Origin of the sequence: Geofilum rhodophaeum, assembly GCF_002210225.1 — a bacterium.
Classification (GTDB): Bacteria; Bacteroidota; Bacteroidia; order Bacteroidales; family Marinilabiliaceae; genus Geofilum; species Geofilum rhodophaeum.
On the sequence record NZ_MWUJ01000012.1, the window covers coordinates 1 to 57,671 of the forward strand.

Here is a 57,671-nt window from a genome sequence, read left to right on the forward strand (position 1 = left end):
CCTTTGCTTTTCAATCTTGTCTCTTGCTCCTGCCTGCCTCGTTCGGCAGTGCCACTTCCTTTTCGAAAGCGGATGCAAAGTAAGGTCAAATTTTATCCCCTTCCAAACGAATAAAGCAAGTAAATTTAAGCTCTAAAGCTAAAGCGCTTAAAAACAAGCCCAAGACTTTTCACTTTTAACACCCTTTCACAAAAGGGGAGAACAGTAAAGATACAAAACAGCCATTTAAAATACAAGAAAAAAGACTCGCTGTCTGCAATATTATTTTCGTTGTTGTATCTTCGCAACAAACCAATTAAATCACTTCAAGTGTCAAAAAGCGTAGTTCTGATCCCCACCTATAACGAGTGTGAGAATATTGAAGCCATCACCAGAGCTGTATTGAATCAGCCTGTTGCCAACCTGCACCTCCTGATCATCGACGACAACTCCCCGGACGGGACTGCAGCGCTGGTAAAAAAGATGCAAAAGGAGTTTCCACAACAGCTTCACTTACTCGAACGTGCCGGCAAACAAGGTTTGGGAACGGCCTACATTGCCGGATTCAAATGGGCCCTGGAAAAAGCTTACGACTACATCTTTGAAATGGATGCGGACTTTTCGCACCCCCCGGAAGATCTGGTGCGCCTGTATGAGGCCTGCACCCTGGAAGGGGCCGACCTGGCCATTGGCTCCCGTTACAAATCGGGGGTTAATGTGGTCAACTGGCCTATGGGTCGTGTATTGATGTCGTACTTTGCCTCTGTTTATGTGCGACTGGTAACACGCATGCCCGTTATGGATACCACAGCAGGCTTCAAGTGCTACCACCGCAGGGTGCTGGAGACCATCAATCTGGACAAGATTCGCTTCAAGGGCTATGCTTTCCAAATAGAAATGAAATTTACAGCCTGGAAATATGGCTTTCACCTGATTGAGGTGCCCATTATATTTACCGACCGCAAACAAGGCAGCTCCAAAATGAGCGGGGGCATCTTTAGCGAGGCGGTTCTGGGGGTATTAAAAATGAAGCTAAGCAGTTTTTTCAAATCTTATAAACGATAAAACAATGAGCAGTACACTGATAAAAAACGCCTTGATGGTCAACGAGGGCAAAAGTTTTAAGGGCAGTCTGCTTATAAAGGAGGGACTGATTGCCGAAATTTATCCCGAGGAGGCCGTTTTGCCGAACGAAGATACTGTTGTTGATGCGGAAGGCAAATGGTTGTTGCCGGGTGCCATCGACGATCAGGTGCACTTTCGGGAGCCGGGCCTTACCCACAAGGCCGACATCGCCAGTGAGTCCGCTGCAGCTGTAGCCGGTGGCATCACTTCTTTCATGGAGATGCCCAACACCAATCCGCAAAGCACCACCTTAGAAGCCCTGGAAGCCAAATATCTTTTAGGTGCTGAAAAATCCCTGGCCAACTACTCCTTTTACATGGGGGCCACCAACGACAACCTTCAGGAAGTCCTGAAGGTTAATCCGAAGGATGTTTGCGGCATTAAAGTCTTCATGGGTTCCTCCACCGGCAATATGCTGGTCGATAACAAGGAAACCCTGAAACTCTTGTTCAGCGAGATTCCCATGCTTATTGCCACCCATTGTGAAGACGAGGCGACCATCCGGCACAACATGTCCCTTTTCCGCGAAAAATATGGGGCACAAATGCCCTTCCGTTATCACCCCGACATCCGCAGCACCGAGGCCTGTTACCGGTCTTCGTCGGTAGCGGTAGACCTGGCTACCCGCTACAACAGTCGTTTGCACATCCTGCACCTAAGTACCGAAAAAGAGCTCTCGCTGTTGAATAATCGCCTGCCTCTGTCCGAAAAAAGAATTACGGGAGAAGTGTGTGTTCATCACCTGTGGTTCAGTCGCACCGATTACGACCGGTTGGGTACGCGCATCAAGTGGAATCCTGCGGTAAAGGAAGAGAGCGACCGGGATGCCCTGCGTGAGGGACTGAAGAACAATCTCTTGGATGTGGTGGCTACCGATCATGCACCACACATGCTGGAAGAAAAAAATCAGGCTTATTTTGAGGCTCCATCGGGTGGACCACTGGTGGAACATGCGCTACTGGCCATGCTGGCCTTGGTAGAGCAAGGTGTTTTTACCCTGGAAACGGTGGTGGAAAAAATGTGTCACGCACCGGCCACGCTGTTTCGCATCGATAAAAGAGGCTACCTTAGAACCGGCTACCATGCCGACCTGGTGCTGGTCGACCCCAAAGCTGCACAAACCATCTGCGATGAAGGGGTACGGTACAAATGCCGGTGGAGTCCCTTTAGCGGACAAAGCTTTGCGCACAGCGTGGAAAGCACCTGGGTCAACGGACAAAGAGTTTTTCATAAGGGCAATATAAACCCATCGGTGCGTGGGCAACGTCTGCACTTTAACAGCTAAACAACAAAAAAATGAGGACCTTTAAACCAGAAAGAATTCTCACAGGATTGGCGGGACTGCTGTTGTTGGGATTGGGGGCTTGTGAGCAAGTGCAGGAACCCAGTGGGGCAGCCCTTCCAACTCATTTGCCCAATGGCGCTGTTTTACTGAGCGACACCCTGGTGTACAGTGTCGATTTGGTACCTGCCGACAGTCTGGACACCTGGTCGGCCTGGCGCCTGCGTCATGTGGCGCCGCGGCCTATGGCGGACTTCCTGCTCAATGAAGTTTATGACGGGAGCTTGCAGGCCTACGACTATTTCAGCGACCAGCCCCTAAGCATCGACGAAGTGCGTCGGCGCGAGCAGGCCGACGATTATCACCGTAATTTGGTGGAGGAGTTTCAGTTTGAAGAAACCTGGTACTATCTGCCCGGGGAGCAACGCTTCCACAAGGAAGTCCACGCCCTGGTGTTGGCCTACAGTCTCTACGCCAGTGACGGCAGTCTCCGTGGCCGTAAACCAGTACTTCGGATAAGGCTCAACACCAACAACGACTAGCGCAACACAAAACGGGCTACTTTGCGGGTAATTTGAGAATCAATTACCTCCCGCCCACGGGTCATAGCATCAATGGCGCCAGGTGTGTATTGTCTTATGGTCAGGAGCTGCACCCCTTCATTGTAGCGCACTACAAAATTGCTTTTCAAAGCATCAAGCAGCGCCTCAGTGGCGCCGTTGCTGTCGAAACAGGCACTGAAGTTCAATGCCGAATTCTGCATCAGGTTCATTTTTATACGAAAACGGGAAAAGTAAGCAATCAACTCCAGCAACTTATCTTCCATAATAAAGGAAAAATCACGGGGAGAGGCAGTCAAAAACACCTGCTTATCTTTAAGTATATATATGGGCTGCCCAGCATCCCCTTCCCGGCCATCTGCAATCACGGTTCCGGGATTATCCGGAGCAATAAAGGACTTCACATACAAGGGAATACCCTTATTCTGAAGGGGCTTTAATGTTTTGGGATGAATGACCTGAGCCCCGTAAAAGGCCAGTTCTATGGCCTCATTGTACGAAAGTTCATCCAGCTTAACGGCATCCGGGTACCAACGTGGATCGGCATTAAGCACGCCCGGAACATCCTTCCAGATGGACACAGACGCCGCGCCCATGGTGTGGGCAATAATGGCTGCCGTGTAATCGGACCCTTCACGCCCCAACGTGGTAGTCAGGTTGCTGCGGGTTCCCCCCAAAAATCCCTGGGTAAGCCATAAACGGCCCTTCGCTTCATCAAAAGTATCCTGCATCCTGCTTTGGGTAAGCTCCCAGTCGACATTGGCATCGCGGTACAAGTCGTCGGTTTTCAACACCGTTTTTACATCTACCCATTGATGCTCCAGCGCTTCCTTCTGCCAGTAATCGCTGATGATGCTGGTAGAAAACAGCTCCCCAAAGGACACCACTTGGTCGTACTCAAAATCGTAATGCAGCGAAGGCGCTTGCCGCAAACGCTGCGACAACAGCTCCTGAAGTCGGTTAAATCCTTCACTCTCATTTTCCCCACCCAGCAAATCGGCTATGATGCCCTGGTGAAAATCGACAATCTGAGCAAACTTTTCCCAAAGCTGCTCCTGCTTCCCATCAAAATAGAAGCGTGTAAGTTCCTCAAAAGCATTGGTCATTTTACCCATGGCCGAAACCACCACAACCAAGGGTTGCACGGTTGAGCGAACAATCGAAGTAATGTTGCTTACGCCATCGGCATTCTGTACCGAAGCGCCACCGAATTTATATACCTGCATGCGCCTTTTGTCTTTTGATCCTGTTCTATTATAAAGTTGACTGGGTCAAAATAAAAGTAAATACTTTCAAAAACCTTACTTTTGTGCAAAAATTTAGCGCATGAGTTCCGTTCCTACGCCAGCAGAGCGATATCTGCAACACCCCCAGGTCGAAACACTCCAACATTGGTTGCAAAACGCCGGGCAGCCGCTGCTGCTCAAGGGACTCACCGGCTCGTCCACAGCCCTGGTGGCTGCTGCCCTCAGGGACCAACGCCCACAGTTGTTGGTACTGAGCGACAAGGAAGCTGCGGCCTATTTGTACCACGACCTGGTGCAGTTGCATGGCGAGGGAAGTGTCTTTTTCTTACCCTCTACCTACAAACGCTCGCCCGAATTTGGGCAACCCGACAGCAGTCAACTCATCCTGCGCACCGAAGCCCTGCAGCAACTGCGACGGGCAAAGGCGGGACAGTTTTGCGTCAGCTACACCGAGGCCTTGCTCGAGAAAGTGCCGGGCAGTCGGGTCATTGAGCAACAAACCCTCACCCTGCAACGTGGCGAGCAAATCGATTTGTTCTTTATCGTAGACTTTTTGAAGGAGCTGGGGTTCAAAAAGTCCGACTTCGTTTACGAGCCCGGCTACTATTCGGTGCGCGGCTCCATATTAGATGTTTACAACTATTCGTACGAAGAACCCTTCCGCATCGATTTCTTTGGCGACGAGGTCGAAAGCATCCGCTCCTTCGACATAGAAACCCAGCTGTCGCAAAACAGCTTTGATGAAATCACCCTTATTCCGGAATTGGGAGCCGACGAAGAGGGCAAGGACTTTACCTCCCTGGCCCAGGCTTTAAGTCCCGAGGTGTTGGTGTGGATAGACACCCCAGACCTGATTCGTGACCGCATGAATCAGATCATGGAGAAAGTGCAAGAAAAACAAGCCCATATTGCACGAGACGAAAGTCGCGACCAAAAAATACCAGCCCCCACCCAACTGGTCGACGGCGACCAGTTGTTCCACGACCTCAGCGCACGTCCCCTGCTCCTGTTGAACCATGCAGGCAGTTTTCAGTCCGTCCAAACCCTGCGCTTTAAAACACAAACCCAGCCCCTCTTCCACAAAAATTTTGATCTGGTAGAGGAAAACATCCGTGAAAATCAGGATGCCGGGTACCAGGTCTTTATTCTTTCCGACAATCCGCGCCAGCACGAACGACTGCGCGCCATTTTCAAAGACCGGGGCGCCAAAATTCACTACGAAGAACTGGGCCATGCCCTGCATGAGGGCTTTACCGACCACGACCTGAAGCTCTGTTGCTACACCGACCATCAGCTTTTCGACCGCTTTCATAAATACACCTTACGTACAGACAAGAGTCGCACCGCCCGCCAAAGCATTTCTATGAAGGAGCTGACGCGACTGAATCCGGGCGATTACGTGGTACACATCGACCATGGTATCGGGCGTTTTGGGGGACTCGTAACCATGGAGGAGAACGGGGTCCGCCAGGAAGCCATCCAGCTTGTTTACCGCGACAACGACGTACTGCTGGTCAACATCCATTCGCTGCACCGCATCAGCAAATACAAAGGTTCGGAGGGTGAGCCACCCAAAGTACACAAACTGGGCCACGCCGCCTGGTCCAAAATGAAAGAAAAGACCAAGAAAAAGGTCAAAGACATTGCCCGCGAGCTCATTGCCCTTTATGCCCGGCGCAAGGCCGAACCAGGCTATGCCTTTTCGGGCGACTCGTACCTGCAAACCGAACTGGAAGCGTCTTTTATATACGAGGATACGCCCGATCAGCAAAAAGCTACACAGGCGGTAAAAATCGATATGGAAGAAAGCACCCCAATGGACCGCCTGGTTTGTGGGGATGTGGGCTTTGGAAAAACAGAAATAGCCATCCGCGCCGCCTTTAAGGCTGTCACCGACAACAAGCAGGTGGCGGTTTTGGTGCCCACCACCATTCTGGCCTTTCAACACTTCCACACCTTTCGCGAACGCCTGTCCGATTTCCCGGTACGCATTGAATACGTCAGCCGCCTGCGTAAGCCCGCTGAAATTCGCCAGGTTCTTAAAGACACCAGCGAAGGCAAGGTCGACATTCTCATTGGCACCCACCGCCTGATTGGAAAGGATGTGCAGTTTAAAGACCTGGGACTGCTCATCGTTGATGAAGAGCAACGCTTTGGCGTTGCTGTAAAGGAAAAACTGAAAAGACTGAAAATCAACGTCGACACCCTCACCCTAACCGCCACCCCCATCCCGCGTACCTTGCAGTTTTCGCTCATGGGTGCCCGCGACTTAAGTATTCTAAACACCCCTCCGGCCAACCGTCATCCCATCTTTACCGAACTGCATGGTTTCAACGAAGACATCATCAAAGAAGCCATCCTATACGAAGTGGAGCGCAACGGTCAGGTATTCTTCATCAACAACCGCGTTCAAAACATTCAGGAAATTCAGGACCTGATTAAGCGAATACTTCCCGACATCAAAACCGTAGTGGCACACGGACAAATGGACGGCACCACGCTCGAGAAAATCATGCTCGATTTTATTGATGGCACCTACGACGTGCTCATAGCCACCACCATTATCGAATCGGGACTGGACATTCCCAACGCCAACACCATCATCATCAACAACGCCCATCAATTTGGCCTGAGTGAGCTGCACCAGCTGCGCGGACGGGTGGGCCGTTCCAATAAAAAAGCCTTCTGCTACCTGTTGGCACCCCCCGTGAGCACCCTCACCAACGATGCCCGTCGGCGCCTGACCATCCTCGAAGAGTTCTCCGACCTGGGCAGTGGTTTTCAGATAGCCATGCAGGATCTCGACATACGTGGGGCCGGGAACCTGCTGGGTGGCGAGCAAAGCGGCTTCATCAGCGACATTGGCTACGAAACCTACCAACGGATATTGGAAGAAGCCTTGTTGGAACTGCGTGAGACCGAATTCCCCGACCTGGAAGTGCGTCCCCAACAGGCCGCCAAACTGCCTGAAGATCTGCGCTTCGTAAGCGACTGCCTGATTGACACCGACTTGGATGTACGCTTCCCGGAAACCTACATCTCCAACACAGCCGAGCGCATGGAACTCTACCGCGAACTCGACAACATAAAAGAAAAAGATGAACTGGAGACTTTTGAAAAGAATCTGATCGATCGTTTCGGGCCCCTGCCCGAAAAAGCAGAGCAATTGCTGGCCCTGGTGAGCATCCGGATCACAGCGCTTACGCTGGGTATCGAAAAAATCAGCTACAAAAGAAATCATGTTCGCCTGTCCTTTGTCTCCAATCAGGAATCCCCCTTCTACCGCTCGTCGGTATTTCAGAACATCCTACAGTGGCTGCAGCGCAATCACAAATTGGCGCGTATGGAAGAAAGACAAGACAAACTCTGGTTGTTGGTACCCAAGGTTACTCAGGTAACTCAGCTGGAGACGCTTTTGCAACAATTAAAAACCCCCATCGGAGAAACAACAGCAGGCTAGGACAACAAGCGCAAAAGGATTTCCCGATTGCCCAAAAAGTTGCGCCCTATGGCCGAGGCTTCACAAGGAAAAGTCTTCCGGGCAACCAACAGCTCCACCTGAGTAGTTCCCCCTTCTTCTCCTTCAATTAACTTTTGAATGGGTGCAAAGTCCGCCAGCCAAGCGGAAAGCTGCCCCCCCACGGCAATTTGTGGTAAAACCGTTTTAAAACCCGGACTTTGTCCCACAATTTGACCCTCATGATTCACCACCATTATCCCCTCCGACTCACCAAAAATGGCCGAGCGGAAAAGATTGCACGAACGTACGGCCACCCGCTCGGCAGTAATGTCGTTTAACACCAATTGCAAGGCCTGCTTCCCGTTAAAGCTGATCCAACTGGCACTTATGGCTACATCCAATGGTTTTCCATGCAAGCCACACACCTGTATACCCAAACGTTGGGGCAACTTTCCTGAAAGGACCTCCTGATTTAAATAGGTCGCAAATGCGTCCTGGAAATCCTTTCCAACAAAATCCTGGAAAGGCAGGCCAATCATGTCCTCAATATAATGCGTATGAAACAACTTCAGTGCCTCTATATTTAAGTATTGGATTCTTCCCTTTTCCAAAATCACCAAAGGCACCGGTGCATCCGATAAAAACTTACGAAAACGTTCCTCTCTGCGCTTCTGATCCATCACAGCTTTGTGCTTGTAATAAGCCAGATCAATGGTTATGGCCAATTCCTTTTTCTGAACCGGCTTTACCAGATAACCATAAGAATTACTCACAATGGCCCTTTCAACCACCACGGAGCTGGTATCGCTCGAGACAAAAATCACGGGGATCTCCAGATTACGTTGAATTTTCTCTGCTGTTTGAATACCATCCATCTCTCCATCCAGGTGGATGTCCATCAACACCACGTCCGGACGCTCCACCGCACAAAGCTCCAAGGCCTCTGTCCCCGATCCACAGCGCCCAGTCAACTCATACCCCATATCCTTAATAAACAGCGCAAAAATCGCTGAAAGAAACTTATCGTCCTCAACTATCAAAATTCTGCGCATATGGCCAGATACTTAGTAACAATTTGAAATAAAGAAGACTCAAGTGCGGATATTAAAACACTTAAGACTAATTTTGCCGGCATAAAATGCTCAACCGTGTTCAAAAATAATGATTAAGATAGTAATAGACCAAGGCAACAGCGCTATTAAATACGGCATTTTTGACAAAGACAAGTTAATTTTAGCCGAGACGGCAGATGGGCCTGACCAAAACCGGTTGAGGAAAGTGATCAGCGACTACCAACCGGAAGCTGCCATCATTTCTTCGGTAACGGAACCCCTTGATCTCTCCAGCTTGCCAGCGTTTTCAGGTCGCCTTATTGTACTGGACAACAACACCCCCCTTCCTTTTTCAATTGGATACAAAACCCCTGAAACCCTTGGCAGAGACCGCATCGCAGCAGTGTCAGGTGCTCAAGCGCTGTTTCCGGGAACATCCCTCTTGATAATAGATGCCGGAACCGCCCTTACTTATGAGGTGCTGTTAAATGGCCAACACTACTATGGTGGAAATATATCTCCAGGATTAAGCATGCGCTTTAAAGCACTTAACAGCTTCACCAGCAAGCTGCCACTGGTCGACAAACAAGAAAACTGTCCACTTGCGGGACAAAGCACACAGGAAGCCATAGCTTCAGGCGTTATAAATGGAATGGTTTTTGAAATGGAAGGCTACCGCGCCGCCTGTCTGGATAAATGGGGTATCGACAAAACAATAATAACCGGCGGAGACTCAGATTTTTTTGCCAGAAAACTAAAAAACCCCATCTTTGTAAATCAAAATTTAGTACTGGTAGGACTAAACCGAATATTGGAATACAATGTGTAAAACGCTAAAGCTGCTGCTTTCTGGACTGATGATAGTTATACCGGTCAGCCTTCTTCAATCACAAAACCGCACCTCTTCCCCTTTTTCACGCTACGGCATGGGTGAAATCAACCCCCAAGGCTTCAGCCGGAATCAAGCCATGGGAGGAACAGGAATTGGCCTGCGATCGGCCGGTTACCTCAACAACATGAATCCGGCCTCCTACTCGGCACTGGATTCTATGTCCTTTTTCTTTGAAACCGGATTGCAATCACTCACCCAAAACATATCAGAAAACGGAGCCAGTCAGTCTTTCTCAGAAATGAATTTCGATTATTTTGCCCTGGGATTTGCCGTAGGCCCCAAAATGGGCATATCTTTAGGATTCAGACCGGCAGCTCAGGCTGGCTATGACTTCCAATCTCTGCAAGAAGCCAATAACGACCCCCACCTTCTGCAAATCAAAGGCGAGGGGAACTTCACCGACCTCTATGCCAGTGTTGCCTACAGCATCAGTCCATCTCTGTCGGCCGGAGTCAATGCCTCCTACTGGTTTGGCGACATCAAACACACCTCATTTCAGGATTTCACCAGTGATCCCAATGCCTACATTTATGGCAGTCGCATCAAGCACCATATTGGCAGCCTACTCTTTGACCTCGGTTTGCAATACACCACCGCCCTCGACGAAAACCGCAGCCTTACACTTGGCTTGGTTTTTCGACCACAAACACCGGTTAGCGGACGAAGCAGTCACCTGGTGGCCCGTGGTACAGGTTACGATCTTCAGGGTGGCCTCTTTACCAGCAACGACACCCTTTCCTATGATTCCGAAAGCTGGAGCAGCAAAAATTTTGAGATGCCCCTAAGGTTTGGGTTTGGAGCATCCTACACCATCCAGGACAAACTTAGCCTGGCCGCCGATTATGTAAGCGAACGCTGGGCCGACACCCAATTTCCGGACGTCAACACGCAAACCGCCAACACCAATCATATTGCTTTAGGTGCGGAATACATCCCCAACGAAAGAACCGGCAACCGTTATTATCAGCGTATACGCTACAGAGCCGGTTTACATTACACACAAGACTATATTAAAATCAACAACAACCAGCTAAGAGACTTTGGCATGGCTTTTGGGCTGGGTTTACCACTAGGAAGGAGCAACACCTCCATTAACCTGGGTTTTGAATACGGAAACATAGGAACCGGACAAAGCAACGAAATGAAAGAAACCTACAGTAAGTTTACCCTGGGGTTTACACTGCATGAATACTGGTTCTTTAAACGAAAATTTGATTAAGCAATACATTAACAATCAAAAACTAGAGACATGAAAGCCATAAAACTAATCGTACTGGGGTGGTTGATGACCATGACTTACGCGGCCGCACAAACGGGACTGGAGTCGAACACCAAATATGGAGTCGGCGAAGACAGCATACGTTGTGTAAAGAATCTTTCTCTTTATTCCGAAGATTTTAGAAACAAAAACTTCGAAGCAGCTTTCCCCGCCTGGGAAATTGTTTTCAGAGAATGCCCTGCAGCTACCGTCAATATCTATCTGGATGGAGCTAAGATGCTCAGCGACAAAATTGAAGCCAACAAAGACGCTGCAAAATTTGAGGAGCTCTATGCTTACCTCATGAAAGTTTACGACCAGCGCATGGAGTATTTTGGCGATCACCCGCGCTACCCAACCCCTGCGATTAAAGGGAGTAAGGCACTGGACATGCTCAAATACAAGCGCGACGACGCCGCTGTAGTGGAAGAAGCCTACGGCCTACTTAAGGACGCTGTTTCACAACTTAAGAAGTCGGCCCAACCAGCGTTCCTGGCCACATATATGAGCACAGCTGTCAGCATGTATGGTGCAGGCAAAATTGATGCAGCTACCCTGGTTAACACCTATACCGAGGTAAGCGATTATACCGACCAGGTATTGAAAGACAAAAACCGCGCGAAGTATCATCCGGTATATGAGCAGGTTAAAAGCGGTGTAGAGAGCCTGTTTGCCAACAGCGGGGCAGCAACTTGCGAGGTGATCATAAGTATTTATGAGCCCCAGTTGGAAGACAACAAATTTGACCTGGCCTGGCTGAAGCGTGTAAGTCAACTGTTGGCACGTGGTCTTTGCGAAGATGCCGAATTGCTGTACAAGGTTTCGGAGTATCAGCACAATATTGAGCCTTCCGGTTCGTCAGCTTTTGGCCTGGCCAGAATGTACCTTAAAGCAGGGGATGTAGATCGGGCACTTGAGTTTTTCAACCAAGCAGTTGATCTTACCGAGGACAGCCAACAAAAAGGCGAGTACCTGCACCAGATGGCCCTGATTCATCTGTCTCAGAACCGTTATTCACAAGCTCGTGTGCATGCCTTAAGGGCTATTGAAGCACGTCCCGACTGGGGCGTTCCTTACCTAACCATCGGTAAGGCTTACGCCCTGTCAGCCAACAGCATTGGTGAAAAAGAACTGGAGAAGAAGTCGGCCTACTGGGCAGCAGTGGACAAATTCATGAAGGCCAAATCGGTGGACAGCAGTGTCGCTGATGAAGCCAACAGTCAAATTGCCACATTTTCGGCCCACTTTCCTGCAACCGACGAGATCTTTTTCGAGGGTTTAGAAGTTGGTGCTACCTACACCGTAGGAGGATGGATCAACGAAAAAACGACCATACGCAGTCGCTAAACATGTCTTCTGACCAGAAAAACATACTACATCAGTTAAGCACCGTGGCAGGCAGCATTTTGCTGCTTGCCACCGTGCTTTTTTTTCCCTCCTGTGCCCCAAATAAGCCTGAAGAAATTAAGGAGCTTACCAATAGGGAGGAACTTCCCAGGATCACTTACAGGGATTTACACAGCACCATTACCGATTCCGGAAAGATTCGCTACCGCTTTACTACTCCGCTCATGCAACAGTTCGACCAACGGGAAGAGGCAGCCATTGAATTTCCGCAGGGACTACATCTTTATGTTTACAACAACCTCGAAGAAATCGACGCCCAGATTAAATGCAAACAGGCGACCTATCATCAAACAAAGGATTTATGGGAGTTGCGAAAGGACGTTGAAGCCATCAACCTGGACGGTGAAGTAATCAATACCGAGCTGATGTATTGGGACATGTCCGCCAAAACTTTGTACTCTGACCAATTTATAAAAATCAGCACCGAAACCGAAATCATCACGGGAACCGGTTTTGAGTCAGACGAACGAATGGAGAATTATAAAATAAAAAACATCAGCGGTATTCTTCAAGTGGAGGAACCACCCGCCTCGACGGCTTCAGAACCTGTGGAGCCATAAATTGCCCAAGGCTTATCGCCATTGGAGAATTATTTATTACCTTTAGCGAAGCAAGTCTGGTTCAGGACCAAAGGACAAGACCACAGCTTACAGTGATCAGAAAAACACAAAATGGACACCCTTTCAGTTCTTGTAATCACCCTTCTGTTCTCCGCCGTTTTCTCCGGAAGCGAAATGGCATTTTTGTCCACCAGTAAACTAATGATTGAGCTCAACCGGAAGAAACACCCCTCCCTGAGCAAAATCACCGACCGTTTCCACCGAAATCCCGGACTGTTTATATCTACCATACTTATTGGCAACAACATTGCGCTGGTCATTTATGGTATGTTTATGGCCAATCTGCTTGAACCTTATCTGGGCCGCTTCATTGATTCTGAATTTGGCATTCTTTTTATTCAAACACTGGCGGGAACATTACTGATTCTGATCAGTGCGGAATTTCTTCCAAAAATCATCTTTCGACTTAACCCTGCCGCCTCCCTCAACTTCATGGCCGTCCCATTATGGATCATCTACACCCTCTTTTACCCCCTTTCAAAACTGACCTTGTTCGTCTCCAATCTGTTGATAAACAAAATCATAAAGACCCCCAGCCATCCCCAACGTGAAAATATTGTAATTGGCCGAATAGACCTGGACCACCTCATAATGGAACAGGAAAAAGGCAAGGACGACGAAGAAGTTCCGGAGGAGATGAAGTTTTTTAAAAACGCACTGGATTTCTCCACCGTAAAAGTCCGGGAATGCTCCGTTCCGCGAACCGAACTCGAAGCTGTCGATATCGACGAAGAATTGGAGGTGCTGCGCGAGCGTTTTACGGAAACCGGCTTTTCCAAGATTCTGATTTACCGCGAAAGTATCGACAATATCGTGGGCTATGTACACGTTTCCGCTCTTTTCCGAAACCCTAAAAAACTGCGTAACATAATCAGCCCCATTTCCATTGTACCCGAATCGATGCAAGCCAGCAAACTGCTGGAGACTTTTACCAAAGAGCACAAAAGCATTGTATTGGTAGTGGATGAATTCGGTGGCACCTCGGGGATTGTAACCCTGGAAGACATACTGGAAGAGATTTTCGGTGAAATTGACGACGAACACGACACCTCTGATCTGACTGAAATCCAAATCAGCGAAAACAGCTACAGCTTTTCGGGCCGTTTTGAAATTGATTACCTGAACGAAAAATACAACCTTAACCTGCCCGTTTCCGATGAATATGAAACCCTGGCTGGCCTTATACTCTATCACAACGAGGCCATCCCGGAAAAAGGGCAAGAGATTATAATTGATCCTTTCACACTCAAAATTCTCGACGCCTCTAAATCAAAAATAGAACTGGTACAAATAACTCTGCCTTCGGTTTAAAACGCCCGCATCCCCCCCTAAATAAAGCAATCAAAATGATCGGCAACAAGGTGGTAAAACATTTTTTTGTATATTCGTACCCTGTTTCAAAACGCTAAAAATTAAATCTGTATTTCGAATGGCAACTTTAGAAAAAATACGAAGTAAAGGAGGAGTTCTTGTGGCCATCTTCGTTGGCTTCGCGCTTTTTGCTTTCATCATGATGGACTTCATGAGTTCCGGTGGATCTATGTTTTCGGGCAACCAAATGGAGGTAGCCAACATCAACGGGACTTCGGTAAGCATCCAGGAATTTCAGAACAAGGTTTCTGACATGGAGGAGTTCAACAAAATGAATCAGGGCGGAAACACCTTATCGGAAGAAGACGTCTACCGCCTCCGCGAGCAAACCTGGAATCAAATGGTCAATCAAATTTTGCTGAATGAGCAATATCAGGAACTGGGCATCACCGTGAGTTCTGAAGAAGTGATGGACATGGTATCTGGTCGCAACATTCACCCCGCCATTCGACAGCATCCACTTTTTGCCAACCAGCAAACCGGTGTTTTCGACCAAAACCAGGTACTTAACTTCTTACAGATTAAGAATCAAGACCCCAGCGCCAACTTCTATTGGATGATGATGGAGGAGCAGCTGATTAATGAGCGGCTTTACACCAAATACGCCGCTCTCCTTCGTAACGGCATGTACATTCCGGCCATTTGGAAGGATAGTGAACTGGCAAGTCGCTCCAAACAAGCCGATATCGACTTTGTAGTAGCCCGCTATACTGCCATTCCCGACAGCAGCATAAGCATTGCCAGCAACGACATTAAGGAATACTACAACAGCCACAAAGAGGAATTCAAACAAGAGGCTGCCAGAGACATCGAATACATCACCTTCCCCATTGAGGCCACGGAAGAAGACCGTCAAGCCACGCTCGACTGGGTAAGTGAACGTATGGCTGAGTTTTCTCGTCCGGAAACCGATCCGGTTCAGTACGTCAACCTTAATTCAGATGAGCCTTTCAGTGCCAGGAACCACAGATCTGCCGAGTTTTCATCAAGCATTGAGGACTTTGTGCGCACAGCACAAGTCGGAGAAGTTTATGGCCCCTATCTCGAAAACGAAAGTTACAAAGCCGTTCGCCTGGTAGCCATTAATAATTTGCCCGACTCGGTTAGAGCACGTCACATTCTTTTGCGTGAGGCAACTCCTGAAGCAACACATCAATTGGCCGACAGTTTATTGAATCTGGCACGCAATGGCAGCAACTTTGCTGAATTGGCGCGCAGTCACTCTCAGGATCAGGGTTCGGCCATCAACGGGGGCGACCTGGGATGGTTTACCGAAGGAGTTATGGTACAACCCTTTAACGATGCTGTATTTAATGGAAATACAGGCGACATTGTAAAAGTGGAAAGCCAGTTTGGTGTACACATCGTGCACATTCAGCAACAAGGTGCTGCCAGTCCCAAATACCAAATTGCGACCCTGGCCCGGGAAATCTCCTACAGCTCTAAAACCTATCAGGATGTATACAGCAAAGCCAATCGCTTCGCTGCCGAAAACAACAGTGCAGAGCAATTCAGCACAGCCGCAGAACAAGAGGGCCTGGCCAAGCGCTTTGGCCGCTCCATTGGCGCCAACGACCGCGGAGTAAGCGGACTGGAATCGTCAAGAGAACTGGTTCGCTGGACCTATGAAGCAGAACAGGGTGACCTGTCTCCCGTTTATGAGTTCGGCGATCGCTTTGTAATTGCTCATTTGACAGAGGTGCGTGAAGAAGGCATCCGTGCCTTAGAGGAAGTCAGCACTCAAATTGAGCGTCAACTTATGGCCGACAAAAAAGCTGACCAATTGCTGGCCCAAATGCAGGAGAAACTGGAAGCAGGTGCAGACTTAGAAGCGCTTGCTGCAGCATTCAACAGCAGCGTTCAGCATGCCGACAACATTGGCTTTGCCGCCTTCCAGGTTCCCGGAGCCGGTGTAGAACCCGCCTTAGCGGCTGCAGCGGCAACTGTTCCAGCTGGCCAGATCTCTCCAGCTTTTAAAGGAAACAACGGCGTTTACGTGCTTAAAGTAACGCAAGTTGAAGACATCACAGTTAATGCGGACAACATCACCAATGAGCTGGACCAAAACCTTGGTATGAAGGTAGACTATCAATTGCTTCAGACCATTCGTGAGAATGCAGAAATCACCGATAACAGAGCCAACTTCTATTAACGGAAACAAGCTTAAAATACAAAAGGCCGGTTGCGATGCGCAACCGGCCTTTTGTATTTTAAGAAACAGCCTGCTGTTTAAGTATAGATCTATACCAACAGCTTACGAACCAAAGACGATATGGCCTTACCATCCGCCTTTCCGGAAAAACGGCGGCTGGCTTCGCCCATAACCTTCCCCATATCGGCCATGCTCTGGGCCCCCAGTTCGCTGATTAATGCTTTAAGACCTGTTTCCAGCTCCTCGGACGACATTTGCGCCGGGAGGTAGGCTGCTATAATTTCTGCTTCCTTCAACTCATTATCGGCCAGTTCAACCCGGCCCTGACTTACAAAAATATCGGCCGCATCCTTCCGTTGCTTCACCATTTTCTGCAGCAACTTCAATTCCGCTTCGGCATCCATAGCTCCGCCGGCATCCTTGGCCGTACGCGCCTCCAGAAACTCCTTTTTAACCGCCCTGAGCGCGTTTAAACGCAGCGCATCACGCGCTTTCATGGCTTGCTTTATATCTTCACTTACCTGATCAAATAACATAAGAACTCGTATTAAAATTAGTCCACATTATCGTGTAAAAATCGATTATTGTTGCCAAGCTTGGCTCTGCCTCTCCCGTCGTCGTCAAGACTAAAACGAGAAACCCGGGGGCCAGATCCACTTTCGCTCTCCTGCTCCTGGTCAACGGGCCTGCGCTTATAAGCCGGTTCCCGCTCCAATTGCTCCAGTCGGCTGTCGTCCAACAATTCGTCCGGATCGGCCAACACCCTCGATCCATCGGGGCGACGGATAAAAACACGTGGTTCATGACTACCAGTTTCCGTATCGCCACTACTCACCACCGGAGCTTCCTCCTTATCGCTGCCATACAACAACTCAATTTTCCGCTGTTTCTCCTCATCTTCCTGCTTAAAGGTAACCACACGCGGCGCTTCTTCAGTAAAATCTATTTCCTCCTCAAAAGTATCGCCAACCTGGGCTTCGGCTTCATACAGGTTGCCCTCGGCATCCATTTCCAAACGGGTTACCTTTTTCCCGGGCTGCCGTGGTTCAGGCTCCACCATATTGCTGTAAGCAAAACCAGTCGCAATAATGGTCACCACCACCTCATCATCGAGGGTTTCGTCATTCCCCGTGCCCCAGATAATTGAGGCCGAATGCCCCACCACGTCTTGAACATAGTCGGTAATCTTACCTACTTCATCCATCGTGATCTCGTCCTTGCCCGAAGTGATGTTCAATAGAATATTGCCTGCACCTGAAATGTTGTTGTTGTTGAGTAAGGGCGACTCCAATGCAGCCTGAATGGCATCTATGGCGCGGAATTCTCCCACCCCGCTGCCCGAACCCATAATGGCCACACCACTGTCCTTCATCACCGTTTCCACATCGGCAAAGTCAACATTGATATATCCATGAACCGTAATGATTTCGGCAATACCTTTAGCGGCGGTTGTCAACACATTATCGGCCTTGGCAAAGGCATTACTCAGCTTAAGGTCGCCATACATATCGCGCAACTTCTCATTGTTGATGATCAACAAGGAGTCTACGTTCTTCTCCAACTCTGAAATTCCGTCTATGGCTTGATTGATGCGCACCTTTCCCTCAAATTTAAAGGGGATGGTGACAATACCCACCGTAAGAATGCCCATTTCTTTGGCCGTTTTGGCAATAATCGGAGCGGCACCGGTACCGGTGCCCCCGCCCATACCGGCAGTAATGAACACCATCTTGGTGTTGTCCTGCAACACCCGGCTTAACTCTTCGGTACTCTCAATAGCCGCCTGGCGTCCCCGGTCGGGCTTGTTTCCGGCCCCCCGCCCCTCGGTTAGGGTCTGCCCCAATTGCACCTTTAAGGGAATGGGACTGTTGGCCAGCGCTTGGGCATCGGTGTTGCAAATTACAAAACTAACATCCCGAATGCCCTGACTGTACATAAAGTTAACTGCATTGCTGCCGCCTCCGCCAACACCAATCACCTTAATGATGGACGTATTCTTTCCGGGTATTTCAAAATTTATCAAATCGTCGTTCATACTGTTTCTCTTTATACCGCCATCCGTAATAAACACAGACCGACTACATTTCTACATCATCGTCGTCGAACATGCCCGCGAAAGTGTTTCCAATCTTATTCTTAAGATTGCCAAACAAATCGCCCGGTACCACCTCTCTGTTTAGGCGACTTTTCTTTGCTTTGGGCTTAGTCACTTTTCTGGGTGCGGTTTCGGCCGTCGTCTCCAGCGGAGCCTCCAGCTTCTCCTCCTCAAACAAGGATTGCTGACGCCCTCCCCTGGGCGAAGCGTACAAGGCAGAGGCCGTCAACAGACCAACAGCAGTTGCATAGGGTTCACCCGCCTGCTCTTCCTGCAAAAAAGCCTTTTCCTGAAAAAGAAGTGGTTGTCCCATGCGCACATCCAATCCGGTTTTCAAGCGGATGAGTTGAGGCAGGTGCTTCAGTAATGCCCCTCCTCCGGTTAAAACAATGCCCGCACCCAATCGATCGTAATAGCCCGAACGCTCAATATGCCGGGCCACATACTCCACAATCTCTTCCATACGGGCCTGAATTATGCAGGAGAGACTGCGCAAGGAAATCTCTCTGGGCTCCCAACCCGGCATACCGGGTATGGCAATAACCATATCTTCACGGGCCAGACTGCTCATGGCTGAACCGAAACGTACCTTCAGCGACTCGGCCTGCTTAAACAAGACTGAACAACCTTCCTTGATGTCGCCTGTCACTACGTTCCCCCCGAAGGGAATGGCTGCCGTATGTCGAAGAATGCCGTCGTAAAACAGGGCCATATCGGTGGTTCCGCCACCGATATCTACCAAAACCACCCCGGCCTCCTTCTCCTCATCAGTCAGCACGCCTTCGGCAGAAGCCAGCGACTCCAAAACCACGCCATTCATCTTTAAGCCAGCCCTTTGAATACACTTTTCAATATTACTCAGCGCGGTTTCCTTTCCGGTTACCACGTGAAAATAACCATCTAAACGCTGACCCGACATGCCTACAGGATTCTTCTCGGTGTGTTCCTTATCTACTGAATATTCCTGCGGAATAACATGGATGATCTTTTCCCCCGGCTCCAACGACAAACGATGACTGTCGCGCAAAAGCTGATCCAAATCAAAAGTGCTGATCTCACTTTCCTTATTGATGAAGCGATAACACGAATTGGTAAAACTCCGCATGGAGTAGCCCGCCATCCCGGCAAACACCTCGCTTATCTTCACATCGAGTCGCTCTTCTAAGGCCCCAACTGCCTGCTTAATGGCCGTAACGGTTTCTTCAATATTCAGGATGACTCCCCGCTTCACGCCTGTCGAAACGGCCTTCTCCACGCCCAACACTTCCATTCGTCCATCACTGTGCTTCTGACCTGCGGCTGCCACTACCTTGGTGGTACCAATGTCCACCGTTGCAATTATTTTTCGTTCCTGGTTCATACCATTCCGGGTTAAATACATTCTATTTGCTTACCATTCGCGCCTGCGCGAACACAAAATCTGATTCTTATACTTGAGGTTAATGGTTTTATATTCATTCCATTCCCGGGGATTAAGTCCCTCGGCATACAACAAACGCAAATTACGGAGCTTAAGTGCCAGATCAATCGGTTGTCCCAACAAAATAAGGTGGTCGCCCACCCGGGGGACCAAAACAAAATCATTGTTGCGCCGCACATAAATTTGCTCCATCTGTGCCTTCAAAAAATCGTCGGCCTCCACCATGCGCGCAAGCTGCAGAACCGGCTCCAGATCTTTGCTAAGCGCCCCACTGGCCACCAGCACCCGGGCCGAAAAATGATCCGAAACGGGAATGTGCCGCCCTTCGGCATCGAGATAGAAGGTCCCCTCCGGAGCAAAAACACGCAAAATGGGAGCATGCTGAGTGACCTCTACATGCAACACGCCCGAAGCACTGTTGAAAACTTCTACCGATCTAATGGCACTATGTTGAGCAACATGCGCTTCCAAATCCTCAAAATTAAGAGAGGTCAGTGGTGCACCCAAAAGATCGGGAAAAGATTTCAACAAGCCAAGTCGAACATTATCCGCCTTAACAAAGCGCGCTTCCAGGCTGTCACGCACCGCCACCCGCACCTCAGAACAAACCAAGCTGCGCCGACTGGAAGCAACAAAGGCCAAGATCACCGGAAAATAGCCCAGCAACAAAACCCACTTCAACAGTCCCAAAAACTTACGCATCTTCATTTCCTCCAAAATCCAATTAACCGCCTAAATATAATATTTTTAAAAACCGCGTCTCCACACAGCATCCAATTATTTATCAACAACTTCCGGCCTTCTTTGAACAGCTACCTCAGGCTGACCAAATGAGCAAGATGAGCTGCGATCCGAGGCACAAGCCGATCAATGTCGCCTGCCCCCATCGTCAAAACCACCGTAGGCTGCGCTCCGGGCTGAAGGACTTCGGGCAAATCCTCCGGTCCTACATAGCCAACCGGCACTTCAGCAATATGTTCACCAATGGTGCGCGCAGTAATTCCCGGCAAAGGCAACTCCCTGGCCGGATAAATATCCATCAACAAAACCTCATCGAGCAAGGACAGACTCTGCGCAAAGTCCTCAGCGAAATCACGGGTGCGCGTATACAAATGGGGCTGAAAAACACCACACAATCTAAATCCAGGGTACAAGGCCCGCACACTGGTCAGTGTGGCCCGGATCTCCTCAGGGTGATGGGCATAATCGTCGATATACACCAGATGGGGAGCGTTCACGTGTAAATCAAAACGCCGGGCAATGCCCTTAAAACCAGGTAATGATGCCCGTATTTCATCCACCTCAACACCGGCATTCAAGGCCAAAGCCACTGCTCCAATGGCATTCTCCACATTCAACCTGCCGGGGATCCCCATTTTTAAATCAGTAATAAGTCCCTGCGGCGTATGCAAACTGAAGCGATACAGCCCATCCTCCAACACCAGCTCACCAGCATAATAATCGGCATCCGAATCAGCCAAGGCATAGCTAAGCACCTCCACATCAGCCATCAATCCTTCCTGCGGTGGCAGACCCTTTTTCATCACCAACACACCACCCGATTTAACCCGTCGGGCAAAGGCCCCAAAAGCATTCTCCACCTCCTGGTGCGAACCATAAATATCTAAATGATCGGCATCCATGGCTGAAATCAGTGCAAGGGTGGGACTCAGCCACAAAAAGGAGCGGTCAAACTCATCGGCCTCCAACACCACAAAGGGCGATTGCTCGTCCCACAAAAAATTATTGCGGTAATTCTTCGAAATGCCTCCCAAAAAGGCCGTACATCCCACTTTGCCCTGGCGAAACAGATGGGCTGTAAGTGTAGAAATGGTCGTTTTACCATGGGTTCCGGCAATACAAACCGCCTCCTTGCGAGCACTCAGCATACCCAGTACCTGGGCGCGCTTCAGCACCTCAAATCCCTGTTCTCTGAACCACACCAGCTGCTCCTGCTCCTTTTCAACAGCAGGGGTATAAATGACCAGGGTGTGCCGGGGGTCTCTGAAAACCGGCTCTATACAAGCAGGAGACGAATCAAAAAACACCGAAATGCCCTCAGCCTGCAAAGCTTCTGTGACCCCCGAAGGCGTGCGATCGTAGCCTGCAACCGGCTTTCCATCCCTATGAAAATAACGGGCCAGGGCACTCATGCCAATGCCGCCAATTCCCACCAGCCATACCTGTTTAACTTCCTCCACCTGCATCATTTCAGTTTTATTTCTGTTTACCCGCTATCAAATTCAAAACCTCCAGCGCGATATCGTCCGCCGCACGGGGACGGGCAAATGCTGAAATGGCCTTCGAAAGCTTTAACAAACGCTCCTTATCATTAAGTAAAACAAGACTCTCCTGAACCAAGGCTTCCTTTGTCTGGGCATCCTTCACCATTACAGCTGCTCCACGCTCAACCAGGGCCATGGCATTCTTGGTCTGATGATCTTCCGCCACATTGGGCGAAGGCACCAAAACAACCGCCTTGCCCAAAGCCGACAACTCACTGATGGTCCCTGCACCTGCACGGGACACCACCACATCGGCCAAGGCATAAGCCTTGGCCATATCACCAATAAAGGGCTGCATCACCATCTGCTCAGTAAGCTCCCCCTTAAGTTCCTCCGCCAGGGCTTCGTAATAAAGCTTTCCGGTTTGCCACAGCACTTGCACGCCACTCTCCTTCAACAGCGCTAAACCCGCCACAATTCCCTCATTAATGCTGCGGGCACCCAGACTGCCCCCCACCACCAACAAGGTGGGCCTATCGGGATCCAGACCGAAGGCAGCTGCTGCAGCCTTCCGGTCCTGCTCCTGCAACAAAGCCTCCCGCAGGGGATTGCCGGTAAAAACCAACCGAGTCGACGGAAAAAAGCGCTCCATTTGTGGATAAGCCACACAAACCAACGCCGCCTTGCGTGCCAAAATACGGTTGGTTACACCCGGGTAGGAATTCTGTTCCTGCAGCACCGTGGGAATGCCACGCGCCGCTGCTGCACGTAAAACAGGCCCGCTGGCATAGCCCCCCACCCCTATGGCCACCTGAGGCTTAAAGGATCTCACCAGTCGTCGTGCCTTCAGCATACTGGCAGCCAGCTTAAAGAAAAAAGTCACATTCTTCCAGCTCAGACTGCGTTGAAAACCAGCCACCGGCAAACCCACAATGGAATAACCGGCCGCGGGAACCCGCTCCATTTCCATCCGCCCCAAAGCCCCAACAAACAACAACTCACAATCGGGCCGCTGTCGACGCAAAGCATCGGCAATGGCAATAGCCGGAAAGATATGTCCCCCGGTACCTCCACCACTAATAATGATGCGCAATCCCTCCTTATTTTCCATGCCTTATTTGTCTCTAATAATTTACACTAAACCTCGCTCAACCAACAAGCAGTCGGGCTAACTCCCTTCCTGCACTTCCGTTTTTACCCCTTGGGCAGCACGTTCCTGAGCGGCCTGCAGCATATTTTGCCGACTCACGCCCAGAATAATACCAAAGGCCAGACAGGTAAACAAAACCGAAGTAGTTCCCAGGCTCACCAAAGGCAAGGGTTGTCCCGTTACCGGAAAAATTCCAACAGCCACCCCCATATTGATAAAAGCCTGCGACACCAACATCAAACCCAGTCCCAGCACCAAAAAGGCCGGGAAGGTCCTTTTGCTGGCATAAACAATAACCCCCACCCGATAAAACAGCATCAGGTAGCAAAACAGAATGAGCGAAGCCCCGGCCAAACCATACTCCTCAGCAATAATGGCATAAATAAAATCGCTGTAAGGATGCGGAATAAAATTCCTTTGCACACTGTTGCCAGGCCCTTTACCAAAAAAGCCACTCGAAGCAATGGCTATTTTACTCTGATCAACCTGGTAAGAAGAAGCATCATCGGCCTCCTCCGGATGAAAATACTGTTCCACACGAGCCGCCCAGGTCTGCGCCCTGGGCAGAAAAGTCACCTGCGAAGCCAACAAAAGCAACAAAGCCACCCCCACTACAGCCAAAGCACCCGTACCAAACAAATACTTCAAAGGAACCCGCCCCACAAACATCATGGCCATACTCACCATCACCAGCAGTGCCGCAGTAGAAAGATTTTCCCTAAAAATCAGTCCCGCCACCATCAACACATAAATCATCGCCGGTTTAAAAGCCCCACGAGCGGGCTCATCTTCCTTCTGGTGCTGAGCCAGCACCTTAGCCACATAAACAATCAAGGCCAGCTTAGCCAACTCCGAAGGCTGAAAAGTAATGCCAATACCGGGGATGGTCAGCCAACGCGAAGCCATGTTCAAATTAACCCCCGAGACCAAAGTGATGAGCAACAGCACAATGGCCCCGTAAAGCGCCATCAGACTAAAGCGAGCAATCCACTTGTAGTGGATGCGGTGCACCACAATCATGATTAAGATTCCAAAACTCAGCGAGAACAATTGCTTAAACATATAGTAAGACGTATTGCCCCCCTGGTGCTTGTAGGCCAAAAAACCCGTTGCACTGTAAACCGAAAGCAGAGAAGCCACCGACAACAGGACAATGATGAACCAAATAACCTTGTCCCCACCCACATATTTTCTCAGCAAAGTGCTCATTCCATCCATTTTTTTACCATCGCCTTAAACAGCTCACCCCGATGCTCGTAATTCCTAAATAAATCAAAACTGGCACAGGCCGGGGACAGCAACACCGCATCGCCACTGCTGGCAAATTTGCGCGCTGCAGACAAGGCCCCCTCCATGCTGTGGGTACTGAGCACACGAGGCACCACACCCTCAAAAGCCTTTTCAAGCTTACGATTGTCCACCCCCATACAAACCAGGGTATGGACTTTTGTAGCCACCAGTTCATTCAACTCAGCATAATCATTGCCCTTATCCGTTCCACCGGCTATCCAAACCACCGGCCGCTTCATACTCTCCAACGCATACCAAACCGAATTTACATTAGTCGCCTTAGAGTCGTTGATGTAAACCACCCCATCCACTTCGCCACAATCCTCCAGTCGGTGCGCCACCCCCTTAAAAGAAGTCAGTCCCCCCACCACCTGAGCCACCGGCACCCCTACCTCCAGAGCGGCCAAAGCCACCGCCATCGCATTGTACAAATTGTGCTTGCCTGTTAGCGGCAGCTGCGACAAAGGCAAACGCAAAACAAGCCCTTTATTTTCCACCACCAGCTCATCTCCCTCCACCCGACCTGGCGTCGTGTTACCCAAAGCAAAAGGAAGAGAGCGGGCAGCCGTTAAAAACTTTTCATTCGCAGCACGCAGCACCACGTCGTCGCTGCACCAAAGGTAGGCATCCTCCCCCGTCTGATTTTGCAGAATACGGTATTTGGCCGCCACATAGTCCTCAAAGCAATGGTTGTAGCGGTCCAGATGATCGGGTGTAATGTTGGTAACGACTGCGGTATTAACCCGAAAACGGTACATCCGGTCGAGCTGAAAACTGCTTAATTCGGTAACAAAAACAGCCGGATCACGCTGCAACAGGGTGCGACAGGGACTCACCCCCACATTTCCAGCCAATACCGCATCTACTCCGGCGGACTGCAAAACATGCTGCAACCAAAGCGTCGTGGTGGTTTTTCCGTTACTTCCGGTAATGCCCACAACATGTGCCCTGCTGTAGCGCCCTGCCAGTTCAATATCTGAAATAACGGGAATACCGGCCGCATCCAAATCTCTGATCAAAGGCAGTGCATCAGGGATTCCGGGACTCTTAATCACCTCATCAGCCGCCATAATGCGGGCCCTGCTGTGCCCCCCTGCTTCATAAGGAATCCCGGCCTGCTCCAGCTCCGCCAGAAAATAAGCAGAAGGCAGCGCCTGATCCGACACAAAAACCGGGATGGACTTTGACCGCAACAACAAAGCTGCAGCAACGCCACTCTCTCCGGCACCTAAAACCACCACCTCTTTTTGCATACCTACCTGATTTTAAGCGTAACCACTGCCAAAACAGCCATAATAATACTAACAATCCAAAAACGCACCACAATCTTCGATTCGGGATAACCCTTCATCTGATAATGATGATGCAAAGGGGCCATTTTAAACACCCGTCGCCCTTCTCCGTACTTTCGTTTCGTATATTTGAACCAGCCCACCTGTATCATCACCGAGAGGTTCTCGACCAGGAACACCCCGCACAAAATAGGAATAAGCAATTCGATACGCACCAAAATGGCAAAGACCGCAATGATGCCCCCCAGGGTGAGACTGCCCGTATCGCCCATAAAGACCTGTGCCGGGAAAGAATTGTACCACAAAAAACCAATGGTGGCACCAATAAAAGCACTCATAAACACAACCAATTCCTGAGAGTGGGGAATAAACATGATGTTGAGGTAATCGGCATACACCGTGTGGCCCGAGAGGTAGGCAAACACCCCCAGGGTGACGCCAATAATGGCCGACACCCCCGTCGCCAGGCCATCCAGCCCATCGGTCATGTTGGCCCCGTTAGACACTGCCGTGATGATAAAAATAACCACAAGCACAAAGAGCACCCAGCCCCAGGGCTTAGCCTGGTCGCCTAAAAAGTCGAGCAAAGACGAATAATCGATGCGGTTGTTCTTAAAAAAAGGCACGTTGGTCACCGGCGCCTTAATGGTCTCCACCTGCACCATGTTACCACTTCCTTCGGGCTCCTCCTGCACCACCACATCGGCAGTAACTTCCTGACCAACAGGCAGCGGAGTTTTAAGGCGTGCCACTACATCATCATTAAAATACAGGGTAAGTCCCACAATAATACCCAGACCCACCTGCCCCACAATTTTAAATCTTCCGGCCAGGCCCTCCTTATTCTTTTTAAATACCTTAATGTAATCGTCCAAAAAGCCAATAATGCCCAACCAAACCGTGCTCACCAGCATCAACAGCACATACACATTATTGAGTCGGCCAAACAAAAGCACCGGCACCAATATGGAAGCGATGATGATCAATCCACCCATGGTCGGCGTCCCCTTCTTTTGGTACTGCCCTTCGAGGCCCAGATCCCTGACCACCTCGCCGATTTGCTGCCGCTGCAGCAAACGAATAACATACTTTCCAATGAAAGTGGCCATCAGCAGAGAAAAAATAACCGCCATTCCCGATCGAAAGGAAATGTAGGGAAACATCCCCACCCCGGGGAAGTTTATTGACTGCAAATACTCGTACAAATAAAACAGCATAACACCTTATTAAAGATTGTTAGATCCTTCATCAAAAAAATCCCTGATCACCTCCCTGTCGTCAAAATGGCTGCGAAGCCCCTTAATCTCCTGATAAGTCTCGTGTCCCTTCCCGGCCACCAAAACCACATCGCCCTTTTGTGCCAGGGCACAAGCAGTACGTATGGCCTCTCTCCGATTGGTAATGGAGAGCACCTTAGAACGATCGGAAGCAGCAACCCCCTCCAGCATCTGGGCGATAATATGCTCCGGATCCTCACTTCGGGGATTATCGGAAGTTAAAATTACCCGGGTACTGGCCTTTACAGCCTCAGCTGCCATAATGGGCCGCTTGAACGGATCCCGGTCGCCCCCCGCGCCCACCACCGTAATTAAGGCATGGCCGGCCCCGCGAATCTGATTGAGGGCCTCCAATACATTTTTCAAAGCATCCGGAGTGTGTGCGTAATCCACCACCGCGGTAACGCCAGCGGCCGAACGCAAAGTTTCAAAACGTCCGTCCACAGGCTGAAGTCGACTCAAAGCCGTCAGCACCTCTTCCTCCGTCCAGTCCAACAACACCCCGGCGCCATAAACAGCCACCAAATTGGCCGCATTAAAGCGACCAATAAACGGGGTCCACAACTCTTGCCCGTTCAGCTCCAGGTGCATCCCCTCAAAAAGGCTTTCGAGGACTTTCACCCTGAAATCGGCCAATTCGCGCAGGGAGAAAAACTTAGCCCTTGCTTTACAATTTTGCAACATAACGGCACCATTTTTATCGTCAGCATTTACCAGGGCAAAAGACGCTGCAGGGAGACTGTCGAAAAAGCCCTTCTTAGCTTTTAAATAGGCGTCAAAAGTGCCGTGGTAATCGAGGTGATCGTGCGTTAAGTTGGTAAAAACCCCGCCGGCAAATTGCAGGCCGGCGATGCGTTGCTGTACCACCGAATGCGAACTCACCTCCATAAAACAATAATCGCAACCGGCGTCCACCATCTGGCGCAAAAGCCCTTGCAAGGTCAGCGCATCGGGGGTGGTGTGCGTGGCAGGCAGACTATTGCCGCCAATATAATTGGCTACCGTTGAGCACAAGCCGGCCTTCCATCCCAACTCCATAGCCAAGCGGTACAACAGGGTAGCCACGGTGGTCTTTCCATTGGTGCCCGTAACCCCGACCAATTTAAGCTCCCGGGAAGGATGACCAAAATGGACAGCCGCTAACTGTCCCAGTGCCTCGGAGGAGTCGGCCACCTGCAGGTAAACCACTCCAGGCTGACACTGCGCAGGCAGCTTTTCACACACAATGGCGGGACAACCGGCAGCAATGGCCTGCTCAATAAAGTCGTGACCATCCACGCGGCTTCCTTTTTGGGCGACAAACAGAACACCCCTTCCGGCCTTCCTCGAATCAAAAGCAATGTTTTCAATTTCCGGGTCTTCCTTCCCTTGTCGTTCCAATAACGACAACGCTTCCAAATAATTACTCAATGGCTTCATAGGCGCTTATTTCATTTGCCCGTTTTGGGCGACATCATTCCAATTTAATAAATATGGTGCTGCCTTTGCGTATCGTCCCCCCTGCCGGCATCGACTGGGAAACGACTCTTCCTACACCCTGAAGATGTACCTTCAGACCAGCATTCTCTAGCAAAGCCACCGCATCCTTAGCCCCCATTCCAATCACGCCGGGAACAGTCCCCCCGGGCATGGGCTTAGGCCTGAACACCACCCCACTATCTACCGCCAGAGTAGACACCCAATCGTGAATCTCCTGCTGCTTGTAGGCCGGCATTTGCAGTTCTCTGAAAATGGTTTGCAGCTCTGTTATGGTGCCCCCCTTGGCATAGGGATAAACCCGATCCTCCGCAGGCAGTTTCCATCCGGCGGTTTGAACAAAATCAAAACCGGTAGCATAAACCCGGTCGGCAATCTCCCGAAACACCGTACCCGCCACCACGTTACCGTAATACACATTGTTGGAGGGACTGGTCACCACAACGATACACGAATACCGGGGACGTTCGGCCGGGAAATAACCGACAAAAGAGGCCTGGTGCTCCACCCCTCCGGCCTGATACCCCTGGGCCCCTTTGGCCACCTGGGCGGTTCCGGTCTTCCCGGCAATGGAATAGTTATTGTTTCTAATGTTCGTAGCCGTCCCCCGCTCCACCACGCCAAGCAGTAAGCGATGGGCCGCTTCAACCGTCTCTCGACTGGCAATAGAAGGATTCAGCACCTCCGGGGCAAAACGCTCCACCATACTCCCATGTCGACTCAGTCCACGCACAAACATGGGCTTCATCATTACCCCCTTGTTGGCCACCGCATTGTAAAAGGCCAAAATCTGAAGTGGGGTCATTTTCACCTCATAACCGATGGCCATCCAGGGCAAGGTGGTGCCCGACCACATGGTGTCGCCGGGATATTTAATTTCGGGCCGCCCCTCCCCGTCGATCTCTATACCCAAAGGTTTGTTGAGTCCCATCTGGTACAAACGATCCACAAAACGACGCGGGTTGTCTTTGTACTGCTCAAAAATCAAGCGGGAAATCCCAATATTCGAAGATTTTTCAAAAACCTCCTGCATACTCATTCGACCGTAGCCACCCGCACGACTGTCGCGCATCACCTGGTCGTAATAGCGGTAGGCCCCATTTCCTGTATCGATGGAATCGCCCAGACGTACCACCCGGTCTTCCAAGGCCGCCATAATGGCCGCCAACTTAAAAGTAGACCCAGGTTCGGAGGCCGTTCCAATCGCATAATTAAAATGGTCCTCGGTGTAAACACCCGGACGTTGTCGGTGCAAATTAACCATGGCCCGAATGGCACCGGTTTCCACCTCCATTAAAATGGCTACTCCGTGGCGGGCATTGTGCCGCTGCAACTGCGTACGCAAGGCATGTTCGGCCACATCCTGAATGCCTATATCCAAAGTCGTCACCACATCCAGTCCGTCTACCGGCGGGGTCACCACTTCAGGTACCCAACGGCCCGAAATACGCTTCTGCACACTGGTCCCCGAAGTCCCCCGCAACACCTCATTGTAAGCCCTTTCGAGGCCAACCCGCCCTCCTTTGGAGCTTTCACCGTAAAGTTTACCGATGGTACGCGAGGCCAGGGAACCAAAAGGTTGCTTGCGCTGATCGTATTGTTCCGGTATAAAGCCCCCACGGTTACGCCCTTCCCTAAACAGGGGGAAGCGACTCACCACCTGTAACTCGGTATAGGAAATACGTCGGGGATGCACCAGGTAGTAACGACGCCCCTGTTGACGCGCCCGTTGGAGCTCACGCCGATACACAGCAGCTCCCTTATCCTTAAAAAAGCGCGACAACTCCAAAGCAAGAGAATCCACGGCCCTGTTGAACTTGGCATCGGTCAAGCCCTCCGCCAATAAATCCATATACAAACGGTAACTGGGCACCGAACAAGCAATCTTCATTCCGTTAACATCCAGAATATCGCCCCGTTTTGCCGCCACTTCATTTTCATTCCGTTCAATTTGCCGGGCTTTGGACTTCCATTCATCATCGCTCAGGTATTTCAAAGAAACCAATTGAAAAAACAACCATACGGCCACCAACGCAAACACGGCGAAGAGCACCCCAAATCTGATGATGATGTCTTTTTTTATGGTCATATTCCTTCAATTCCTGTTCTAGTCCGCTTTGATAATCCTGGGGGGTGTTTTCAGCACCTCCAAATCCAATCCGGCCGCCTCTACCCGACGAATCACTTCCGACTGGCGACTCATTTGCATCAACTCCGAAGAAGTGGTAATGGCCTCGTACTGCAACTCTTGCACCTCCTTATTAAGAGCCACCTGCCGCTTCAGCAGCTTTTCCAATGCATAGTGGTTGTTGATGTAGATAAAAGCCAACAACACCACAAACAAGAAATACGGGCCTTGCGAAGTAAAGGAGGTCCGTGTAAAAACCTTCCCGCTCACCAGGTCCTTGAGCGAATAGCCTTTCAAATCCTGCAGCACTTCATTGCCCGACTCAAACTCTTTACTGTTTTTAATCCGCTTCCAAAACATAGCTTCACTGTTTGGTTTAAATCTTCTGACCAACACGCAAACGCGCACTGCGTGCTCTTGGATTTGCAGCTATTTCCGCCTCATCGGGCACAACCACTTTTCGAGTCACCAGCTCAAAAGGAAGCGAGCGGTGTCCGTACAAATCACTCTCCACCTGCGCCCGATCCATATCTCCCGACCTCAAAAAATTCTTCACCAGACGATCTTCCAGAGAGTGGTACGACATAACGACCAAACGACCACCGGGTGCCAACACCTCAACCGTCTGCTGCAACATCTCACGAAGCACCTCCATTTCCCCATTAACCTCAATACGCAAGGCCTGAAAAACCTGCGATAAAAAACGGGCAGCATCCTTCCTTGGCGCCAACTTCGACGCCACATCACGCAACTGGGTGGTGGTGACAAAGGGCTGTTGAATTCTAAAAGCAGCCACCTCCCTTACCAAACGTCGGGCCTCTTTCAACTCACCATACAACTTAAAAATGCGCAACAAATCCTCCTCCGCAGCAGTGTTCAACACATCGGCAGCACTTCGCCCGGCACCCTGATTCATACGCATATCCAGCGCCCCGTCAAAACGAAAAGAAAAACCACGCTCTGGCACATCAAAATGGTGCGACGAAACGCCCAAGTCGGCAAGAATTCCGTCTACCGGCAATGCCTCCAGATAAGTTAAGAAATGAGCCAGGTAACGGAAGTTGTGCCGCACAAAAGTTACCCGCTCATCGTCTATGCGATTTTCCCAGGCATCCGGGTCCTGATCAAAGACCACCAAATGCCCCTTCGGCCCAAGGCGCTCTAAAATGGCGCGACTGTGTCCGCCTCCGCCAAAGGTCAAATCCACATATCGCCCCTCCGGTTTAATGTCGAGCCCATCGATACAGGCCTGCAACAAAACCGGAATATGATAGGTCGTACTCATAACAATTCGCTTAAAAATGACAGACCATCCAGGTCTCTTTACTCACTGTCAGCCGACGCACCGCCCAACAGCAGCTCGGCTTGTCCGGCCAGTGAAACGGCATTATCGCTCATCGCCGAATAAATGGGCTTCGCCCACAATTCGATGTAACGATCTACCCCCACCAAAACCACTTCCCGATCGGCGGAAACCTGATCCATCAAGCGACGGGGTATCAAAAACCGACCGCCCGAATCAAGCTGAACTTCAGCCGAAGCCCTAAAGAAGTCGCGCAAAAACTGCTTGTGCTCACGCTTATAGGGATTTAACCGTTGTCGCAAGCGCAACAACTCTTCCTCCCAGTAGGCATAGGGGTACAAAACCAGGCAAGTTTCAAACAAATCTTTCCGCACCACAAAGCGCTGCTCACCATGTCCCGCCGCCTTTTTAAAAGCTGCCGGCAACACAATGCGCCCCTTGGCATCGGCCTTACATTCAAAATCGCCTATAAATGTGACCATTACAAAACACCTCTTTGGAGGGTAAAGGTAATATATTTTTACCCCACAATCAACCACTTTACCCCACTTTATTCCTGAAAAACCGCTTTTTTTGCAGTGCTAAAACCCCTGACCCCATCGTATCCCCGAAACCATTTCCTAATTTTTTCGTACCTTGTGCCATCTAAAACAAATCTTTTTCAATGCAAGAGAAAGAAAACAACAGGGTGCAGCCGAAGCTACAGCAAAAAGAAGAACTGCTCATCGACATAGAGCAGGTGATAAGCAGCAAGAACCCGGCACTACTGAAATGGATTCCCCGCTTCATCATTCGTTACCTGAAGCGCATCACCCATCAAGACGACGTCAATCGCATCATCATCAGCAACACACACCTCGACGGACTCCCTTTTGCCCAGGCCATTCTTGACGACTTTGGGGTGGAGTTTGAAGTGAGCGGCCTGGACCGACTGCCAACCGATAAGCGCTACCTTTTTGCTGCCAACCACCCCCTGGGGGGTATGGATGGCATCGCTTTTTTAAGCGCAATAGGACAACGCTTTCCCAACCTAAAATTCCCGGTGAACGACATCCTCATGAACATTAAGGGGCTCAACAATGTTTTTCTGCCGGTAAATAAGCATGGAGGGCATTCGCGCGAAGCAGCCCGAAAGCTCGAAGACACTTACCGCTCCGATGCCCAGGTATTGTTCTTTCCGGCGGGCCTGGTCAGTCGCATGCAAAAAGGCGGAGTAATTATGGACCTTGAATGGAAGCGCAACTTTGTAAAAAAAGCCATTGAACATCAGCGCGACATCGTTCCGGTGCACATTTCAGGCGAGAACACCCTCTTTTTTTACCGCCTGGCCAAATGGCGCAAGCGTTTGGGAATAAAGGCCAACATCGAAATGCTTTACCTGCCCAACGAAATGTTCAAACAAAAAGGACAGCGCCTGCACATTCGCATTGGCACACCCATCCCCTGGCAAAAGCTTCAGGAGACCAAGGATGTGCAAGCCCTGGCGCAAAAAATAAAGGAAAGCGTTTACGCCCTGCCCAAAAACGACTAATTTTGTAATTCAACACCGAAATTAAATACCAGAATGGAAGCCAATAAAGCATTGATTCCCCCAGTCCCCACAGACCTGCTCGAAGCGGAACTGACCAAGGATATTTTTGTGCGCAAGACCAACAAGGGGGACAACCGAATCTATGATTTTTCGGCCCATGAAGCACCCAACCTCCTCAGGGAGGTGGGACGCCTGCGCGAACTCAGCTTCAGATCCGCTGGCGGAGGGACGGGAAAAGAACTGGACCTGGACGACTACGATACCAGCGAGGTGCCGTATCGCCAGTTGATCGTTTGGGATCCTTCAGAAAAGGAAATCCTGGGTGGTTACCGTTACATCATGGGCAATGAGGTAAAGAAGAATGCCAAAGGGGAGATAGAAATTGCCACCGCAAAAATGTTTCATTTTTCAGAGGCCTTCATTAACGAGTATCTGCCCTACACCATTGAGCTGGGACGCTCTTTTGTGCAACCCAACTACCAAAGCAGTAAAATGGGCGCCAAAAGCCTCTTTGCCCTCGATAATTTATGGGACGGACTGGGTTCTCTGATGGTGAACAATCCCTTCATGAAGTATTTCTTCGGGAAAGTAACCATGTACACCCAGTCGAACCAGGAAGCGCGCGATTTAATCCGCTCCTTCATGGGGCTGTATTTCAGAGATAAGAACAAGCTGGTTTATCCCAAAAACCCGGTAGAATCGACCATTCCGGAGGAGGTGGTAAAAGCACTTTTCAGCGGCCAGTCGTACACCGAGGACTACAAAATATTGAGCAAGAAGGTGCGGGAACTGGGCGAAAACATTCCGCCCCTGATCAATGCCTACATGAACCTTTCTCCCTCCATGAAATCCTTTGGCACGGCAGTCAACGATGGTTTTGGAGATGTTGAAGAAACAGGCATCATCATCACCATTAGGGAGTTGTACGAGGCCAAGATCAACCGTCACGTTAACTCCTACAACCCCAACGACCCGCACGATTAAACAATGGTATGAAGCATTACGACCTGGTTATAGTAGGCAGTGGACCCGCAGGCTTTTCAGCCGCTGTTCGGGGGGTGGACTTTGGCATGAATGTTTGTCTCATTGAAGGGGGACATCTGGGCGGGGCCGGCATTATGCATGGCGCCCTGACTTCCAAAACCATGTACGAACTCTCCCTGGATTATTCCATTGCAGCCCGGGTCGACCGCGGCTACCGGGCCGGAGCTTTAACGGTCGATTACCACCAGGTACGCAACACCGTTATTCAGGCTGCCAAGGAAAAGCAGTATCAAATGCGGAGTCAGATTGAAACATTTGCCCGTACCAAGCACCAAAAGGGAGGCATCACGCTTATGCAAGGCTGGGCCTCCTTCATCAACGACCGCAGTATGCGCGTTGAAACACGGGAAGGCGAAGAGGTCGTAAGCGGCACCAATTTTTTGATTGCTACAGGCTCCAAGCCCCGTGAATACCCGGGATTGGAACCCGACGGAGTCCGCATCATCGACTCCAACGGCATCTTGTCGCTGCAGCAATTCCCCGAACGTATTCTCATCATCGGCTCAGGGATCATCGGCTGTGAATTCGCCACCATATTTTCCAATTTCAAACAAACAGAGGTACACCTGCTCGACCGCGCCAACCGGGTACTTCCCTATGAGGACGACGACGTCAGCGACTATGTGGCCGATAACCTCACCGGCAACGGGGTGACCATTCACCATACCGCACAACTGCGCACCATACGCAAACACCCGGACTTTTTAGAGGTCATCCTGGACTACGCCGACGGACACAGCAAGGTTTTGGAGGTGGATGTTGCACTGATTTCCATTGGCCGGGTATCGACCATTGAAGCCCTAAAACCAGAAAATGCGGGCCTGGTACCCACAGAGCGGGGTACCCTGACCATCAACGACAGTTGCCAGGTGCTTAAAAACGGCAAACCCACCCACATTTATGCTGCCGGTGATGTGAGCGGGCACTCTCAACTCTACAGTGTAGCCGAGTTGCAGGGACGCAAGGCGGTAGAGAAAATGGTAGGCAAGGCAGGCTATCCTCTGGATTACTCGCACATGAGCACCCTCATGTTCTTTAAACCAGAAGTGGCCGCAGTGGGGGCCAACGAAAAAATGCTGCAAAAGAAAGGCATTGCCTACAAAGCGGCTTACTACTCCAACAAACTCATCAACCGTGCCATCGCCATGCGCAGCACCGTCGGCTTCATCAAGATATTGGTCAGCAATGACGACAATCAGCGGATTTTAGGCATGCGTGCCTCCGGCCCCCAGGCTTCAGCTTATATCGTATCGGTGGCCCACCTCATCAATCAGGGCGACAGTCTCCGCGAGGTGCTGAAAATATTCTACCCCCATCCCAGTGTGGCCGAAGGCATCCAGGAGTGCCTCCGAACCATTGGTGAACGCTCCATTTACAAACCCCAGGCCTTCCCCGACGACATTTACATCAGAGCGTGGAAGCCCGAAGAATAAAAAACCCAGGCTCCATGAAACGTTCGGCAAAATTTATCCTGGGCATACTGGTTGCCCTGTTTGTCTTATGGCAGGTCCTGCCTGCCTATCTGCGTCAGGCACTGATTCACCAACAACCGGGCATCTACGATTACCAGATATTTAACAACCGAACAGTAGGCACCGGGCTGTCCCAGCCCTGGGAACTGTCCGCAGCCTACAATCAAATGCAACCTTCACCGGCACTGCGCGACTCCTTACTAAGCATGGAGACCACTGCCTTTCTGGTGATCCAGAATGACTCCATCCTTTATGAGTATTATCCGGAGGGCCTAAGCCCGGAGACAGCAAGCAACTCCTTCTCTATGGCCAAAAGCATTGTCGGCCTGCTGATTGGCTGTGCCATTGCAGACGGCAATATAGAAAGCACCCAACAAGGCGTGGAGGAACTCTTGCCCGACTTACCCAAGCTGCATGGAAAGGGCCTGCGTTTGAACCACTTACTGACGATGAGCTCCGGCTCCAGCTGGGACGAATCTTACAGTTCGCCCTTCTCCATTACTACGGAGGCCTACTACGGAAATGATCTGCAAAAGCTGTTGCAAGGCCTTCAAATTAACGACAAACCGGGTGAAACCTTCAGTTATCGGAGCGGCGACACCCAGCTGCTGGCACAAATTCTACGCAATGCCACCGGTCGGTCCCTGGCCGATTATGCCTCGGAAAAGCTTTGGCGCCCCTTGGGGGCCGAACACGCTGCCCTCTGGTCGCTCGACCGTGAAAACGGAATGGAAAAAGCCTACTGCTGCTTCAACAGCAACGCACGCGACTTTGCACGCCTGGGGCAATTACTGCTGAACAAAGGGCACTGGAAGGGACAACAACTGCTTCCAGAGACCTACATCAACACAGCGCTGAGTCCGGCCACACACCTTAAAGATGAAGATGGCGACACAGTCAATTATTACGGCTACCAAATATGGCTGCTGCAACACCAGGGTGAAAACATTCCCTATCTGCGGGGTATACTGGGTCAGTACATTTACGTGTTGCCAGAATCCAATGCCGTAGTCGTACGATTGGGGCACCGCCGCAGCGAAATATACTGCGGGGCGCACACCCAGGATGCTTACACCTGGCTAAACATGGCGCGACAAGTGCTGAAAAATCAACAATAAGCGCGGGTATTGCGCCCCTCCATGTAGTTGATAAAAGCATTATTAACCACCTTCACGCCTCCCGGAGTCGGATAATCGCCCGTAAAATACCAGTCGCCATTATCGTTGGGGCAGGCCTGATGGAGACTGTCCACCGTCTGATACAGAATCTCCACCTCCGCATCAATGTCCGGCGGCGTCAGCATTTCTGCAATTTTTGCCGAGACTTCCTCATCACTAAAGGGTCGGTAAATGTCTTTCACGTAATTGACCATTTCCTCCTTCGGCAGGTTGCGCTGCGAGAGACATTTTTGATACACTTCCTCAATGACTCCGGCCCTTCCGGTATCCTTCAGCAATTCAATGGCTGCGGTAAAGGCACAAAAATCGCCCATCCGGGCCATGTCGATGCCATAGCAATCGGGGTATCTGATCTGCGGCGCCGACGAAACAACGATGATCTTTTTGGGGTGCAGGCGATCAAGGATCTTAAGAATGCTCTTTTTAAGGGTGGTTCCGCGCACAATGGAATCATCAATAATAACCAAGGTATCCACCCTATTCTTAACAATGCCGTAGGTCACGTCGTAGACGTGGGCCACCATATCGTCACGCGACGAATCTGCAGTAATAAAAGTACGCATCTTCACATCCTTGATGGCAATTTTTTCGACCCGGGGCTCCAGCGACAGCACTTCCTTGATGGCTTCTGTCTTCGGCTCAGACCCCAGAAGGCGTAGCTGCTCCATGCGCCAGTCCACCAAATACTCACGCACCCCTTCCATCATACCATAAAAGGCCGTCTCAGCAGTATTGGGAATATAAGAAAAAACAGTATCGCGCAGATTGTAGCCAACCCGCTCGAGTACCCGGGGTGCCAACAAGCACCCCAACTCCTTACGCTCCAGATAAATTGTTTTATCGCTCCCCCTTGAAAAATAAATACGCTCAAAAGAGCAGGATCGTCTTTCATGGGGCACATTCACCACCTCTTCGCTGACACGCCCATCCTTTTTGATAATAAGGGCGTTCCCGGGCTTCAGCTCCTGCACCTCACAGGCACGAACATTGAGTGCAGTCTGAATAACCGGTCGCTCCGAAGCCACCACCACGATTTCGTCGTCCAGATAATAAGAGGCGGGGCGGATCCCGTTGGGATCGCGCATCACAAAAGCATCGCCATGCCCAAAAAGTCCCCCAATCACATAGCCCCCATCCCAACGGCGACTCGAACGCTCCAGTATTTTACGGACATCCAGACTCTTTTCGATAAGCGCAGAAATATCCCGATTGCTGTAACCTTCATTCTTAAACTGGCGGAACAACAACTGATTCTCCTCATCCAAAAAATGCCCCACATTCTCCAAAATGGATACTGTATCTGAATAATCCTTGGGATGCTGTCCCAGCTCCACCAGAGCATTGTAAATTTCATCGGTATTGGTCAGGTTAAAGTTCCCTGCCAACACCAAATTACGTGAACGCCAATTGTTTTCGCGCATCACCGGATGCACGTAATCGAGCGAGTCGTTGCCAAAAGTGCCGTAGCGCAAGTGACCCAAATACAACTCTCCGGCAAAGGGCATATTTTCCTTGGCCCAAACCGGATTCTGAAACAACTCGGGATGGTGATCGTCGTCGTAGGCAAAGTGCTTAAATATGCGCTTAAACACGTCCTGAATGGGGTTGGTCAAATTGGAACGTTCCCTGAAGAAGTACTTTTTCCCCGAAGGCTGGTCAATCTTCAAATTGGCCACCCCGGCACCATCCTGACCCCGGTTGTGCTGCTTCTCCATCAACAAATACAATTTGTTGAGTCCATAGCGCCAGGTCCCGTATTTTTCCTGATAATACTCCAGGGGCTTCAATAAGCGGATCAATACGATGCCGCATTCATGCTTCAACTGTTCACTCATAATTCTTCTGCACTAAGCCATTGATTATTCACCGACTAAAGTCCTAACAGCCAAAAAAGCCCATCTCTGACGGAGACGGGCCTTGGCTAAAATTCTCTTAAGGGTATGGATGCATCCCGTACAATGTAACAGGACGGAAAACTGTCTTTCAACTTCCGAAGCAAGGGCAGAGCCTCATGCTTATGCCGAAAACTACCTACACGCACCCGCATAAAAGGGGCATTGTACTCTACAAAAACATTTTCTTCGGGGAACAAACCCAGGAGCTTGCTACGGACTTCCTGTGCCTCCTGCTTGGAATTATTGCCGGTGCCGGAGTACAACTGGATGCGATAGCCCTCCACCCCCGAGGCACTTCGATTACTCTGCAGGTAATCTTTCATCATACGCTCCAGACTGGGCGCCTGACGAATGCTTACCTGCCCCTCACCGGTGCTGCGCGACTGAACCCGCTCAAACACATCGGTCTGCGCCTCCAACACAAGGCTGCCAAAGACCCAAAGAACTACAAAAATAAGCTTTCCCATCTGCTGGTGATTTAATCCCCTAAGGCATTGTTTGAACTGCAAAAATAAGCAATTTAACCGGATTAAACACAAGCCTGCCGCATTAACTATTCCTCCTCGGGCACCACCAATATGGGCAGGTCCGACCGGTTCAACAACTCATTGGCAAAGGGATAAAAAATGCTTTCAAAAGGGTTTACGGTACGTCGCACCGGCAGCGCAATCACGGTAGCCTTGCTTTGATGTGCGTAATCGAGCAACTCCTGGGGCCCCTCAGAGCCATCCACCATAACGGCTTCATAGGGCAAAAAGGCGCGTTTCTTGAGAAAACGCTCCACCTGCATTACATAGGCCGCCACCCTACCCGGTAAGGCCCAGCGAGAACGCTTGGTGATGCCGGCCACCAGCAGCGAGGCCTTCATTACCTTGGCAAAGCCTGCCACGGTAGGGACAATTTTACGACTTACTTTCTCGGTATCGATGGGCAAGAGAATCTTAGGTTCCGTACCAATTTGCATTTGCTTACGAACGGCCAGCACCGGACAGGGCGCGTTAGACACCAGGCGATAGGCATTACTCCCCACCCAGCGGTCCTCAAAGCCTGAAACCCCGTGTGTGCCAATCACAATCAACAGGGAATCGTCGTAATGTGCCTGATTCTTAATCTCCCGAACTACATTCCCCTCACGAAACTTGAAATCCACCTCGCCCTGATCCACCTGATAAGCCACCTTGGCTCTGGTCGTTAAAAACTCCGCATAGGCCGTATCTTTATCGTCGATAATAAAATGCGGATTGTCTTTGGCAAATTCGGGGTGGTATTGCTTACCTGTACGTACGTGCATAAGACGTAACTTGGCATTAAATGCATTGGCCACCTGGACAGCCACATCTACGGCAAACACAGAATCTTCGGAAAAGTCTACGGGCACTAAAATTCGTTTCATGGCTAAGAGATTAAGTTTTTCTCAATTTTTACGGCCAAGGCTAAAAAAAGTTATGAAAGCGCTAACTTTAGGCTCTAATTTAGCAATAAATCCGATATCAAATGCCAAACGCCTTACAAGAATTCCGGGATTACCGTGCCAAAATGAATGAGCGCCTGCTGGGGGCCGACAACCTGGTGATCAAACGTTTATTCAATCTCGACACCAACACTTATGCCGAAGGGGCACTGAGTTCGCGTACCAAGGAGATGCTGGGCCTGGTGGCTTCCATGGTGCTGCGCTGCGACGATTGCATCAAATACCACCTCGAAAAATGCTTCGAGCAAAAGGTAAGCACGCCCGAAATGCTGGAGATTTTTTCGGTGGCCAACATCGTTGGCGGAACCATTGTAATACCCCATACCCGTCGCGCCATCGAATACTGGGACCTGCTGCAAGCGGGTGGAGAACAAGCCGGATAAAACCGGCAAAATTTCCATAACTTAATAGTTTAACGTAATTTTGCAGCAAACCATCAAAAAACGTAATGGTACAAGCACAAGCTATGGATTTTGAATCCATCCGTCCCTACGAGGACCATGAGATTCAAACAGTTTTCTCGCGTCTTAAGGGCGAAACCGCATTTCTAAGACTGCTCGGATTTCTGTACCCCCAAGTACCTCCCACCCAATTTATGGAGCGCCTGATGCACATGAGCTCCGTACGCCAGTTTCAGGAAGAAGTCATTTCGGCCTACGTCAAACAGGTGATCCAAAACACCACCGACGGCGTAAGTGTCGAGGGACTCGATAAGCTCAATCCCAACGAAGCCTATCTGTTCCTCTCCAACCACCGCGACATTGTGCTGGACCCGGCTATTTTAAATGTGTTGCTCGTCGAAAACGGCTTCAATACCACCGAAATTGCCATTGGCGACAACTTGCTGATTTTCCCCTGGATAACCGACCTGGTAAAACTCAACCGCACCTTCATTGTCAAGCGCAACCTTCCGGTAAAGCAAATGATGGAAAGTTCGCGTCAACTTTCGAACTACATTCGACACACGCTTACGCACAAAAAGCACAGCGTTTGGATTGCGCAACGCGAAGGGCGCTCCAAGGACGGCAACGACCGCACGCAAATCAGTCTCCTGAAAATGCTCAACATCAGCGGGCAAGACAGCATTACCAACAACTTCAAGGAACTGAAACTGGTTCCGGTTTCCATTTCCTATGAGTTGGATCCCTGCGATTACCTCAAAGCCCGGGAATTTCAGATGAAACGCGACCAGCCCGACTATCAAAAGACCAAGGACGATGATCTGATGCATATGGCAACGGGACTGCGCGGCAGAAAGGGCCGGGTGCACATTGCTTTTGGTCAACCCCTTAAGCAGGAGCTGAATCCCATCGAGGCCCTTACGGTAAAAAACGATCAGTTTTCGACCCTTGCCGAGATTGTGGACAAGCACGTGCACCAGAACTATAAGTTGTGGCCCTCGAACTACATCGCCTGGGACCTCCTGCACCAAAGCAAGGATTATACCGGGGAATATACCGAAGCAGACAAAAAGGACTTTTTGGCCTATATTGAAGAGCACATCGGTCGGATTCCCGACTGCGATCGCGATTTCATCTTTTCCACGCTAATGGAAATGTATGCCAATCCGCTGGTCAACCAGCTCTCCTACCAATAGGATCAAACAACCTACGTTCAAAACAAAAAACGCGGCCCCGGGGCCGCGTTTTTTTATCCACACTTAAGTGCTGTCTTATTTTTCTTTACGCACATCCAGCTTAAGCGCCAATTCTTCGAGCTGCTCCAAATGAATGGGCGAAGGGGAATCGATCATCACATCGCGTGCCGCATTATTCTTAGGGAAGGCGATCACATCACGAATGGAATCCAGTCCCGCCATCAAAGAAGCCCAGCGATCGAAACCAAAGGCAATACCGCCGTGCGGAGGTGCCCCGTACTGAAAGGCCGACATCAAGAAGCCAAACTGCGCCTGGGCATCGGCATCACTGAAACCCAGCACCTCAAACATTTTCTTTTGCAACTGATCGTTGTGGATACGAATAGAGCCTCCGCCCAGTTCCACGCCGTTAATCACCAAGTCGTAGGCATCGGCCCGCACCTTACCCGGATCGCTGTTCAGCAAATCCATATCGGCCTTAACCGGCGAAGTAAAAGGGTGGTGCATGGCGTAAAAGCGACGACTGTCGTCGTCCCACTCCAACAGCGGAAAATCGACCACCCAAAGGGGGGCAAAAACATTCTTATCGCGCAAGCCCATCCGTGAACCCATCTCCAGACGCAGCTCGCTGAGGGCATTCAAAGTCTTAGACTCGCCACCGGCCAACACCAGCATCAAATCGCCCGGCTTGGCACCCATGCGTTCGGCCCACAACTGCAACTGAGCAGCATCGTAAAACTTATCCACCGACGACTTAAAAGTCCCGTCGGCATTATACTTCACATACACCAAACCCTGGGCACCGACTTGTGGACGCTTTACAAAATCGGTCAGCTTGTCCAAATCCTTACGCGAGTATTCTGCCTGACCCTCTGCGCAAATACCACCAACGTATTCCGCCTCATCAAAGACCTTGAAACCCTTGTTCTGCACCAGGTCGGTCAGCACCTTAAAAGTCATCCCAAAACGAATATCCGGCTTGTCCGACCCATAAAGACGAATGGCATCGGCATAGCTCATACGCGGAAAGTCCTCCTGCATGTCCACCCCGCGAATCACCTTAAACAAATGCTTGGTGAGTCCCTCAAAAGTCGTCAGAATGTCCTCCCGCTCCACAAAGGCCATTTCGCAATCAATCTGCGTGAACTCCGGCTGACGGTCGGCCCGCAAATCTTCATCCCTGAAACACTTTACGATTTGAAAATAACGGTCGTACCCGGCCACCATCAAAAGCTGCTTAAAGACCTGGGGCGACTGCGGCAAGGCATAAAACTGTCCGGGATGCACCCGTGAAGGCACCACAAAGTCGCGTGCCCCTTCCGGGGTCGATTTTATCAAGACCGGGGTTTCCACATCCAAAAAGCCCTTGTCGTTGAGGTAATTTCTTATTTCGATGCCCATCTGGTGGCGCAACTCCAGGTTGCGGCGCACCGGATTCCGTCGCAAATCCAGATAGCGGTATTTCATGCGCAACTCTTCTCCGCCATCGGTCTCGTCCTCAATGGTAAAAGGAGGCAGGGCCGACTTGTTCAGCACCGTCAACTGCTCCAGAATCAGCTCGATATCTCCTGTGGGGATTTTGGTATTTTTACTGCTGCGCTCGGCCACTGCGCCCACTACCTGAATCACAAACTCACGTCCCAACTCACGGGCCTGCCTGCCCAATTCCGCTTGTTTTTCGGTATCAATAGCCAATTGCGTTATGCCATAACGGTCGCGCAAATCAATAAAAGTCATGCCGCCCAAATCGCGCACGCGCTGCACCCAACCGCTCAGGGTTACTTTGGCGCCTACGTCCGAAATTCTTAACTCACCACAGGTATGCGTTCTGTACATCGTCTTGTATTTTTAAAGCGAAAGAAGGGTCGGCAAAATTGTCTATGACAAATGCTTTCCCTATTATTGAAAAATCTTTGCGAAAATAGGAAGAAAAACAAAGAAAGCATACGAATTACGTCAAGAGTTTCATCCAATATAAAACACAGCACATCCCTATGAGTCCCATCGATTTCAGCGACGAGTACTTTATGAAACAGGCGCTTAAAGAGGCACAGGCCGCCTTCGACAAGGACGAGGTGCCGGTGGGTGCCCTGGTGGTCAGTCAGGGCCGCATCATTGCCAGGGCCCACAACCTGACCGAGACCCTGGGCGATGTAACGGCCCACGCCGAAATGCTGGCCATCACCTCTGCCGCGGAAACCCTGGGCGGAAAGTACCTCAACAACTGCACCCTTTATGTAACGCTGGAACCCTGCACCATGTGCGCCGGCGCCCTCAACTGGGCACAAATCGGCCGCATTGTTATTGGGGCGCCCGACGAGCGACGCGGCTTCAGTCGCCACAGCCCCTCTCCCCTGCACCCCAAAACAGAAGTCGTCACCGGCATACTGTCGGGCGACTGCAGTCGGCTGGTCAAGACCTTTTTTCAGCGCAAGCGCTAAAGTTTATTTCAAAATGAAAACACAAAAGCTACAAAAAGTATTCTTTTCGCCCACAGGTGGAACCCTCAAGATTTTAAATCAGGTGTCTGAGGGCCTCCTTACGCCCTCGGACTCCGACCTGGATCTGACTCTGAGAACACCCGACAGCTGGCAGGCAACACCCAATACTCTCTGCCTTATTGGTATGCCGGTTTATTCCGGCCGACTGCCCCAGTTGGCCAGGCAACGTTTTCAAAAAATAAATGGCGCAGGCCAATGGGCCGTTATCCTGGTTACCTACGGCAACAGGGCCTACGACGATGCCCTCATCGAATTGTACGACGCAGCAACGGATGCCGGGTTTAAGGTGTTGGGCGCAGCGGCTTTTGTGGCCGAACACAGCTACTCCACCGCGCTGCAACCCATTGCATCAGGACGCCCCAGTACGGACGATCAAGAAAAAGCCAGGCAATTTGGCGCCGCCTTACGCAAAAAACTGGAAGTCCCCACCCCGCTTCCATCGGTGCCCGGACACCGCCCCTATAAGTCGCTGAAAGCAGCCCCTGCGCAATGCCCCGAGACACTGAACGATCGTTGCACCCTTTGCGGCACCTGCGTGGATGTCTGTCCCACTTCGGCCATTCACATAGGCCAAGGCATTCAAACACAAGCCGAGCTGTGCATTTTTTGTTGCGCCTGCATTAAAAGTTGTCCCCAGCAAGCACGCATATTTACCAGCCCGGCCATCCAGGCCACCAGCGACCGACTTTTTGCTGCTTGCAAGGAACCCTTACAACCCGAATATTTTTTGTAAAAAACAAACCGACCGCTATGGTAAAGGACAAAAAAAGCGCCTTGCTTGCCGGTGCTACCGGACTGGTGGGCAATCAACTGTTGCAACTCTTGTTGCAGAACGATGGCTACCACACCATTTGGGTGTCGGGCCGACGGGCGCCCGAGGCAAAAGACGAAAGGGTGAAGTTTATTGCCTCCGATTTCAGTGACTTCAGTGCCTTTCCGAAAGAGGGAGCCACCGAAGTGTTCTGCACCCTGGGCACCACCATTAAAAAAGCCGGCTCGCAGGAAAAGTTCAGGGCTGTTGATTTTGAAGCAGTAGTTAACCTGGGCCGCTGGGCGGCTCAAACGGGAACGGCTCACTTTGTGGTGATCAGCTCCATTGGTGCCCAGCCCAAAGCCCGTAACTTTTACCTGCGGACTAAGGGACAAATGGAACAGGTACTGAAAACCTGCGGTCTGCAAAACCTGAGCATCGTGCGTCCCGCTCTTTTACTGGGGACACGCAGCGAGTTTCGACTCGGCGAAAAACTGGGCGAATGGCTGATGCAGCCCCTGCGTTTTTTACTGGTTGGCCCCCTTAAAAAATACCGCCCCATAAAAGCTGCCCAGGTGGCACGGGCCATGCTGCACCTGGCCCAAAACCGGATCGGCGATACCTTTATTGTAGAAAATCAGGAGTTGCACACAACGGGAAATTAAAAAGTGGGGTTAAAGCCCCACTTTTTTTCTCCATTCCGGGTAGCGTTTCAGCACCGCGGCAGGCTTATCGGTGTACCAGGCATAACCGGCTCGTCGCTCACGGCCAATTTCCTCCAAGCTCCATTTTTTAATACCGTCCCTATCGCAGAAGAAAGGCTGCTTGGTTTCCAAATCACAAAAACGCCCCCATAGTGGCGTCGCACCTTTTTTGTGCACAACTCTTCTATCCGGATCGCCGTGCTCATCCTCAAACCATTCCAGTGCGATATCGTTCTGTTTATTGGCCTCAAACCATGCAACTGCCCCTTCAACTGCCCTTATCACCGCCTTCGATGGCGTTTCCATCTCCATCAACAAAAGTGCAATGCCGGCCGACTCGGCCCCACTGAACGAGGGCAACTCATAAGCCCTTGCTTTGACCGGCTCAAGAGTATCCTTATGGTGCTGAGCACACCAAACCGTAGGCACACCCTCCACAACAATTTGTGTAGCCAAAATACAGGCGATTCCAGCATCGAAAGCTTGCTGCGCCCTATCCAAACGCTTTTCGTCCAATTTCAAAGACAAAAAATCATCCTCCCCTGGCAAGGCACGCAACAACTCCAGCACATTCACCATGGCATTGTCGTTGTAGGTAATGTGTTCGGAATAGTGCCCGGGATTTCTAGGGGGATAAAACTGTGGCCAGCCGCCATTGTCGTATTGCGCTTCCAACAAATAATCAAGCCCCCGAACAAAGGCCTCGCGCAGGGCCTCTCCTCCCTGATTTTTATACACCCGGGCTAAGAAACGCATTTCCAAAACAGTAGCTCCATTATCGATGGTGGCACCCGGCTCATCTCTGCGCGCCGCCACTGCCGCACTTTGCACAGCAGTCAAGGGTCGGTGATAGGGCTCATTCTTTACCCAGCCGCCGGCCGTCTGCTGACAAAAAACAACTTGTTGCGCCACCTCCATAGCCGCCTCCGAAGCGTACCATTCGGCAGGCATCCGGGTAGCCACCTCGCTCCACCGCTTTTTTAAAAAAGCAGCATCCTGCGCGCTCAATTCCAATGGCCAACAGACCAAAGTCACCAACAATCCAAAAATCATTCTTTTCATATCCGTCCTCATTTATCCTGCTTTATTCATAAGTTGTCGTTATGAGATGCTCAAACACCAATAAATATGGACAACCGCAAAGAAAATGGACGCAGGGAATAATAGATTATTTTCAAATCCATTTTATTGAGGACGTCCGTATTTAGCAGGTAGTTGGGCATCGTAATAGACAATTTATGAATAATGCAGGTTATATTATTTACAGTCCGATAAGTAAAATTAGTCATTTGAAACTTACGCCCTGCAAAACAGAACATTTTTCTACCTTTAAAGCAGAAACCCAACAGGCCAAACACATCTCTCATCTATGACCAAAAGAAAGCTCCTTCTGTTTTTACCCGCAATACTGGTTCTGGTTTATGTTGCCGGACCCAAACCCGAAAGGCCCGACTTTCACCAGGTGCTGCCCGACGTGCCGGAAGCACCTGCCGAGGTGGAGGACTGGCTGCAGCAGCGCGAAGCCGCCCTGCCGGTGAAGGCCGACAACCAGGCCCACATTGTATGGGCCCGCGACAGTCTCCCCCAAAAGACCGAGTATGTAGTGCTCTACCTCCATGGCTTTGGTGCCAGCAGGCGCGAGGGGGCCCCCGCCCACCTGCACCTGGCCCGACAGCTCCAGGCCAATTTATTGCTGGGCAGATTGGAGGGGCATGGACTCAGCGACACACTGCCGCTGCAGAACTTTAATGCTCAAAACTACTACGACAGCGCCCTGGAGCACTACGCCCTGGCCAAAAAGCTGGGCCACAAAGTGGTCATTATGGGCAGTTCTACCGGTGGCACCCTTGCCCTGCTGCTGGCAGCAGTCTTTCCGGAGGTGGAGGCCCTGGTACTGCTCTCACCCAACATTCGCATCAAGGACCCCATGGCCGGACTCCTGAACCAACCCTGGGGCTACCAGCTGGGCCGACTGGCTACCGGCAGCGAGGTAATGAGCTCGCAACATCCGGCCGACTGGTATCCACTTTACTGGTATCCCCGCTACAGTCTGCGTGCCGTAGTCGAGATGCAACAACTCCTGGCCACCGGCATGCGCCCCAAAGTCTTTGCCCGCGTGCAGCAACCCCTACTGCTGTTGTACTATTACCGTAACAAAGCCAAACAAGACCCCGTGGTGCGGGTAGATGCCATGTTGCGCATGTTTCAGCAAGTGGGCACCCCGGCAAAGCACAAATGGGCCCTGGCCCTGCCCGAGGCAGGCGACCACGTGGTGGGCTGCGACTTACGCAGCGGCGCCCTGCCCCAGGTAGAGGAGGCGATCAACAACTTTTCCCTTGAACTGAAAGATTTGTAACAGTTTTTTTACCTTTGTGCGCAAACAAACCCCACAGCTATGAACGAAGTTGCCAGTTCCCTACTGTCGGCCGCTACCATGTTGTTCCTCCTCATCGATCCCTTGGGCAACATTCCGGCCATGTTGGCCATACTTAAGGACACCGACCCCAAACGCCAACGGATGATTATTGCCCGCGAGCTGCTCATTGCCCTGGCCATTCTCATCCTCTTCCTCTATGCCGGCAAACCCGTTCTCAGCTTTTTGCAGTTGGGCGAAGAAGCCGTCACCATCAGTGGCGGCATCATACTCCTGATCATCGGCATCCGCCTCATCTTCCCCCAGGAGTCGGGGGTTATGGGCGAAACCCCGGGCGGCGAACCCTTTTTGGTCCCCATTGCCGTACCCATGATTGCCGGTCCCTCCATCATGGCCATGCTCATTTTAATGACCCAGAGTCAACCCGGCCGTATGACACACTGGCTCCTGGCCCTGCTCATTGCCTGGGCCGCCTCGGCCCTCATCTTTTTGGCCGCCCCCTTTTTGCTGCGGATTTTAAAGGAACGGGGACTCGCAGCCATGGAGCGCCTGATGGGCATGATTCTCCTCATGATGGCCGTTCAGATGCTCCTCAACGGCTTTAAAGAAATCTTTGCCTGGTAAGTCCCCCCAATTTTTTTTAACTTGCGGGGACAAACATCCCTGACCCCCGTTTGCAATGACCACACCAAGCACTGAAAAAAATACCGACACCTCACGCCTGGAACTGGCCCGCCGCTTTGTAAGCGACACCGGACGCAACCTCTTTTTAACCGGCAAGGCCGGCACAGGCAAAACCACCTTTCTGCGCCAGCTGCAGCAAAGCTGTCCCAAACGCATGGCCATAGTAGCCCCCACCGGCATCGCCGCCATCAATGCCGGCGGCGTAACCATCCACTCCTTTTTTCAACTGCCTTTTGGTCCCCAGGTGCCCAACCACTACCTGCCCGCCGAAGAACAGGGACCGCCCCCCTCCTTCCGCTTTGGCCGACCCAAAATCAACCTCATCCGCAGTCTCGACCTCCTCATCATCGACGAAATAAGCATGGTGCGTGCCGACCTCCTAGATGCCATTGACGGGGTACTGCGCCGCTTTCGAAACCGCGACCTGCCCTTTGGCGGCGTACAGCTGCTCATGATCGGCGACCTGCAACAGCTGGCACCCGTGGTGCGTGAGCAGGACTGGGCCCTGCTGGGCAAATACTACAAAGGCCCCTTCTTCTTTCAAAGCAAAGTACTGGAGCAGCATCCGCCCGAGACCATCGAGCTCGACCACATTTTCAGACAAAGCGATCAGCTCTTCATCGACGTACTCAACCAAATAAGGGAAAACCGGCTCAGCAAAGAAGGGCTGGCCCTTTTGCAGGAACGCTATCGGTCCGACTTTAAGCCCGGTCCCGGTTACATTACCCTCTGTACCCACAACCGCCAGGCCGACCACATCAACCAGCAGCACCTCGATGCCCTGCCCGGCCGGGCCCTCACCTTCAAAGCCAGCATCGAAGGCGACTTTCCCCCGTCCAGCTTTCCCAACGACGAAAAGCTCGTCCTCAAAAAAGGCGCCCAGGTCATGTTCATAAAAAACGACCCCAGTCCCCAAAAGCGCTACTACAACGGCAAAATTGGCAGCATCACCGAAATCGGTCCGCTCAGCATAAGCGTGCGCTGCAGCCATCCCGACGAAGTAATAGAAGTAGAACGCGCCCAGTGGCACAACTACAAATACCAACTCAATGAAAGCAGCAACCAAATAGACGAAGAACTCATCGGCAGCTACACCCAAATGCCCCTGAAAACCGCCTGGGCCATCACCATCCACAAAAGTCAGGGCCTGACCTTTGAACATGCCGTCATCGATGCCCGCTCGGCCTTTACCCACGGACAGGTTTATGTTGCCCTCAGTCGCTGCCGCTCCCTGGAGGGACTCGTGCTCAGCACCCCCATCGACCCCGCCGCCATCATCACCGATCGCTCCGTAGACCATTTTATTCAAAGCGCCGCCGAAAACCTGCCGGGACCCGACCGCATCCTGCAATTTCAACGCGAATACGAGCAACAACTCCTCCTCGAACTCTTCGGCTTTGGTCAGCTCGACCGCCAACTGAGTCGCCTCCATTTCGAAATTACCCGCCACCAAAGCGTGGTTTTCGGCACCCTCAGCGATGTATTGAACGAAGCCCTGCTGAATGTAAGAGAAAGCCTGTTGCCCGTAGCCCTGAAATTCGAAAAGCAATTGCGTCAACTGTTGTCGCTGCCGCTGGCGGCAGCCGACCATCCCCAACTGCAGGAACGCATCCGCAAAGCCGCCCCCTGGTTTTTACAGCAAATACAACAAAGCCTGAAGCCCCTGCTTAAGGAAGCCGAGTTTGAGACCGACAACAAAGAACTCCGAAAAAACATAAAAGTCCGCCTCGAGACCATTGCCCGGCAGACCGACATTCACCTGCACACCCTGCAGGCCGCCCAAAAAGGCTTCAGTGCCCCCGCCTATCTGGCAGCACGCTCGGCCGCCACCCTTCAAAAACAAATGGAGCAACTCAAAACCACAGGCGGCAAAAAAACAACAGGCACCACCGGCAAAATACAGAGTTCCCAACCCGAGCTCTACCAGCGCCTAAAAACCTGGCGCGACAATCAGGCCGACGAATTTAACCTGCCGCATTATATGATTGTGCAGACCAAAACCATGCTTGAGCTGGTCGACAAAATGCCCGAAACCACCAAAGAATTGCAGAGAATAAAAGGCCTGGGCAAACAAAAGATCGCCCGCTTTGGCAGCGAAATCCTCGAAATCATAGCCACCTACCGCAGCGACCTTAAACTCAAATAAAGCCCTTTGGTCAAAAAAAAAGCGCCCTCTATCACTTTTTTCCCTTCGATAAGCCCTACTGTTAAAATTTATCTACTAAATTTAACGCTCTAACTTTTAACACCTTTCCGTATGGCGCATCTTACCATCTATGTGAAACGAAGCAAGGGTCAACTCCAGTACCGCGACTCCGAAGGCAACACCGGCGACACCATCACCAGTCACGCCAAGCACGACGAAAAAATCATCTGGAAACTCGACAAATGCTCCGGCATCTCTGAAATCACCGGCATTCAACTCAAAGGCGATCTCAGCATCCTCAACGGCACGCCCCGCAAAGTGGACTTCAACCAATGGGAAGTGTACACCTCCGGCAAAGCCGAAGGCGAACTGAGCTACTCCATCGAGTTCGAAAAATGCAAGGGCATGAAGGACGAGGAAGTGGAGAGTCAGGAGTTGAAGGGACCAAGGCCGCCAGCTCTAAGAATCCCTTAAATTTTTCCACCACTCACATAATTTAACAAAATGAAAAAACTAACACTAACCAAATTAGGTGCCGGACTGCTGTTCTGCGCCCTATGTTTAGGCACTTTTTTCGCCTGCGAAAAAAATGAATTGGAAATGATTGATGACATTGAATTGGAAGATGCCGCGACAGAGGATAATACAGATATTTCCATCGAAACAGAGGATCTGCGTGGGGACACCAATCCACCATTAATTAGGGTACCATAATCCTTTCAAAAAAGGACTTTAAAATACGAACAAAAACCGATTTTTTATTCAAATTAGAAATATGAAGAAACAAACTTTAACCAAAGTAGGTGCCGGACTGCTGTTCTGCGCCCTATGCCTAGGCGCTTTTTTCGCATTCTAGTTTTTGCATAATAAAAAAGGAAGTACCACCCAATGCGGGTGGCTTCCTTTCAACCCGCCCCCACGCACCCATGGAGTATATATTCATCTCAACCTTCAGCTATGCGGCGGCTCCTCTTTCTTATTATCGGACTACTTTTTATTAGTAGTCCCACTCATTCCCGCTCACGTTCTGTGGCCGACAGTTGCTTGCATATCCTCAACACAAATCCCAAGCTTTCTTCTCTCGAGAAATGTGATCTACTCCTGACCACCATCCACAACCTCAATTATGAGGACAATTTCATCAGTCTGACCAATCTGTTGATTAAAGAAGCGGCAAAGGCGGGATCCAATTACCACCTTTTCTACGGCTACTACGAACAAGGGCAATATCACAATCTTCATTCCGGTAAAACACAGGAAGGACTAAAGTTTCTTTTTAAAAGTTTGGAAATTGCCACAACCAATCAACTAACTCTGGAAAAAGGTTTTGCCTCATATATGATTGGGAGAGCATTTAGTTTTTCTAAAAATTACACAAATTCACTGAAGTTTTTACATGCATCCGAAGTGCATTTTTCTTCGGTTTCAGCCCTACAATACCTTGCAAGTGCACATCTGGAGATGGCAAACACTTATTTTTATATGAATAACCTTGACTCTGCATTAATACTATATCAAAAATCTAAAAAATACTACGAAACTACAGACAATCAAATTGCCCTAGCATACATTCAGGGTAGTTTGGGTAATGTGCATTTTAAACAGAACAAGCCAAAACTGGCCATGAAAGAATTATCCCAGGCAATCAACATATTAGAGGAATTACATGATTATAAAGCACTTACCCCATACTACATTTACGCATCCGAAATTGAACTCCTTGACAACAGAAAAACTCCTGCTCTTAATTATTCCCAAAAAGCCCTTCAAACAGCCAGCAAACTCAACAACCCCGAAAATAAAAAAGACGCCTACGAGCAACTGATGAAAGTCTACGCAGCCATGGGTGACTACGAACAGGCCTACGACTATCAAAACAAGTACCTGAATTTGCGCGACAGTCTCATTAACATGGAAACGGTGACGCAAATGGCCAACATGCGGGCCGATTTTGAAATTGAGCAGAAGGAGGTGGAGGTGCAACAGATGGCTGCTTCCAAAAAAATGATGGCCCGTATTGCGGCCATTACGGTGGGGAGCCTGTTGCTCGTGGGTATTTTGCTGCTGATGGTTTACCGGGATGCGCATCGGAAAAAGGTGTTGAACAAGGCGCTGCTTCAAAAACAAGAGGCCCTGCGGCAAAGCAAGCAGGAGTTGGAGGCGGCCATCGGCTCCAAGGACCGCTTGTTTTCGATCATATCGCACGACTTAAGGGGACCGGTGGGTACGCTGGGGGGCTTGTCGAACTTGTTGCACGAGCTTTTGAACGAAGGCAAGGTAAAGGAGGCGGGTGAGCTGAACGCTTCCATTACCCACACCATCCGGCAAATTGAATTTTTGCTGAACAACCTGCTGCATTGGAGCATTCGTCAGCAGGACATTTACCAGCCGCACATCGAGCGTTTCGATTTGCTGGCTTTGACCCAAAATGTTATTCAGGTTTACGAACAAACGGCACAGATAAAAAACATTTCGCTGGCGCTGGAATCGCCGCTTTCGAAGCTGGAAGTTGAGGCCGACAGCAACAGCTGGGGCATCATCATCCGCAACCTGATCAACAACGCGCTTAAGTTTACGCATCCCGGTGGCTTTGTGGTGGTGCGCTTGTCGGTGAAGGACCAGGAGGTGGTACTGGAGGTGATAGACAACGGGGTGGGCATGGATCCGGGTCAGCTCAGCAGCTTGTTCAGCATCAGCGGGGCGCAGCCGGGGTGGGGCACCAAAAATGAGAAGGGACAGGGCCTGGGCCTTGCGCTGATTCACCAATTTGTAGGTCTGCACAAGGGACGCATTGCGGTCAGCAGCAAACCCCAAAAAGGCGCACATTTCAAGGTCAGCATACCGACCCGGGTCAGCGAACAAGTAACGGAGCCGAAGAGTACCGCAAAAGCACAGACCGCTAAGTTGTCCAGCTGGAACGAATGATGCTGCCCTGCTCCTGGTGGTTCTCCACACGCAAATGCACTTCTACTTCCTGCTGCATTTCCTCCACATGAGAAATCAACCCCACCGTGCGATTCTCCTGGCGCAGGGCCTTTAAGGTATCGAAGACCACGGCCAGGGCTTCCTTGTCGAGCGAGCCAAAACCTTCATCCAAAAAGAAGAAGTTCTGATTCGATCGGGTAATGTGCTGAATGTTGTCGGCCAGGGCCAGGGCCAGGCACAGCGCGGCCTGAAAAGTTTGTCCCCCCGACAGGGTTTTTACACTACGCACCTTACCGCCGTTCAAAAAGTCGCGTACCTCAAAGTTGTTGTCTGGGGTGAGTTCGAGACTCAGTTGCTGACGGGTCAAATGAAAGAAACGCTCGTTGGCGGCGGCACAGAGGTTCTGCAAATACACCGAGGAGATGTAGGAAACAAAACCGCTGCCGTTGAACAGTTGCTTGAGGGTGCCCAAATGCTCGGCCCTTTCCCTCAGCTTTTCGGCCTGCTGCAGCAGTTTCTTTTGACTGCTTAGTGCCTCGCGCAGCTTGCGCAGCGCTTCGTTCAGGCGCCCTTCTTCCTTATGCTGCTGCTCCAATTCCGCCCGAGCGGCCTTCAGTTGCTCCTGCAAGGCCTGGTGTACTTCGGGCTGATAAGTTCTTTGTCCCAACTCCTGCTCCAGACTTTTCAAACTGTGCTCCTCTTTTTTCCAGTCCTCCCAAAAAGTGGTAAGTCTGGCCTTTTCGGCAGAGATGTCGAGACCCAGGGCAAGGACCTGTCGGACTTCCCCGAGGTCGGCGAAGAGACTGTCGGCCACCTGACGGAGTAAGGCTTCCCGACGCTGGGCCAGTTCCTTTTCCAGCTCCTGCAAATGCCGACGATCGGCGGCGGTTTGCCCTTTTAAGGCAGCGCTTTCCTGCTGCTGGGCATGAAGGGCGGCAGTCTTTCGCTGGTGCTCCTGCTCCAGACGCTGGTATTCCTTCATCAAACGCTCCTGCTCGACCTTCAACTCGGTCTCACTCAGCCGGGCGGTCCCTTCCTCGCTCTCCTGTTTCAATTGGGCACGGAGATGCACCAGGGTGGCGGTCTCGCCGGCCAGGGCCTGTTTTATCTTCTCTACTTCGCTGCGGTAGCGTTCCTTGTCTCTATTGCCTTGCTCCAACTGCTTCTGCAGCTGCTCCTGAAGGTGCTCCTTCTGACGCAGCTCCTTATCGGCCTGCTGCACCTGCACCAAGGCCTTTTCTACTGCCGCAGCCTCCTTCCACTGGGGCCACTTAAAGGCTTTTTGCTCTGCTTCCATTTGCGCTTGCAGGTCCTTCTGCCGCTGCTGCACTTCTTCCTGTGCTTTAAGGGCGTGGCGCAGGCGACTTTCCAGTTCCACCAACTCGGCACTAAGGACTTCGATGGTACGCTGCTCCTTTTCAAGACTAAGTTGCTCCTGTTCCAAGCGCTGCAACCTTTCGCCGGCCTCGGTAGCACTGTAGCGATGGGGGTGGCTCTCAGCCCCGCAAAGGGGACAGGGCGTACCGTCCTGCAAATGCTCGGAGAAGGTCTGCAACTGGGCCTGCAGTCGTTGTTCCTCCCCCTGTTTCTGCAGCGCTTTTAAGCGGCTTTGTATCTTTTCCTTTTGTTGGACAAGGTGGGTACGCAGTCCGGCGACATCTGCCGTTCCCTGATAATCTGCAAACAGGGGTTTACGCTGCAGGGTCTGCAGGTGGACTTCCTCCCGACTGTGTTCTGCTTTCTTCTGTTTCAACTGTTCGGCCACGCCCTCCAGGTCTTTCTGGAGACTGCCTTGCTGCCGGTGCCATTGCTGTGCCTGGGAAAGCTGCAGCAGATCGGGCCGGACCTCCTTCATTTGCTTGATGGCCGTATCGAGTGCGGTCTTTTCTTCTTGCCGGCGCTGCCACTGTAACTCGACTTCCTGAACGACTTTCTCGCCCTTTTGCAGGCGTTCCTTTTGTTGCTGACTGCGCAAGGTGGACTGCCGAATGCCTTGGAGGACTTCCAAATCTGCGGCCTTTAGTTTCATATGCTCGCGCTGTTCGTAGGCGGGCTTCAATTTTTCCAGCTCGGCAGTCAGGCGGGCTTCCTGCTCCCGGGTCTTCTGCAACTTTTGTTCCAGCTGGCGCAGGGCGACTTGTTGTTTTTCGAGACTTTGCTGCCCTTGCTGCACTTGTTCGAGGGGAAAGGCAAACTGGTTTTTGCAGATTTCGTAGCGGTCGAGTTCCTTCTGGCGCTGCTCCATTTGAGGGCGCTGCTTTTCTTTTTCGGTCAGCTGGGTGCGGGCTTTTTGCAGGGCGGCACTCAAACGCTGTAGCTCGCGCAGGCTGGCCTCTTCCTGTTCCCATTTTTGCAATCTGCTTTGTAATTGTGTCGTTTTCTCCTGGACGACTTTCAGTTGGGTTTCCTGCTCTTTCAGCACTTCCGGATTGACCTGCTCGAGCTGCTGCAACTGTCCCTCTACGTTCTGGAGTTCTGCCTGGGTGCGGGCCAACAGGGTGGCGGTGGGTCTAAACAGCTCGAAGCGCTGCAAATGAAAAAGCTCCTTCATCATTTGCGTGCGGTCCCTGGTGCCCAGTTGCAAAAACTCCTGAAAGCGCCCCTGGGGAATGATGATGGTGCGCTTGAAGTTTTCGTAGCTGAGTCCGACAGCGGCTTCCAACTCATCGAGACCGATGGCCTGCCACGCTCCTGCTGTTTTGCGAAAGGCCCGACGATCGGGCGTGTTTACTTCTTCGAAGCGGCGCCGGTTGCGTTTGGCCTGCACCAAGGCCCGGTAGGGTGTTTGGTCGGGTCCGCTTTCAAATTCGAAGTCGATGAGCAGCTCGTCGCTCTTCAAATTCATCATGTTGTAGTAGCGGTTGTCGCCCGCCTGATTCAGCCGGTCGGTCCGCCCATAAAGGGCAAAGGTGAGGGCTTCGAGCACGGAGGATTTCCCGCTGCCTACGGCCCCAAATATGCCGAAGAGTCCGGCCCCACACAAGGTCCGAAAGTCAATTTCCTGCTTTTTTTGATAGGAATACAGGCCTTCCAAAATCAGTTTTACGGGTATCATTGCTTGTCCTCCGCCAATATCTCGTTCAACAATGCCAGCAACTCGGGACTTGCGTCCTGCCCTTTGCGGTGCTTAAAATAATCTCTGAACAGCTCGGGCAGGTCTTTGGTGGGATCGATGCGGGGACTGGTTTCTAAAGTCTCCTGGTCCTTATCCTTCACTTCGGGAATGAGGGCTACGATGCCCGGGTGCCATTGGTTGAGCTGCCGCCGATCGGCGGCAGTCAGGAAGCTTTCGCTGACCAGGGTGAGTTCGACCAGTGCCTCGGGATGGGCGCTCAGC

Annotated in this window: 49 protein-coding genes (1 of these 49 running past the window's edge); 25 read left to right on the forward strand and 24 right to left on the reverse strand. The window is 51.0% G+C overall.

All coding sequences use genetic code 11. The annotated features are described in order from the left end of the window. Positions 1-309: 309 nt before the first annotated feature. Genes B4W65_RS11380 through B4W65_RS11390 form a run of 3 tightly spaced genes read left to right on the forward strand, consistent with a single transcriptional unit; the run spans position 310 to position 2,928 of the window. A complete protein-coding gene (locus tag B4W65_RS11380; RefSeq protein ID WP_240509561.1) occupies positions 310-1,044 on the forward strand; it encodes a polyprenol monophosphomannose synthase in 735 nt (244 codons plus the stop codon). Between the two features lie 4 nt (positions 1,045-1,048). Beyond that, positions 1,049-2,389 carry a dihydroorotase gene (locus B4W65_RS11385; protein ID WP_088655291.1) on the forward strand — a complete coding sequence of 447 codons (1,341 nt, stop codon included), beginning with the start codon at positions 1,049-1,051 and terminating at the stop codon, positions 2,387-2,389. Between the two features lie 11 nt (positions 2,390-2,400). Then, positions 2,401-2,928 carry a hypothetical protein gene (locus tag B4W65_RS11390; protein ID WP_088655292.1) on the forward strand — a complete coding sequence of 176 codons (528 nt, stop codon included), beginning with the start codon at positions 2,401-2,403 and terminating at the stop codon, positions 2,926-2,928. Here the strand turns inward: B4W65_RS11390 and B4W65_RS11395 are convergent. Continuing rightward, positions 2,925-4,172 (reverse strand): aspartate kinase, encoded by a 1,248-nt coding sequence (locus B4W65_RS11395; RefSeq protein WP_088655293.1) that lies wholly within the window; start codon positions 4,170-4,172, stop codon positions 2,925-2,927. The two genes, B4W65_RS11390 and B4W65_RS11395, sit on opposite strands and share 4 nt — an antisense overlap. 100 nt (positions 4,173-4,272) lie before the next feature. On the opposite strand from B4W65_RS11395, the gene mfd reads away from it, so the two are divergent. Continuing rightward, the gene (mfd, locus tag B4W65_RS11400) at positions 4,273-7,653 is read left to right on the forward strand and encodes a transcription-repair coupling factor (protein WP_088655294.1); all 3,381 of its coding nucleotides are present in this window, start codon (positions 4,273-4,275) and stop codon (positions 7,651-7,653) included. On the opposite strand, the gene B4W65_RS11405 is transcribed toward mfd, so the two are convergent. Further along, the gene (locus B4W65_RS11405; protein ID WP_088655295.1) at positions 7,650-8,705 is read right to left on the reverse strand and encodes a response regulator; all 1,056 of its coding nucleotides are present in this window, start codon (positions 8,703-8,705) and stop codon (positions 7,650-7,652) included. The genes mfd and B4W65_RS11405 overlap by 4 nt on opposite strands. 109 nt (positions 8,706-8,814) lie before the next feature. Between B4W65_RS11405 and B4W65_RS11410 the strand changes: the two genes are divergently transcribed. From B4W65_RS11410 to B4W65_RS11435, 6 genes are all read left to right on the forward strand, one after another. Further along, a complete protein-coding gene (locus B4W65_RS11410; RefSeq protein ID WP_088655296.1) occupies positions 8,815-9,534 on the forward strand; it encodes a type III pantothenate kinase in 720 nt (239 codons plus the stop codon). Beyond that, on the forward strand, positions 9,527-10,816 hold the full coding sequence (locus B4W65_RS17310; protein ID WP_088655297.1) for a PorV/PorQ family protein: 1,290 nt from the start codon (positions 9,527-9,529) through the stop codon (positions 10,814-10,816). The genes B4W65_RS11410 and B4W65_RS17310 overlap by 8 nt, the downstream gene beginning before the upstream one ends. A gap of 30 nt (positions 10,817-10,846) precedes the next feature. Further along, entirely contained in the window at positions 10,847-12,202 is a 1,356-nt protein-coding gene (locus B4W65_RS11420) for a tetratricopeptide repeat protein (protein WP_088655298.1), read from the forward strand. Continuing rightward, the gene (gene lptC / locus B4W65_RS11425) at positions 12,166-12,822 is read left to right on the forward strand and encodes an LPS export ABC transporter periplasmic protein LptC (RefSeq protein WP_240509562.1); all 657 of its coding nucleotides are present in this window, start codon (positions 12,166-12,168) and stop codon (positions 12,820-12,822) included. The genes B4W65_RS11420 and lptC overlap by 37 nt, the downstream gene beginning before the upstream one ends. A gap of 111 nt (positions 12,823-12,933) precedes the next feature. Continuing rightward, positions 12,934-14,193 (forward strand): hemolysin family protein, encoded by a 1,260-nt coding sequence (locus B4W65_RS11430; RefSeq protein WP_088655300.1) that lies wholly within the window; start codon positions 12,934-12,936, stop codon positions 14,191-14,193. Between the two features lie 118 nt (positions 14,194-14,311). Further along, positions 14,312-16,405 (forward strand): SurA N-terminal domain-containing protein, encoded by a 2,094-nt coding sequence (locus B4W65_RS11435; protein WP_088655301.1) that lies wholly within the window; start codon positions 14,312-14,314, stop codon positions 16,403-16,405. Between the two features lie 89 nt (positions 16,406-16,494). Here B4W65_RS11435 and B4W65_RS11440 read toward each other — a convergent pair whose 3' ends face one another. The 14 genes from B4W65_RS11440 to B4W65_RS11505 all read right to left on the reverse strand — a co-directional run bounded on the left by B4W65_RS11440 (position 16,495) and on the right by B4W65_RS11505 (position 32,543). After that, a complete protein-coding gene (locus tag B4W65_RS11440) occupies positions 16,495-16,941 on the reverse strand; it encodes a GatB/YqeY domain-containing protein (RefSeq protein WP_088655302.1) in 447 nt (148 codons plus the stop codon). A gap of 17 nt (positions 16,942-16,958) precedes the next feature. Beyond that, complete coding sequence (gene ftsZ / locus B4W65_RS11445) at positions 16,959-18,440, reverse strand: cell division protein FtsZ (RefSeq protein ID WP_088655303.1); 1,482 nt, start codon at positions 18,438-18,440, stop codon at positions 16,959-16,961. A 43-nt stretch (positions 18,441-18,483) separates the two neighbouring features. Continuing rightward, positions 18,484-19,860 carry a cell division protein FtsA gene (gene ftsA, locus B4W65_RS11450; RefSeq protein WP_088655398.1) on the reverse strand — a complete coding sequence of 459 codons (1,377 nt, stop codon included), beginning with the start codon at positions 19,858-19,860 and terminating at the stop codon, positions 18,484-18,486. A 30-nt stretch (positions 19,861-19,890) separates the two neighbouring features. After that, positions 19,891-20,628 carry a cell division protein FtsQ/DivIB gene (locus B4W65_RS11455; RefSeq protein WP_088655304.1) on the reverse strand — a complete coding sequence of 246 codons (738 nt, stop codon included), beginning with the start codon at positions 20,626-20,628 and terminating at the stop codon, positions 19,891-19,893. Between the two features lie 104 nt (positions 20,629-20,732). Next, positions 20,733-22,130, reverse strand: coding sequence for a UDP-N-acetylmuramate--L-alanine ligase (murC, locus tag B4W65_RS11460; RefSeq protein ID WP_088655305.1), 1,398 nt, complete (start codon positions 22,128-22,130; stop codon positions 20,733-20,735). A gap of 7 nt (positions 22,131-22,137) precedes the next feature. Continuing rightward, positions 22,138-23,256 (reverse strand): undecaprenyldiphospho-muramoylpentapeptide beta-N-acetylglucosaminyltransferase, encoded by a 1,119-nt coding sequence (murG, locus tag B4W65_RS11465; protein WP_088655306.1) that lies wholly within the window; start codon positions 23,254-23,256, stop codon positions 22,138-22,140. Positions 23,257-23,313: 57 nt separating this feature from the next. Further along, a complete protein-coding gene (locus B4W65_RS11470) occupies positions 23,314-24,504 on the reverse strand; it encodes an FtsW/RodA/SpoVE family cell cycle protein (protein WP_088655307.1) in 1,191 nt (396 codons plus the stop codon). Beyond that, entirely contained in the window at positions 24,501-25,838 is a 1,338-nt protein-coding gene (murD, locus tag B4W65_RS11475; protein WP_088655308.1) for a UDP-N-acetylmuramoyl-L-alanine--D-glutamate ligase, read from the reverse strand. The genes B4W65_RS11470 and murD overlap by 4 nt, the downstream gene beginning before the upstream one ends. Positions 25,839-25,840: 2 nt before the next feature. Next, complete coding sequence (gene mraY / locus B4W65_RS11480) at positions 25,841-27,094, reverse strand: phospho-N-acetylmuramoyl-pentapeptide-transferase (RefSeq protein ID WP_088655309.1); 1,254 nt, start codon at positions 27,092-27,094, stop codon at positions 25,841-25,843. Between the two features lie 9 nt (positions 27,095-27,103). Continuing rightward, a complete protein-coding gene (locus B4W65_RS11485) occupies positions 27,104-28,573 on the reverse strand; it encodes a UDP-N-acetylmuramoyl-L-alanyl-D-glutamate--2,6-diaminopimelate ligase (RefSeq protein ID WP_088655310.1) in 1,470 nt (489 codons plus the stop codon). A gap of 34 nt (positions 28,574-28,607) precedes the next feature. Continuing rightward, positions 28,608-30,719: a penicillin-binding protein gene (locus tag B4W65_RS11490; protein WP_088655311.1), complete on the reverse strand. Its 2,112-nt coding sequence runs from the start codon at positions 30,717-30,719 to the stop codon at positions 28,608-28,610. Positions 30,720-30,737: 18 nt separating this feature from the next. Then, positions 30,738-31,118, reverse strand: coding sequence for an FtsL-like putative cell division protein (locus B4W65_RS11495; RefSeq protein WP_088655312.1), 381 nt, complete (start codon positions 31,116-31,118; stop codon positions 30,738-30,740). 16 nt (positions 31,119-31,134) lie between these two features. After that, positions 31,135-32,043 carry a 16S rRNA (cytosine(1402)-N(4))-methyltransferase RsmH gene (rsmH, locus tag B4W65_RS11500; protein WP_088655313.1) on the reverse strand — a complete coding sequence of 303 codons (909 nt, stop codon included), beginning with the start codon at positions 32,041-32,043 and terminating at the stop codon, positions 31,135-31,137. Positions 32,044-32,081: 38 nt separating this feature from the next. Continuing rightward, positions 32,082-32,543 carry a division/cell wall cluster transcriptional repressor MraZ gene (locus B4W65_RS11505; RefSeq protein ID WP_088655314.1) on the reverse strand — a complete coding sequence of 154 codons (462 nt, stop codon included), beginning with the start codon at positions 32,541-32,543 and terminating at the stop codon, positions 32,082-32,084. Between the two features lie 182 nt (positions 32,544-32,725). Between B4W65_RS11505 and B4W65_RS11510 the strand changes: the two genes are divergently transcribed. Genes B4W65_RS11510 through B4W65_RS11525 form a run of 4 tightly spaced genes read left to right on the forward strand, consistent with a single transcriptional unit; the run spans position 32,726 to position 37,226 of the window. After that, on the forward strand, positions 32,726-33,592 hold the full coding sequence (locus B4W65_RS11510) for a 1-acyl-sn-glycerol-3-phosphate acyltransferase (protein WP_088655315.1): 867 nt from the start codon (positions 32,726-32,728) through the stop codon (positions 33,590-33,592). 33 nt (positions 33,593-33,625) lie between these two features. Further along, positions 33,626-34,576: a GNAT family N-acetyltransferase gene (locus B4W65_RS11515; protein WP_088655316.1), complete on the forward strand. Its 951-nt coding sequence runs from the start codon at positions 33,626-33,628 to the stop codon at positions 34,574-34,576. A gap of 8 nt (positions 34,577-34,584) precedes the next feature. Continuing rightward, the gene (locus tag B4W65_RS11520; RefSeq protein ID WP_088655317.1) at positions 34,585-36,069 is read left to right on the forward strand and encodes a dihydrolipoyl dehydrogenase family protein; all 1,485 of its coding nucleotides are present in this window, start codon (positions 34,585-34,587) and stop codon (positions 36,067-36,069) included. 14 nt (positions 36,070-36,083) lie between these two features. Beyond that, the gene (locus B4W65_RS11525; RefSeq protein ID WP_088655318.1) at positions 36,084-37,226 is read left to right on the forward strand and encodes a serine hydrolase domain-containing protein; all 1,143 of its coding nucleotides are present in this window, start codon (positions 36,084-36,086) and stop codon (positions 37,224-37,226) included. Here the strand turns inward: B4W65_RS11525 and B4W65_RS11530 are convergent. The 3 genes from B4W65_RS11530 to B4W65_RS11540 all read right to left on the reverse strand — a co-directional run bounded on the left by B4W65_RS11530 (position 37,217) and on the right by B4W65_RS11540 (position 40,574). After that, positions 37,217-39,121 carry an amidophosphoribosyltransferase gene (locus B4W65_RS11530; protein WP_088655319.1) on the reverse strand — a complete coding sequence of 635 codons (1,905 nt, stop codon included), beginning with the start codon at positions 39,119-39,121 and terminating at the stop codon, positions 37,217-37,219. The two genes, B4W65_RS11525 and B4W65_RS11530, sit on opposite strands and share 10 nt — an antisense overlap. Positions 39,122-39,207: 86 nt before the next feature. After that, the gene (locus B4W65_RS11535; RefSeq protein WP_088655320.1) at positions 39,208-39,648 is read right to left on the reverse strand and encodes an SPOR domain-containing protein; all 441 of its coding nucleotides are present in this window, start codon (positions 39,646-39,648) and stop codon (positions 39,208-39,210) included. An 86-nt stretch (positions 39,649-39,734) separates the two neighbouring features. Next, positions 39,735-40,574: a universal stress protein gene (locus B4W65_RS11540; RefSeq protein ID WP_088655321.1), complete on the reverse strand. Its 840-nt coding sequence runs from the start codon at positions 40,572-40,574 to the stop codon at positions 39,735-39,737. A gap of 101 nt (positions 40,575-40,675) precedes the next feature. Between B4W65_RS11540 and B4W65_RS11545 the strand changes: the two genes are divergently transcribed. Further along, the gene (locus B4W65_RS11545; protein WP_088655322.1) at positions 40,676-41,035 is read left to right on the forward strand and encodes a carboxymuconolactone decarboxylase family protein; all 360 of its coding nucleotides are present in this window, start codon (positions 40,676-40,678) and stop codon (positions 41,033-41,035) included. Positions 41,036-41,100: 65 nt separating this feature from the next. Further along, positions 41,101-42,249, forward strand: coding sequence for a 1-acyl-sn-glycerol-3-phosphate acyltransferase (locus B4W65_RS11550; RefSeq protein WP_088655323.1), 1,149 nt, complete (start codon positions 41,101-41,103; stop codon positions 42,247-42,249). 75 nt (positions 42,250-42,324) lie between these two features. On the opposite strand, the gene aspS is transcribed toward B4W65_RS11550, so the two are convergent. Continuing rightward, the gene (aspS, locus tag B4W65_RS11555; protein WP_088655324.1) at positions 42,325-44,085 is read right to left on the reverse strand and encodes an aspartate--tRNA ligase; all 1,761 of its coding nucleotides are present in this window, start codon (positions 44,083-44,085) and stop codon (positions 42,325-42,327) included. Positions 44,086-44,243: 158 nt separating this feature from the next. Here aspS and B4W65_RS11560 point away from each other — a divergent pair, with 158 nt between their 5' ends. The 3 genes from B4W65_RS11560 to B4W65_RS11570 are packed head-to-tail and all read left to right on the forward strand — an operon-like array spanning position 44,244 to position 46,166. Continuing rightward, a complete protein-coding gene (locus B4W65_RS11560) occupies positions 44,244-44,690 on the forward strand; it encodes a nucleoside deaminase (RefSeq protein WP_088655325.1) in 447 nt (148 codons plus the stop codon). 13 nt (positions 44,691-44,703) lie between these two features. Continuing rightward, positions 44,704-45,483: a 4Fe-4S binding protein gene (locus B4W65_RS11565; RefSeq protein WP_088655326.1), complete on the forward strand. Its 780-nt coding sequence runs from the start codon at positions 44,704-44,706 to the stop codon at positions 45,481-45,483. A 17-nt stretch (positions 45,484-45,500) separates the two neighbouring features. After that, positions 45,501-46,166: an NAD(P)H-binding protein gene (locus B4W65_RS11570; RefSeq protein WP_088655327.1), complete on the forward strand. Its 666-nt coding sequence runs from the start codon at positions 45,501-45,503 to the stop codon at positions 46,164-46,166. Positions 46,167-46,175: 9 nt separating this feature from the next. Here B4W65_RS11570 and pelA read toward each other — a convergent pair whose 3' ends face one another. Next, positions 46,176-47,267: a pectate lyase gene (gene pelA, locus B4W65_RS11575; protein ID WP_158522842.1), complete on the reverse strand. Its 1,092-nt coding sequence runs from the start codon at positions 47,265-47,267 to the stop codon at positions 46,176-46,178. 307 nt (positions 47,268-47,574) lie between these two features. On the opposite strand from pelA, the gene B4W65_RS11585 reads away from it, so the two are divergent. From B4W65_RS11585 to B4W65_RS11605, 5 genes are all read left to right on the forward strand, one after another. Further along, positions 47,575-48,561: an alpha/beta hydrolase gene (locus tag B4W65_RS11585; RefSeq protein WP_088655330.1), complete on the forward strand. Its 987-nt coding sequence runs from the start codon at positions 47,575-47,577 to the stop codon at positions 48,559-48,561. Between the two features lie 39 nt (positions 48,562-48,600). Further along, the gene (locus B4W65_RS11590; protein WP_088655331.1) at positions 48,601-49,203 is read left to right on the forward strand and encodes a YhgN family NAAT transporter; all 603 of its coding nucleotides are present in this window, start codon (positions 48,601-48,603) and stop codon (positions 49,201-49,203) included. Positions 49,204-49,258: 55 nt separating this feature from the next. After that, complete coding sequence (locus tag B4W65_RS11595; protein WP_088655332.1) at positions 49,259-51,409, forward strand: HRDC domain-containing protein; 2,151 nt, start codon at positions 49,259-49,261, stop codon at positions 51,407-51,409. A 111-nt stretch (positions 51,410-51,520) separates the two neighbouring features. Next, on the forward strand, positions 51,521-51,883 hold the full coding sequence (locus B4W65_RS11600) for a hypothetical protein (protein WP_088655333.1): 363 nt from the start codon (positions 51,521-51,523) through the stop codon (positions 51,881-51,883). A 30-nt stretch (positions 51,884-51,913) separates the two neighbouring features. After that, complete coding sequence (locus B4W65_RS11605) at positions 51,914-52,123, forward strand: hypothetical protein (RefSeq protein ID WP_088655334.1); 210 nt, start codon at positions 51,914-51,916, stop codon at positions 52,121-52,123. A gap of 381 nt (positions 52,124-52,504) precedes the next feature. Here B4W65_RS11605 and B4W65_RS17605 read toward each other — a convergent pair whose 3' ends face one another. Beyond that, complete coding sequence (locus tag B4W65_RS17605) at positions 52,505-52,651, reverse strand: hypothetical protein (RefSeq protein WP_240509567.1); 147 nt, start codon at positions 52,649-52,651, stop codon at positions 52,505-52,507. Between the two features lie 381 nt (positions 52,652-53,032). On the opposite strand from B4W65_RS17605, the gene B4W65_RS17725 reads away from it, so the two are divergent. Then, positions 53,033-54,334: a sensor histidine kinase gene (locus B4W65_RS17725; protein WP_449404138.1), complete on the forward strand. Its 1,302-nt coding sequence runs from the start codon at positions 53,033-53,035 to the stop codon at positions 54,332-54,334. Here the strand turns inward: B4W65_RS17725 and B4W65_RS11615 are convergent. Both B4W65_RS11615 and B4W65_RS11620 read right to left on the reverse strand, forming a co-directional pair. Continuing rightward, complete coding sequence (locus tag B4W65_RS11615) at positions 54,309-57,389, reverse strand: AAA family ATPase (RefSeq protein ID WP_088655336.1); 3,081 nt, start codon at positions 57,387-57,389, stop codon at positions 54,309-54,311. The two genes, B4W65_RS17725 and B4W65_RS11615, sit on opposite strands and share 26 nt — an antisense overlap. Then, positions 57,386-57,671, reverse strand: the final stretch of a protein-coding gene (locus B4W65_RS11620; RefSeq protein ID WP_088655337.1) for a metallophosphoesterase family protein. It continues 935 nt past the right edge of the window; only the last 286 of its 1,221 coding nucleotides appear in the window; its start codon lies off the right edge, out of view — the gene reads right to left on this strand; it ends in the stop codon at positions 57,386-57,388. The genes B4W65_RS11615 and B4W65_RS11620 overlap by 4 nt, the downstream gene beginning before the upstream one ends.

Excerpts from the sequence above, each read along its gene's own strand:
- B4W65_RS11385 (WP_088655291.1), top strand. The coding sequence starts at position 1,049 with ATGAGCAGTACACTGATAAAAAACGCCTTGATGGTCAACGAGGGCAAA.
- B4W65_RS11390 (WP_088655292.1), top strand. The coding sequence starts at position 2,401 with ATGAGGACCTTTAAACCAGAAAGAATTCTCACAGGATTGGCGGGACTG.
- B4W65_RS11395 (WP_088655293.1), bottom strand. The coding sequence starts at position 4,172 with ATGCAGGTATATAAATTCGGTGGCGCTTCGGTACAGAATGCCGATGGC.
- mfd (WP_088655294.1), top strand. The coding sequence starts at position 4,273 with ATGAGTTCCGTTCCTACGCCAGCAGAGCGATATCTGCAACACCCCCAG.
- B4W65_RS11405 (WP_088655295.1), bottom strand. The coding sequence starts at position 8,705 with ATGCGCAGAATTTTGATAGTTGAGGACGATAAGTTTCTTTCAGCGATT.
- B4W65_RS11410 (WP_088655296.1), top strand. The coding sequence starts at position 8,815 with ATGATTAAGATAGTAATAGACCAAGGCAACAGCGCTATTAAATACGGC.
- B4W65_RS17310 (WP_088655297.1), top strand. The coding sequence starts at position 9,527 with ATGTGTAAAACGCTAAAGCTGCTGCTTTCTGGACTGATGATAGTTATA.
- B4W65_RS11420 (WP_088655298.1), top strand. The coding sequence starts at position 10,847 with ATGAAAGCCATAAAACTAATCGTACTGGGGTGGTTGATGACCATGACT.
- lptC (WP_240509562.1), top strand. The coding sequence starts at position 12,166 with ATGGATCAACGAAAAAACGACCATACGCAGTCGCTAAACATGTCTTCT.
- B4W65_RS11430 (WP_088655300.1), top strand. The coding sequence starts at position 12,934 with ATGGACACCCTTTCAGTTCTTGTAATCACCCTTCTGTTCTCCGCCGTT.
- B4W65_RS11435 (WP_088655301.1), top strand. The coding sequence starts at position 14,312 with ATGGCAACTTTAGAAAAAATACGAAGTAAAGGAGGAGTTCTTGTGGCC.
- B4W65_RS11440 (WP_088655302.1), bottom strand. The coding sequence starts at position 16,941 with ATGTTATTTGATCAGGTAAGTGAAGATATAAAGCAAGCCATGAAAGCG.
- ftsZ (WP_088655303.1), bottom strand. The coding sequence starts at position 18,440 with ATGAACGACGATTTGATAAATTTTGAAATACCCGGAAAGAATACGTCC.
- ftsA (WP_088655398.1), bottom strand. The coding sequence starts at position 19,860 with ATGAACCAGGAACGAAAAATAATTGCAACGGTGGACATTGGTACCACC.
- B4W65_RS11455 (WP_088655304.1), bottom strand. The coding sequence starts at position 20,628 with ATGAAGATGCGTAAGTTTTTGGGACTGTTGAAGTGGGTTTTGTTGCTG.
- murC (WP_088655305.1), bottom strand. The coding sequence starts at position 22,130 with ATGATGCAGGTGGAGGAAGTTAAACAGGTATGGCTGGTGGGAATTGGC.
- murG (WP_088655306.1), bottom strand. The coding sequence starts at position 23,256 with ATGGAAAATAAGGAGGGATTGCGCATCATTATTAGTGGTGGAGGTACC.
- B4W65_RS11470 (WP_088655307.1), bottom strand. The coding sequence starts at position 24,504 with ATGAGCACTTTGCTGAGAAAATATGTGGGTGGGGACAAGGTTATTTGG.
- murD (WP_088655308.1), bottom strand. The coding sequence starts at position 25,838 with ATGCAAAAAGAGGTGGTGGTTTTAGGTGCCGGAGAGAGTGGCGTTGCT.
- mraY (WP_088655309.1), bottom strand. The coding sequence starts at position 27,094 with ATGCTGTTTTATTTGTACGAGTATTTGCAGTCAATAAACTTCCCCGGG.
- B4W65_RS11485 (WP_088655310.1), bottom strand. The coding sequence starts at position 28,573 with ATGAAGCCATTGAGTAATTATTTGGAAGCGTTGTCGTTATTGGAACGA.
- B4W65_RS11490 (WP_088655311.1), bottom strand. The coding sequence starts at position 30,719 with ATGACCATAAAAAAAGACATCATCATCAGATTTGGGGTGCTCTTCGCC.
- B4W65_RS11495 (WP_088655312.1), bottom strand. The coding sequence starts at position 31,118 with ATGTTTTGGAAGCGGATTAAAAACAGTAAAGAGTTTGAGTCGGGCAAT.
- rsmH (WP_088655313.1), bottom strand. The coding sequence starts at position 32,043 with ATGAGTACGACCTATCATATTCCGGTTTTGTTGCAGGCCTGTATCGAT.
- B4W65_RS11505 (WP_088655314.1), bottom strand. The coding sequence starts at position 32,543 with ATGGTCACATTTATAGGCGATTTTGAATGTAAGGCCGATGCCAAGGGG.
- B4W65_RS11510 (WP_088655315.1), top strand. The coding sequence starts at position 32,726 with ATGCAAGAGAAAGAAAACAACAGGGTGCAGCCGAAGCTACAGCAAAAA.
- B4W65_RS11515 (WP_088655316.1), top strand. The coding sequence starts at position 33,626 with ATGGAAGCCAATAAAGCATTGATTCCCCCAGTCCCCACAGACCTGCTC.
- B4W65_RS11520 (WP_088655317.1), top strand. The coding sequence starts at position 34,585 with ATGAAGCATTACGACCTGGTTATAGTAGGCAGTGGACCCGCAGGCTTT.
- B4W65_RS11525 (WP_088655318.1), top strand. The coding sequence starts at position 36,084 with ATGAAACGTTCGGCAAAATTTATCCTGGGCATACTGGTTGCCCTGTTT.
- B4W65_RS11530 (WP_088655319.1), bottom strand. The coding sequence starts at position 39,121 with ATGAGTGAACAGTTGAAGCATGAATGCGGCATCGTATTGATCCGCTTA.
- B4W65_RS11535 (WP_088655320.1), bottom strand. The coding sequence starts at position 39,648 with ATGGGAAAGCTTATTTTTGTAGTTCTTTGGGTCTTTGGCAGCCTTGTG.
- B4W65_RS11540 (WP_088655321.1), bottom strand. The coding sequence starts at position 40,574 with ATGAAACGAATTTTAGTGCCCGTAGACTTTTCCGAAGATTCTGTGTTT.
- B4W65_RS11545 (WP_088655322.1), top strand. The coding sequence starts at position 40,676 with ATGCCAAACGCCTTACAAGAATTCCGGGATTACCGTGCCAAAATGAAT.
- B4W65_RS11550 (WP_088655323.1), top strand. The coding sequence starts at position 41,101 with ATGGTACAAGCACAAGCTATGGATTTTGAATCCATCCGTCCCTACGAG.
- aspS (WP_088655324.1), bottom strand. The coding sequence starts at position 44,085 with ATGTACAGAACGCATACCTGTGGTGAGTTAAGAATTTCGGACGTAGGC.
- B4W65_RS11560 (WP_088655325.1), top strand. The coding sequence starts at position 44,244 with ATGAGTCCCATCGATTTCAGCGACGAGTACTTTATGAAACAGGCGCTT.
- B4W65_RS11565 (WP_088655326.1), top strand. The coding sequence starts at position 44,704 with ATGAAAACACAAAAGCTACAAAAAGTATTCTTTTCGCCCACAGGTGGA.
- B4W65_RS11570 (WP_088655327.1), top strand. The coding sequence starts at position 45,501 with ATGGTAAAGGACAAAAAAAGCGCCTTGCTTGCCGGTGCTACCGGACTG.
- pelA (WP_158522842.1), bottom strand. The coding sequence starts at position 47,267 with ATGAAAAGAATGATTTTTGGATTGTTGGTGACTTTGGTCTGTTGGCCA.
- B4W65_RS11585 (WP_088655330.1), top strand. The coding sequence starts at position 47,575 with ATGACCAAAAGAAAGCTCCTTCTGTTTTTACCCGCAATACTGGTTCTG.
- B4W65_RS11590 (WP_088655331.1), top strand. The coding sequence starts at position 48,601 with ATGAACGAAGTTGCCAGTTCCCTACTGTCGGCCGCTACCATGTTGTTC.
- B4W65_RS11595 (WP_088655332.1), top strand. The coding sequence starts at position 49,259 with ATGACCACACCAAGCACTGAAAAAAATACCGACACCTCACGCCTGGAA.
- B4W65_RS11600 (WP_088655333.1), top strand. The coding sequence starts at position 51,521 with ATGGCGCATCTTACCATCTATGTGAAACGAAGCAAGGGTCAACTCCAG.
- B4W65_RS11605 (WP_088655334.1), top strand. The coding sequence starts at position 51,914 with ATGAAAAAACTAACACTAACCAAATTAGGTGCCGGACTGCTGTTCTGC.
- B4W65_RS17605 (WP_240509567.1), bottom strand. The coding sequence starts at position 52,651 with ATGAAGATTGTGATATTGCCCTTGTTCGTAGTAGCCGTAGAAAAGGTG.
- B4W65_RS17725 (WP_449404138.1), top strand. The coding sequence starts at position 53,033 with ATGAAAGAATTATCCCAGGCAATCAACATATTAGAGGAATTACATGAT.
- B4W65_RS11615 (WP_088655336.1), bottom strand. The coding sequence starts at position 57,389 with ATGATACCCGTAAAACTGATTTTGGAAGGCCTGTATTCCTATCAAAAA.